At 66.1% G+C, this 57229-nt stretch carries 49 protein-coding genes and 1 tRNA gene (2 of these 50 cut by a window edge); 21 read left to right on the top strand and 29 right to left on the bottom strand.

The window, feature by feature from the left end; all coding sequences use genetic code 11:
- The 3 genes from NX780_RS06060 to NX780_RS06050 form a co-directional block, all read left to right on the top strand.
- A protein-coding gene (locus NX780_RS06060; protein WP_258826953.1) for an MFS transporter crosses the window boundary here: on the top strand, positions 1-811 show its 3' portion. 581 nt of this gene lie to the left of the window's left edge; only the last 811 of its 1392 coding nucleotides appear in the window; the start codon falls outside the window, past its left edge; its stop codon occupies positions 809-811.
- A gap of 8 nt (positions 812-819) precedes the next feature.
- Complete coding sequence (locus tag NX780_RS06055; protein WP_258827144.1) at positions 820-1701, top strand: SMP-30/gluconolactonase/LRE family protein; 882 nt, start codon at positions 820-822, stop codon at positions 1699-1701.
- 61 nt (positions 1702-1762) lie between these two features.
- Complete coding sequence (locus NX780_RS06050) at positions 1763-2656, top strand: cupin-like domain-containing protein (RefSeq protein WP_258827143.1); 894 nt, start codon at positions 1763-1765, stop codon at positions 2654-2656.
- Between the two features lie 24 nt (positions 2657-2680).
- On the opposite strand, the gene NX780_RS06045 is transcribed toward NX780_RS06050, so the two are convergent.
- The 5 genes from NX780_RS06045 to NX780_RS06025 all read right to left on the bottom strand — a co-directional run bounded on the left by NX780_RS06045 (position 2681) and on the right by NX780_RS06025 (position 8810).
- Complete coding sequence (locus NX780_RS06045) at positions 2681-4780, bottom strand: putative bifunctional diguanylate cyclase/phosphodiesterase (protein WP_258826952.1); 2100 nt, start codon at positions 4778-4780, stop codon at positions 2681-2683.
- Between the two features lie 206 nt (positions 4781-4986).
- Positions 4987-6180: an acyl-CoA dehydrogenase gene (locus tag NX780_RS06040; RefSeq protein WP_258826951.1), complete on the bottom strand. Its 1194-nt coding sequence runs from the start codon at positions 6178-6180 to the stop codon at positions 4987-4989.
- 158 nt (positions 6181-6338) lie between these two features.
- Positions 6339-7286: an AraC family transcriptional regulator gene (locus NX780_RS06035; protein ID WP_258826950.1), complete on the bottom strand. Its 948-nt coding sequence runs from the start codon at positions 7284-7286 to the stop codon at positions 6339-6341.
- A 40-nt stretch (positions 7287-7326) separates the two neighbouring features.
- On the bottom strand, positions 7327-8166 hold the full coding sequence (locus NX780_RS06030; protein WP_258826949.1) for an SDR family NAD(P)-dependent oxidoreductase: 840 nt from the start codon (positions 8164-8166) through the stop codon (positions 7327-7329).
- 140 nt (positions 8167-8306) lie between these two features.
- The gene (locus NX780_RS06025) at positions 8307-8810 is read right to left on the bottom strand and encodes a flavin reductase family protein (RefSeq protein WP_258826948.1); all 504 of its coding nucleotides are present in this window, start codon (positions 8808-8810) and stop codon (positions 8307-8309) included.
- 121 nt (positions 8811-8931) lie between these two features.
- Here NX780_RS06025 and msrA point away from each other — a divergent pair, with 121 nt between their 5' ends.
- Positions 8932-9471: a peptide-methionine (S)-S-oxide reductase MsrA gene (gene msrA, locus NX780_RS06020; RefSeq protein WP_258826947.1), complete on the top strand. Its 540-nt coding sequence runs from the start codon at positions 8932-8934 to the stop codon at positions 9469-9471.
- A gap of 122 nt (positions 9472-9593) precedes the next feature.
- Here msrA and NX780_RS06015 read toward each other — a convergent pair whose 3' ends face one another.
- Positions 9594-10799, bottom strand: coding sequence for a class I SAM-dependent methyltransferase (locus NX780_RS06015; protein WP_258826946.1), 1206 nt, complete (start codon positions 10797-10799; stop codon positions 9594-9596).
- 51 nt (positions 10800-10850) lie between these two features.
- Positions 10851-12053, bottom strand: coding sequence for a pyridoxamine 5'-phosphate oxidase (gene pdxH / locus NX780_RS06010; protein ID WP_258826945.1), 1203 nt, complete (start codon positions 12051-12053; stop codon positions 10851-10853).
- 89 nt (positions 12054-12142) lie between these two features.
- On the opposite strand from pdxH, the gene tcdA reads away from it, so the two are divergent.
- From tcdA to cysK, 3 genes are read left to right on the top strand one after another with little or no spacing between them, the layout of a single operon-like run.
- Positions 12143-13024 carry a tRNA cyclic N6-threonylcarbamoyladenosine(37) synthase TcdA gene (gene tcdA, locus NX780_RS06005; RefSeq protein WP_258826944.1) on the top strand — a complete coding sequence of 294 codons (882 nt, stop codon included), beginning with the start codon at positions 12143-12145 and terminating at the stop codon, positions 13022-13024.
- Positions 13025-13059: 35 nt separating this feature from the next.
- On the top strand, positions 13060-13602 hold the full coding sequence (locus NX780_RS06000; RefSeq protein ID WP_258826943.1) for an FKBP-type peptidyl-prolyl cis-trans isomerase: 543 nt from the start codon (positions 13060-13062) through the stop codon (positions 13600-13602).
- A 59-nt stretch (positions 13603-13661) separates the two neighbouring features.
- Positions 13662-14594 (top strand): cysteine synthase A, encoded by a 933-nt coding sequence (gene cysK, locus NX780_RS05995; RefSeq protein ID WP_258826942.1) that lies wholly within the window; start codon positions 13662-13664, stop codon positions 14592-14594.
- Positions 14595-14608: 14 nt separating this feature from the next.
- On the opposite strand, the gene NX780_RS05990 is transcribed toward cysK, so the two are convergent.
- The 3 genes from NX780_RS05990 to NX780_RS05980 all read right to left on the bottom strand — a co-directional run bounded on the left by NX780_RS05990 (position 14609) and on the right by NX780_RS05980 (position 16918).
- Positions 14609-15601, bottom strand: coding sequence for a cation diffusion facilitator family transporter (locus NX780_RS05990; RefSeq protein WP_258826941.1), 993 nt, complete (start codon positions 15599-15601; stop codon positions 14609-14611).
- Positions 15598-15924, bottom strand: a complete 327-nt coding sequence (locus NX780_RS05985; protein ID WP_258827142.1) for an ArsR/SmtB family transcription factor — start codon at positions 15922-15924, stop codon at positions 15598-15600. The genes NX780_RS05990 and NX780_RS05985 overlap by 4 nt, the downstream gene beginning before the upstream one ends.
- 100 nt (positions 15925-16024) lie before the next feature.
- Complete coding sequence (locus tag NX780_RS05980; RefSeq protein ID WP_258826940.1) at positions 16025-16918, bottom strand: LysR family transcriptional regulator; 894 nt, start codon at positions 16916-16918, stop codon at positions 16025-16027.
- A gap of 104 nt (positions 16919-17022) precedes the next feature.
- Here NX780_RS05980 and NX780_RS05975 point away from each other — a divergent pair, with 104 nt between their 5' ends.
- Positions 17023-17940, top strand: a complete 918-nt coding sequence (locus tag NX780_RS05975; protein ID WP_258826939.1) for an EamA family transporter — start codon at positions 17023-17025, stop codon at positions 17938-17940.
- Positions 17941-18254: 314 nt separating this feature from the next.
- On the opposite strand, the gene NX780_RS05970 is transcribed toward NX780_RS05975, so the two are convergent.
- Positions 18255-19022 carry a sulfite exporter TauE/SafE family protein gene (locus tag NX780_RS05970; RefSeq protein ID WP_258826938.1) on the bottom strand — a complete coding sequence of 256 codons (768 nt, stop codon included), beginning with the start codon at positions 19020-19022 and terminating at the stop codon, positions 18255-18257.
- Positions 19023-19108: 86 nt separating this feature from the next.
- On the opposite strand from NX780_RS05970, the gene NX780_RS05965 reads away from it, so the two are divergent.
- Positions 19109-19990 carry a LysR substrate-binding domain-containing protein gene (locus NX780_RS05965; RefSeq protein WP_258826937.1) on the top strand — a complete coding sequence of 294 codons (882 nt, stop codon included), beginning with the start codon at positions 19109-19111 and terminating at the stop codon, positions 19988-19990.
- A 40-nt stretch (positions 19991-20030) separates the two neighbouring features.
- On the opposite strand, the gene NX780_RS05960 is transcribed toward NX780_RS05965, so the two are convergent.
- From NX780_RS05960 to NX780_RS05940, 5 genes are all read right to left on the bottom strand, one after another.
- Complete coding sequence (locus tag NX780_RS05960; RefSeq protein ID WP_258827141.1) at positions 20031-21974, bottom strand: metallophosphoesterase family protein; 1944 nt, start codon at positions 21972-21974, stop codon at positions 20031-20033.
- 131 nt (positions 21975-22105) lie between these two features.
- Positions 22106-22450: a tetratricopeptide repeat protein gene (locus tag NX780_RS05955; RefSeq protein WP_258826936.1), complete on the bottom strand. Its 345-nt coding sequence runs from the start codon at positions 22448-22450 to the stop codon at positions 22106-22108.
- Between the two features lie 20 nt (positions 22451-22470).
- Positions 22471-25290, bottom strand: a complete 2820-nt coding sequence (locus tag NX780_RS05950; RefSeq protein WP_258826935.1) for a M16 family metallopeptidase — start codon at positions 25288-25290, stop codon at positions 22471-22473.
- A gap of 34 nt (positions 25291-25324) precedes the next feature.
- Complete coding sequence (locus tag NX780_RS05945; RefSeq protein WP_258826934.1) at positions 25325-26251, bottom strand: metallophosphoesterase family protein; 927 nt, start codon at positions 26249-26251, stop codon at positions 25325-25327.
- A 2-nt stretch (positions 26252-26253) separates the two neighbouring features.
- Positions 26254-26736 carry a CinA family protein gene (locus NX780_RS05940; protein WP_258826933.1) on the bottom strand — a complete coding sequence of 161 codons (483 nt, stop codon included), beginning with the start codon at positions 26734-26736 and terminating at the stop codon, positions 26254-26256.
- A 405-nt stretch (positions 26737-27141) separates the two neighbouring features.
- Between NX780_RS05940 and NX780_RS05935 the strand changes: the two genes are divergently transcribed.
- Entirely contained in the window at positions 27142-29193 is a 2052-nt protein-coding gene (locus NX780_RS05935; protein WP_258826932.1) for a sensor histidine kinase, YfiR-like protein-associated, read from the top strand.
- Positions 29190-31808 (top strand): EAL domain-containing protein, encoded by a 2619-nt coding sequence (locus NX780_RS05930; RefSeq protein WP_258826931.1) that lies wholly within the window; start codon positions 29190-29192, stop codon positions 31806-31808. Before NX780_RS05935 ends, NX780_RS05930 begins: the two co-directional genes overlap by 4 nt.
- A gap of 74 nt (positions 31809-31882) precedes the next feature.
- On the opposite strand, the gene thiL is transcribed toward NX780_RS05930, so the two are convergent.
- Positions 31883-32845, bottom strand: a complete 963-nt coding sequence (gene thiL / locus NX780_RS05925; protein WP_258826930.1) for a thiamine-phosphate kinase — start codon at positions 32843-32845, stop codon at positions 31883-31885.
- 162 nt (positions 32846-33007) lie between these two features.
- Here thiL and NX780_RS05920 point away from each other — a divergent pair, with 162 nt between their 5' ends.
- The 5 genes from NX780_RS05920 (at position 33008) to NX780_RS05900 (ending at position 40028) form a co-directional block, all read left to right on the top strand.
- The gene (locus NX780_RS05920) at positions 33008-35320 is read left to right on the top strand and encodes an NADP-dependent malic enzyme (RefSeq protein ID WP_307732675.1); all 2313 of its coding nucleotides are present in this window, start codon (positions 33008-33010) and stop codon (positions 35318-35320) included.
- Positions 35321-35724: 404 nt separating this feature from the next.
- Positions 35725-36768: a GDP-mannose 4,6-dehydratase gene (gene gmd, locus NX780_RS05915; protein ID WP_258826929.1), complete on the top strand. Its 1044-nt coding sequence runs from the start codon at positions 35725-35727 to the stop codon at positions 36766-36768.
- 12 nt (positions 36769-36780) lie between these two features.
- Positions 36781-37713: a GDP-mannose 4,6-dehydratase gene (locus tag NX780_RS05910; protein ID WP_258826928.1), complete on the top strand. Its 933-nt coding sequence runs from the start codon at positions 36781-36783 to the stop codon at positions 37711-37713.
- Positions 37714-37748: 35 nt separating this feature from the next.
- The gene (locus NX780_RS05905; protein ID WP_258826927.1) at positions 37749-38849 is read left to right on the top strand and encodes a glycosyltransferase family 4 protein; all 1101 of its coding nucleotides are present in this window, start codon (positions 37749-37751) and stop codon (positions 38847-38849) included.
- Positions 38850-38858: 9 nt separating this feature from the next.
- Positions 38859-40028 (top strand): glycosyltransferase family 4 protein, encoded by a 1170-nt coding sequence (locus tag NX780_RS05900; RefSeq protein ID WP_258826926.1) that lies wholly within the window; start codon positions 38859-38861, stop codon positions 40026-40028.
- Positions 40029-40147: 119 nt separating this feature from the next.
- Here the strand turns inward: NX780_RS05900 and NX780_RS05895 are convergent, their stop codons facing one another.
- Both NX780_RS05895 and NX780_RS05890 read right to left on the bottom strand, forming a co-directional pair.
- Entirely contained in the window at positions 40148-41140 is a 993-nt protein-coding gene (locus NX780_RS05895) for a response regulator (RefSeq protein ID WP_258826925.1), read from the bottom strand.
- Positions 41141-41159: 19 nt separating this feature from the next.
- Positions 41160-44480: an MHYT domain-containing protein gene (locus tag NX780_RS05890; protein WP_258826924.1), complete on the bottom strand. Its 3321-nt coding sequence runs from the start codon at positions 44478-44480 to the stop codon at positions 41160-41162.
- Between the two features lie 217 nt (positions 44481-44697).
- Between NX780_RS05890 and NX780_RS05885 the strand changes: the two genes are divergently transcribed.
- The gene (locus NX780_RS05885; protein WP_258826923.1) at positions 44698-45486 is read left to right on the top strand and encodes a substrate-binding periplasmic protein; all 789 of its coding nucleotides are present in this window, start codon (positions 44698-44700) and stop codon (positions 45484-45486) included.
- Between the two features lie 219 nt (positions 45487-45705).
- On the opposite strand, the gene NX780_RS05880 is transcribed toward NX780_RS05885, so the two are convergent.
- A complete protein-coding gene (locus NX780_RS05880; protein ID WP_258826922.1) occupies positions 45706-46152 on the bottom strand; it encodes a hypothetical protein in 447 nt (148 codons plus the stop codon).
- A gap of 374 nt (positions 46153-46526) precedes the next feature.
- Positions 46527-46733 (bottom strand): hypothetical protein, encoded by a 207-nt coding sequence (locus NX780_RS05875; protein ID WP_258826921.1) that lies wholly within the window; start codon positions 46731-46733, stop codon positions 46527-46529.
- A 306-nt stretch (positions 46734-47039) separates the two neighbouring features.
- Between NX780_RS05875 and NX780_RS05870 the strand changes: the two genes are divergently transcribed.
- Positions 47040-47186 carry a hypothetical protein gene (locus tag NX780_RS05870; protein ID WP_258826920.1) on the top strand — a complete coding sequence of 49 codons (147 nt, stop codon included), beginning with the start codon at positions 47040-47042 and terminating at the stop codon, positions 47184-47186.
- Positions 47187-48098: 912 nt separating this feature from the next.
- On the opposite strand, the gene NX780_RS05865 is transcribed toward NX780_RS05870, so the two are convergent.
- The 8 genes from NX780_RS05865 to hutC form a co-directional block, all read right to left on the bottom strand.
- Positions 48099-48183: transfer RNA gene (locus NX780_RS05865), tRNA-Leu, on the bottom strand.
- Between the two features lie 83 nt (positions 48184-48266).
- Positions 48267-48734 carry a hypothetical protein gene (locus NX780_RS05860; protein WP_258826919.1) on the bottom strand — a complete coding sequence of 156 codons (468 nt, stop codon included), beginning with the start codon at positions 48732-48734 and terminating at the stop codon, positions 48267-48269.
- Between the two features lie 242 nt (positions 48735-48976).
- Entirely contained in the window at positions 48977-50701 is a 1725-nt protein-coding gene (locus tag NX780_RS05855; RefSeq protein WP_258826918.1) for an ArnT family glycosyltransferase, read from the bottom strand.
- Positions 50702-50830: 129 nt separating this feature from the next.
- Positions 50831-51100 carry a type B 50S ribosomal protein L31 gene (locus NX780_RS05850; RefSeq protein WP_036251257.1) on the bottom strand — a complete coding sequence of 90 codons (270 nt, stop codon included), beginning with the start codon at positions 51098-51100 and terminating at the stop codon, positions 50831-50833.
- A gap of 216 nt (positions 51101-51316) precedes the next feature.
- Positions 51317-52579, bottom strand: coding sequence for a transcription termination factor Rho (rho, locus tag NX780_RS05845; RefSeq protein ID WP_231056347.1), 1263 nt, complete (start codon positions 52577-52579; stop codon positions 51317-51319).
- Positions 52580-52719: 140 nt separating this feature from the next.
- A complete protein-coding gene (gene trxA, locus NX780_RS05840) occupies positions 52720-53046 on the bottom strand; it encodes a thioredoxin TrxA (protein WP_258826917.1) in 327 nt (108 codons plus the stop codon).
- Between the two features lie 231 nt (positions 53047-53277).
- The gene (locus NX780_RS05835; protein ID WP_258826916.1) at positions 53278-53682 is read right to left on the bottom strand and encodes a response regulator; all 405 of its coding nucleotides are present in this window, start codon (positions 53680-53682) and stop codon (positions 53278-53280) included.
- A gap of 132 nt (positions 53683-53814) precedes the next feature.
- The gene (hutC, locus tag NX780_RS05830) at positions 53815-54531 is read right to left on the bottom strand and encodes a histidine utilization transcriptional repressor HutC (protein WP_258826915.1); all 717 of its coding nucleotides are present in this window, start codon (positions 54529-54531) and stop codon (positions 53815-53817) included.
- Between the two features lie 151 nt (positions 54532-54682).
- On the opposite strand from hutC, the gene ada reads away from it, so the two are divergent.
- The 3 genes from ada to NX780_RS05815 all read left to right on the top strand — a co-directional run.
- Positions 54683-55747 (top strand): bifunctional DNA-binding transcriptional regulator/O6-methylguanine-DNA methyltransferase Ada, encoded by a 1065-nt coding sequence (gene ada / locus NX780_RS05825; protein WP_370663582.1) that lies wholly within the window; start codon positions 54683-54685, stop codon positions 55745-55747.
- On the top strand, positions 55744-56427 hold the full coding sequence (locus NX780_RS05820) for a 2OG-Fe(II) oxygenase (RefSeq protein WP_258826914.1): 684 nt from the start codon (positions 55744-55746) through the stop codon (positions 56425-56427). The genes ada and NX780_RS05820 overlap by 4 nt, the downstream gene beginning before the upstream one ends.
- 99 nt (positions 56428-56526) lie before the next feature.
- Positions 56527-57229, top strand: partial view of an amidohydrolase gene (locus NX780_RS05815; protein WP_258826913.1) — the 5' portion only. The gene runs 968 nt beyond the window's last position; the window shows 703 of its 1671 coding nt (coding positions 1-703); the start codon lies at positions 56527-56529; its stop codon lies beyond the right edge, outside the window.

Genomic DNA, 57229 nt, shown 5'->3' with positions numbered 1-57229 from the left:
GCAGGCCGCCTTCATCGCGGTCGGCGCGGTCGGCTTCCTGTGGATGGGCATCTGGCTCTGGCTGTACGACACGCCGGAACGCCAGAAGCGCCTCAGCCCGGGCGAACTGGCCTACATCAACAGCGACAGCACGCCAGTGGAAGCCGTTCCCGCGTCCACCAAGCCAAAGGCATCCTGGTTCAAGCTGCTCGGTTACCGCCAGACCTGGGCCTTCACCTTCGGTAAATTCATGACCGACGGCGTGTGGTGGTTCTTCCTGTTCTGGCTGCCGAAGTACATGTCGGCCCAGTACGGCCTGACCGGTCCGGAAATGGTCGTCCCGCTGGCGGTCCTGTACAGCATGACCATGGTCGGCTCGATCGGCGGCGGCTGGCTGCCGACCTGGTTCATCGACCGCGGCGCGAGCATCTACCAGGGCCGCATGCGCGCCATGCTGACCATCGCCCTGCTCCCGCTGGTGGTGTTGGCGGCCCAGCCGCTGGGCTACATGGGCTACTGGATCCCGGTGATCCTGATCGGCATCGGCGCCTCGGCCCACCAGGCCTGGTCGGCCAACCTGTTCACCACGGTGTCTGACATGTTCCCGAAACACAGCGTCGGCTCGGTGGTCGGCATCGGCGGCATGGCCGGCGGCCTGGGCGGCGTGCTGCTCACCAAGCTGGGCGGCTGGCTGTTCGACTACTACGGCGCCCAGGGCCACCTGGAGAGCGGCTACATGATCATGTTCTCGATCTGCGCGCTGGCCTACCTGGTCGCCTGGGGCGTGATGAAGGCCCTGGTGCCGGCGCACCGCGAGATCACCGACCTGTGATGAGCGACATGCAAATCGAACGCATCGAAGGCGTGCACTGCGCCACCGGCGAAAGCCCCACCTGGAATGCGCAGGAAGGGGCGTGGTACTGGGTCGACATCCCGGCGCGCCGGGTCTGGCGCCTGGATCACGCCACCCGCGCGGCGCGCTACTGGGAAGCCCCGGAGATGGTGGCCTGCGTGGCGTGCGCGGACGACGGCAGCCTGGTGGCCGGCATGGAGACCGGCGTCTATCGCCTGACGCTGGGCGAGGATGGCGACGCCAGGGTCACGCTGCTGGCGGCGCCACCGGAATCCGAACTGGGCGAGGGCATGCGTTTCAACGACGGCCGCTGCGACCGGCAGGGCCGCTTCTGGAGCGGCACCATGTTCATGGACATGGGGGCGGCGCGCGCGGTGGGTGGCCTGTACAGCTACGACGCGAAGAGCGGCCTGGCGGGCCCGGTGGTGAGCGGCATGCTCACCCAGAACGGCCTGGCCTGGTCGCCCGACGGCCGCACCATGTACCTGTCGGATTCGCATCCGCAGGTGCGCACCGTGTGGGCCTTCGACTACGACATCGAGACCGGCACGCCCAGTAACAAGCGCGTCTATCTCGACCTCACCGGGCAGAAGGGCCGCCCGGACGGCGCCGCGGTCGATGCCGAGGGCTGCTACTGGAGCTGCGCCAACGATGCCGGCCTGCTGCAGCGTTTTACGCCCGACGGCAAGCTCGATCGCGAGATCGCGCTGCCGATGGCCAAGCCCTCGATGTGCGCCTTCGGCGGTCCGGACCTGGACGTGCTGCTGGTGACCTCGATCGATCCGGGCACGGGCGGCGACGCCGGCGCCGTGGTCATGCTGCGCCCGGGTGTCAAGGGCGTGGCGGAGACACCCTTCGCCACAAGCTGATTCGACTTTTCTTCATCCAGGCAGTACCCTGTTCGCGGTTTCGTGAAAAGGTGTGAAGACGATGTCGGGCAAGGGAAGTGAATTGAATCCGCAGCTGCCGCCGCTGCCGGTCGTGGCAACGACGCCGGAAGAGGCGGCGGCGCGCAAGCTGGCGCAGGAAGAACGCGATGCCGCCGTGCGCGGCGTCGCCTCCATCGCGGCGATGCGCGAGGCCGTCAAGGCGCATGCGCGCAGCCTGCCGCTGTTGACAAGCATCCCCCGTGTAAAACGTCTCGACGCGCAGGCCTTCGCAGCTAGAGCCGCGCAGGGCTTGCCTTTCCTGATGACCGGCCTGGTCGGCCGCTGGCCGCTGTGCAGTCTCACTCCCGAACAGCTGCGCGAACAGTACGGCGACCTGCCCGTGCGCGCCCGCACCGGCGACTACATCCGCCAGGCCTTCCGCGCCGACCGCCCGATGCGCGACATGAGCCTGCGCGACTACCTCGACCTCGAACCCGGCCGCATCCACGGCCCGGACGAACCGCCGCCCTATGTCGGCAATATGGAACTGCGCGAGCTGAACCGCCTGTGCCACTGGCCCGCCTACTTCCGCAAGATGGGTCCGCCGCGCTTCTGGCTCGGCCCCATCGGCACGATGACGCCGCTGCACTGCGACTTCGACGACAACATCTTCGCCCAGATCTGGGGAACCAAGCGGATCTTCCTGGCGCCGCCGCACCATGATGAATTCCTTTATGTGCGCGAGGCGAACCCGGTGCTGTTCGGATCGCCCTTCGATCCGGAACAGCCGGATTTCGATGCGTATCCGCTGGCGCGTCATGCCGCGCCGGTCGAGGTCATCGTCGAGCCGGGCGACATGCTGTACGTGCCGGCGGGGTGGTATCACCAGGTGCGTGCGTTGACGTTTTCGCTGTCCTCGAATCGCTGGGCGCGCGGCAAGCCCCTGGCTTTGTAGGGTGGGCGGGGACCGCCCACCCTACTAATGCACCATGCGCGCGTATTGGGTGAAATGCTCGGCGCTCAAGGCGTGCTGATATAAAAAGCCCTGGTAGATGAAGCACCCTGCATCTGACAAAAACTGCCGCTGCCCCGGCGTCTCCACCCCTTCCGCAATCACCTGCAATCCCAGGCTGTCGCCCAGCGCGATGATCGAGCGCACGATCGAAGCGTCGTTCTGGTCGGTCAGCACGTCGCGCATGAAGGAGTGGTCGATCTTGAGCTGGTCGAGCGGGAGCTTGCGCAGATAGGCGAGCGACGAGTAGCCCGTGCCGAAGTCGTCCAGCGAGAAGCTGATGCCGCGCTGCTTCAGCGTCGCCATCGTGTGGGCGGTGTGGGTGAAGTCGCTCACCACCAGGCTTTCGGTCAGTTCCAGCTTCAGGCTTGAAGGCTGGACCCCGGTCTCCTCGAAGATCTGCTGCAGCATGGGGACGAAGTCCGGCTCGGTGAACTGGCTGGCGCTGACGTTCACCGACAGGGTCAGGCCCGCCGTATCCGGCCAGCGCTGCCAGCGCGCCAGTTCGGCGCAGGCGGTGCGCAGCACCCAGCGGCCGATGTCGATGATCAGGCCGCTCTCCTCGAGCGCCTGGATGAACTCGGAAGGATAGAGCAGCTTCCCGTTCGGCAGGCGCCAGCGCAGCAGCGCCTCGGCGCCGATCACGCGGCTGCTGCGATCCAGCTGAGGCTGGTAGTGCAGCACGAACTCCTCGTCGCGCAGCGCGCGCCGCAGGCCGTTCTCCAGCTCCGCCCGCGCCGACCACGCGGCCTGCACCGCCGGGTCGTGGAAGCGGTAGGTATTGCGTCCGCAGGCCTTGGCCTGGTACATGGCGGCGTCGGCCTGGCGCAGGGTCGATTCGACCGTGTCGACGGTGCCGCACATGGTGGTCACGCCGACGCTGACCGACACCGAATACATCATCTCGGCCAGCTGGAAGGGCGCCGCCATCGCGGCCACCACCTTGGCCGCCACGGTCTCGGCCTGGCTTGCGGCGCCTTCGCGCGTGTCCTCGACCGGCTGGATCAGGATCACGAACTCGTCGCCGCCCAGACGCGCCACCATGTCGGCCTCGCGCACGCAGTGTTCCATGCGCCGCGCCACCGCCTGCAGCAGCATGTCGCCGGCCGCGTGGCCCTGGGAATCGTTCAGGTACTTGAAGTTGTCGAGGTCGCAGAACATCAGGGCGCCGCACTTGCGCGTGCGGGCGCTGCCCAGCAGGGCGCGGCGCAGGTGGTCGAGCAGGCTGGCGCGGTTGGGCAGGTCGGTCAGCGGGTCGAAGAAGGCGAGGTGGAAGATCTTCGCCTCGTTGTGCTTGCGCTCGCTGATGTCGGTGCTGATCACCAGGATTTTCTGGGGCGCGCCCGATTCCCGGTCGGCTGCCATCAGGGTCCAGCGGGTATCTGTTTCGATGCAGACGCCGTCGCGGCGCAGGTGCGAGAGCTCGCCGGACCACTCGCCGTTGGTCAGCGTCGTTTCGTAGGCGGCGTGGTAGGCAGGGAGGTTCTCGCACAAGAGCTCACAAAACTTCTTTCCACGCGCCTCGCTGGCGCTCCACCCGTACAGGCGCTCGGCGCCGCTGTTCCAGTAGGTGATGCGCGAGTTCATTTCCATCGCGATGATGGCATCGCGCGCCTGCTGCAGGAAGGAAGCCTGTTCGTACACCAGCATGTTGGCATTGCGCAGCTGGGTGTAGTCGAAGATGAATCCTTCGATGATGCGCCCGCCGCCCTCTGGCGGGGCCGCTCCGTGCTCGTAGACCCATTTCAGGCTGCCGTCCGCGCACCGTATCCGATAGGTCAGCTGGAACGAGCGCCCCTGTTGCAGCGCCAGGGCGACGCCGCGTTCGGCAGCTGCGCGGTCATCCGGATGGATCAGCGTGGCGAAGTTCACGCCGGGGCGCGCCAGGAAGGCGGAGGGCGGGTAGCCGGTGAGCTTCTCGACCCCTGCGCTGATGAATTCCATGGTCCAGTCGGCATCGACCAGGCAACGATAGACCACGCCCGGCAGGTTCTGGAGCAGCAGCTCAAGCGACAACGCGTGCGCGCTGGCTGCAACAGGCGATTGCGGTCCCTCAACGGCGCTCATCCGTCCTCGCGAAGTGGTGTGAGTTACGTCTTATTATCGTTATGCGATTCTGGTAACTATCCTAGCGCAAATCGGTGACGTATTGACGGGGCGCGATTGAAATTGGAAAAGAATTGTTGCTGGAACGTTGACCCTAGGATCAGCCAAGCGTCGCGGAATCGGCCCGGCGCACGCGGCGCCGGGCGTCAAGTGCCCGTTGGGCGAGATCAGAACGCGGCGATGCCGGTCTGTGCACGGCCGAGTATCAGCGCGTGGATGTCGTGGGTGCCTTCGTAGGTGTTGACGACCTCGAGGTTGACCATGTGGCGCACGATGCCGAACTCGTCGGAGATGCCGTTGCCGCCGAGCATGTCACGTGCCGTGCGGGCAATATCCAGCGACTTGCCGCAGGAATTGCGCTTCATGATCGAGGTGATCTCGACGGCGGCTGTGCCTTCGTCCTTCATGCGGCCCAGGCGCAGGCAGCCCTGCAGGCCGAGGGTGATTTCGGTCTGCATGTCGGCCAGCTTCTTCTGCACCAGCTGGTTGGCGGCGAGCGGCTTGCCGAACTGCTTGCGGTCCAGCACGTACTGGCGTGCGGTGTGCCAGCAGGCTTCCGCAGCGCCCAGCGCGCCCCAGGCGATGCCGTAGCGCGCCGAGTTCAGGCAGGTGAAGGGGCCTTTCAGGCCGCGCACGTCCGGAAAGGCGTTCTCTTCCGGGCAGAACACTTCGTCCATGACGATTTCGCCGGTGACCGAGGCGCGCAGGCCGAACTTGCCGTGGATGGCCGGGGCGGACAGGCCTTTCCAGCCCTTTTCCAGCACGAAGCCGCGGATCGCGCCTTCGTCGTCCTTGGCCCAGACCACGAACACGTCGGCGACCGGCGAGTTGGTGATCCACATCTTGCTGCCGGTTAGCGAGTAGCCGCCGTCGACCTTGCGGGCGCGGGTGACCATGGAGCCCGGGTCGGAGCCGTGGTTCGGCTCGGTCAGGCCGAAGCAGCCGATCCATTCGCCGGTAGCCAGTTTCGGCAGGTATTTCTGTTTCGTTTCCTCATTGCCGAACTCGTGGATCGGCACCATGACGAGCGAGGACTGCACGCTCATCATCGAGCGGTAGCCCGAGTCGACGCGCTCGACTTCGCGCGCGATCAGGCCGTAGGCCACGTAGTTCAGGCCCGGGCCGCCGTACTGTTCCGGAATGGTCGGGCCGAGCAGGCCCAGTTCGCCCATCTCGCGGAAGATCTCGACGTCCATGCGCTCGTGGCGGAAGGCCTCGAGGATGCGCGGCTGCAGCTTGTCCTGGCAATAGGCGGCCGCGGCGTCGCGCACCATGCGCTCCTCGTCAGTCAGCTGGCTGTTCAGCAGCAGGGGGTCGTCCCAGTGGAAGGCGGCTTTGCGGGGCGAATCGGAGTGGCTCATGGATCTTCCTGTCTCGATGGGTTTTTTCACGATAACAAAAGGCGCGCGCCCGTCCCTGGACCGCGCCATAGCCCAATCATTATAGGAATGCGGCAGCGCGGCATCTTTTGAAACTGCGACAGGCATTTTCATTTTTGCCCGGCCGGCAACAGGTGGATTTATTGTGTAAATGACACGGAATCGACAGCGGCGCCGGCACTGCGCAGGCGCACCATGTCCCGGGTCGGCGCCGAGCCGAAATGCCGGGAATATTCCCGGCTGAACTGGGAGGCACTGGCGTAGCCGACGCGCTGGCAGGCCAGGCCGGCGTCCATGCCGGTCGACAGCATCAGGCGGCGCGCTTCCTGCAGGCGCAGGGTTTTCTGGAATTGCAGCGGGCTCATCGACGTCAACGACTTGAAGTGCTCGTGCAGCGAGGAGGGGCTCATGTGCGCCAGCTCGGCCATGTCGTCGATGCGGATCGGCTGGTCGTAGTTGCGGCGGATCCAGTCGACCACCTTGCCGATGCGGTGCGATTCGACCCGCCCCAGCTGGGCCAGCCGGGCGCCGAAGGGGCCGCGCAGCAGGCGCAGCACGATCTCGTCCTTGGCCAGCGGGGCCAGCAGTTCGGCATCCTCGGGCTGGCTTGCCAGGGTCAGCAGGCGCACGGCGGCGTCGATGACGGCCTCGCCGGCCTGGGCCACGTAGACCGCGCGCTTGTCGCTTACGGCAGGCACACCGTCCGGGTAAGCCTTGAGGATCAGCTCGGACAGGCGCTCCTGGTCGAAGTCGAGCCGGAAGGACAGATAGGGCGCCGCCACGCTGGCCTGCCGGATCATGGCGGCGATCGGCAGGTCCAGCGAGAAGATCATCATGCGCGAGGGATCGTACTCGTAAGACTCATCTCCCAGCATGACGGTCTTCGCGCCCTGGGCCACGATGCACAGGGCGGCGCAGTGCAGGCCGTGGACCAGCTCGGCGCTCGTGTTCGAGGCGCGGATGGCGTGCACGCCCGGGATGCAGGTCTCGAAACTGCCGTCCTGCGGGGCGTGCGCAAGGAGCCGTCCGGCCAGTCGCGCGAGCGCCGGCGGAGCAGCCTGGGATGGTGGCGGGACGAGGGAGTTCATGATCTTGTCCCAATCAGGATACACCATCCCCGCGGCACGGTCAGGCATCGGCATGGTCCGTCGAGCGCGACAGTTCCGCCATGCCGTGCATCTCGGAGAGGCGTGCATCGACCTCGGCATGGGCCATGGCGAGCGCATCGCTGCCGGCCAGGAAGTGCTGCGGCGGCTTGTCCATGGCGGCCAGGCGCAGCACGGCGGTGGCGAGTTTGGCAGGATCGCCCAGCTGCTTGCCGTGGTAGGCCCCGTAGGCGCCCTCGACCGTGCCATGGGCGGCATAGTCCTCGATCACTTTCTTGCCGTAGCGCACCGAGCTCTGGTCGAGGAAGTCGGTGCGGAAGAAGCCGGGTTCCACGCTGGTGACGTGAATGCCGAACTTCGCCAGTTCCAGCGACAGCGAGGAGCTCAGGCCTTCGATCGCATACTTGGTGGCGCAGTAGACCGCGGCGCCGTCGAAGCCGGTTCGGCCCGCGATCGAGCTGATGTTCAGGACGTGGCCGCTGCGTTGCCGGCGCAGGACGGGCAGGGCGGCGCGCAGCACGTGCATGACGCCGAAGACGTTGACGCCGAACTGCTGGTCGATTTCCTGCGAGGACAGTTCCTCGAAATTGCCCAGCAGGCCATAGGCGGCATTGTTGACCAGCACGTCGATGCGGCCGAAGCGTTCCACAGCGGCCTGGATGGCGGTGGCCGCCTGCTCTTCGCGGGCGACGTCGAGCTGGACCAGTGCGACCTGGCCCGGGTCCACGCCGGCGAAGGTGCTGTTCAGCTGTTCGAGGCTGCGGGCGGCGGCGACGACCTTGTCGCCTGCGGCAATGGCGGCTTGTGCGATGTGGGCGCCGATGCCACGGCCGGCGCCGGTGATGAACCAGACTTTGGACATTTCTCTTCTCCTGTTGGTGCCGCGGATGCGGCGTGATTGGTGAAGAGAATGGTAGGGCGCGAGCCTGGCCACGACTTGCCTGAAAATCCGGAGAACTGGCGCAATCCTCGGCAAGTGCCGGTTTCTGGCCTTTGTGCGGCTCAGTCGGTCTTGCCGAATCGTCCGCCGTGGAAGAGCAGGGCCGACTGCGGGTGCACGGCGCATTCCTCGACTTCGCCCACGAAGATCACGTGGTCGCCTTCAGGATAGCGGCTGCGGTTGTGGCATTCGAACCAGGCCGAGACGCCTTTCAGGATGGGCTGGCCGGTGCGCGAGAGCTCGTACTCGACGCCCTCGAAGGGGTTCTCGGTGCGGCGCGAGAAGCGCATCGCCAGTTCCTGCTGGCCGGCGGCCAGGACATTGATTACGTAGTGGGAATTGCCGCTGAAAATGGGCAGGCTGTTGGCGCCGGCGCCCAGGCTCCACAGGACGAGCGGAGGCTCCAGCGAGACCGAATTGAAGGAGCTGGCGGTCAGGCCGCGAAAGCTCCCGTCGGCAAGGCGCGTGGTGATGACGGTGACACCGGTAGCGAATTGCGACAGGGCGTGGCGGAAATGGGCGGAATCGAAGCCGCGCTCGGTGGCGCGGGGAGCACGTGTATTCATAGGATGCGCCATTATGCCACTGTCGGGCCGAAGGGGCGGCGCAGGTGCGGTAGTGCACTGCACGACGGTGCGCTTTGCGTTACATTAAGAATTATTAAAACTGACGAAAACAAGGTGTGCGATGAGCGAGCAAACAGGGAGTGAAGTGGCCATCCTGGGCGGCGGATGCTTCTGGTGCACGGAGGCGGTCTACCTCGAAGTGCGCGGTGTGACGCGCGTGGAATCCGGCTACATGGGCGGGCACGTGGTGAACCCCAGCTACGAGCAGGTGTGCTCGGCCACCACCGGCCACGCCGAGGTGGTGCGGCTGGAATTCGACCCGTCCGTGATCAGCTACCGCGATATCCTCGAGATCTTCTTCACCATCCACGACCCGACCACCCAGGACCGCCAGGGCAACGACGTGGGGCCGCAGTACCGCTCGGTGATCTTCACGACCTCGCCCGAGCAGGACGCGACGGCGCGCAAGGTGATGGCCGAGATGGCGGCGGTGTGGGATGCGCCGATCGTGACCCAGATCCTGCCGCAGGAAACCTGGTACAAGGCCGAGGATTACCACCAGAACTATTTCGCGCAGCATCCGCTGCAGGGGTACTGCGCCTTCGTGGTGGCGCCGAAGGTGGCGAAGTTCAGGAAGACGTTTGCTAACCGCATGAAGTAGGGGTGATTCAGTCCGGTGGACTGAATCACGCTTCGCCGCACGCGCGTTCAAATACATGGTGAACTGACACGACGCGATTGTTCACCTGACGGTTGGACGCGCGGACGGCGAAGCCGTCCACCCTACGAATACATATACCGCCGCGACCAAGGAATCTGCGCCGGATCCTGCCCCGCCTTCCCACACACGATCTGGTACAGGCTGATCCGGTCATGCGCGAAGGCGTACGCGCAGCCGGCCAGGTAGACATGCCAGATCCTGAAGCGCTTCTCGTCCGTCAACGTACGAATCCGCTCCGCATTCGCCTCGAAGTTATCGGTCCACGCGGCGCAGGTACGCGCGTAGTGGCGCCGCAGGTTTTCCACGTCGCGCACTTCCAGCCCGCCTTCCTGCATGGTCCGCACCACTGTCGCCAGGTGGGCCAGCTCGCCGTGGGGGAACACGTACTGGTCGATGAAGTCGCCGCCGCCGTAGGGCGTCGCGCTGTTGTCGACATTGGTGGTCGTGATGCCGTGGTTCATCACGATGCCATCGTCCTCGAGCAGGCTGTTGACCCGTGAGAAATAGGCCGGCAGATGCTGCACGCCGACGTGCTCGAACATGCCGACGCTGGTGATGCGCTCGAAGCGTCCTTCTACGTCCCGGTAGTCCTGCAGCCGGATCTCGATCTGCCCCTGCAGCCCCGCGCGCTCGACCCGCTCGCGCGCCAAGGCGGCCTGGTTTTCCGACAGCGTGATGCCGACGCAGCGTGCGCCAAAGTGCTGGGCCGCGCGCAGCACCAGGGCCCCCCAGCCGCAGCCGATGTCGAGCAGGCGCTGGCCGGGCCGCAGGTCGATCTTGCGCAGGATGTGGTCGATCTTCTTCTGCTGCGCCGTGGCCAGGTCTTCGCTGCCGTCCTCGAAGTAGGCGCAGGAATACACCATGCCCGGGTCGAGCCAGGCGGCGTAGAACGCGTTGGAGACGTCGTAGTGGTAGCGGATCGCCTCGGCGTCCAGGGTGCGCGTATGCGGCACGCGGCGGCGCAGGGCGTCCACCAGGCGGCTGCGGCCCTTGCCCAGGTGTTCGGCCAGGACATTGCCGACGCTGATGATGTCGGCCGCCCGTCCCTTGACGTCGATCGCGCCTTCGACATAGGCCTTGCCCAGGCTGTAGAGCGAGGGCGAGCGCAGGTAGCGCAGCGCGGAACGGTCGGGCACGCGGATGGTGACGCGGGCGGGCTCCGACGAAAAATCAAAGCGCTCGCCATCCCACAGTTCCACCCGCAAGGGCAGGGACAGTTTCTCGCGCAGGCCCGCGCTCCAGGCCCCCAGCTTCATCTGTTCGAACACGGTCCACCTCCGGCGTCGAGGCCGGCCGCGCTCAGGGCGCGGGAAGCCGGCCTAGGGTTGCAATCGCTGGCGCGTCCAGCTGCCGTCTTCCTGCCGCTCGTAGACGATGCGGTCGTGGAAGCGGGAGCGGCGCCCCTGCCAGAATTCCAGGCGCTCGGGCACGAGGCGGAAACCGCCCCAGTTTTCCGGACGCGCCGGGTCGTCACCGGCCTGCTGCGCCACCTGCTCGTAATTCTGTTCGAGCTCGGCGCGGCTGCCGATGGGAGCGCTCTGCTGCGATGCGATGGCCGACAGGCGGCTCTTCAGGGGGCGGCTGCGGAAGTAGCGGTCGCTCTCTTCAGTGGACGTGCGCTCCACACGTCCTTCGATGCGAACCTGGCGTTCCAGTTCACTCCAGAAGAATAGCAGAGCCGCGTATGGATTGTCCTGCAACTCCTCAGCCTTGCGGCTTCCGTAATTCGTGTACCAGGTGAAGCCGCGCTCGTCGAACTGCTTGACGAGGACGATGCGCGAACTCGGGCGGCCCCTGGCGTCCACCGTGGACACCGACATGGCGTTCGGCTCGTTCACTTCGGCCTTCAGCGCCTGTTCGAACCATTGCGTGAACTGGAGCATCGGATCGTCCATCACATCGGTTTCGTTGAGGCTGGCCTGGCCGTAATCCTTGCGCAGGTCGGCGACGGCCTGGCCGATCGCCGGCGCTTGCAGCGGCAGGGTATCCGTGGCAATGCCGCGGCGGCGCTGCATGGCCTGTCCCAGCTGGGTCATCTGTTCCGGCGAGAACAGGCGCATGGCCATCGGCGCCATCGTGCCTTCCTCGCGCTCCATGTGCGCGGTATAGCGCTGGCAGAAGCGCTGCACCGCGCTGGCCGACAGCACGGTCGACCGGCCTTCGGCGATGGCGCTGAGCTGCTCGTGCAGGTCCTGCCAGAGCGCGTCCATGTCCTTGTGGTCCTGCAGGATCACCGGCGCCAGCGCCTGCAGCGTGGCCGCATCGTCTCCCTGCGCGACGGCGCGCAGCATGGGAATCAGGTCCTGCTCCTCGTCTTCGTGGTGCAGGTGGGCGGCCTTCTCGAAATACTTCAGGACAGCCTGCGCGGCCTGGCGCGCCTGTTCGTCGGCGCCGAATTCCGGCAGGTGGGCCAGCAGCTTGTCGAGGGTCGCGAGCTGCTTGCGGATGCGGTTGTGGCAATGCTTGAGTACGGCGATCGGCTGGTCGAAATCGGGAGCGGTGTCGTGCAGGAGGGAGGTCATGGGGCGTTTTGTTGACACACGAGAAGAATTTGATTGACTAGGAGCTATTTTAGTGCAGATGCGAAAGCATCGTCCGCTAAAATGGCGGGATGAACCTGAACGATACCCCCACTCTTGCAGCCACCCTGGACGATGAAGTCGACTTCGCGCGCCGCTTCGGCGGGATCGCGCGCCTCTACGGCGAGCGTGCACTCGAACGCTTCCGTGCGGCGCACGTTTGCGTGATCGGTGTCGGTGGCGTCGGTTCCTGGATCGTCGAGGCGCTGGCGCGCAGCGCCGTCGGCCACCTCACCCTGATCGACCTCGACAACGTGGCCGAGTCGAACATCAACCGCCAGCTGCAGGCGCTCACCTCGACCATCGGCATGCCGAAGATCGAGGCGCTCAAGGAGCGTATCGCCCAGATCAATCCCTTCTGCAAGGTTACCCTGGTCGAGGACTTCATCGACCCCGAGAACCTCGAGAGCATGATCGCGGGTAAAGGTTTCGACTACGTGGTGGATGCCATCGACGGCGTCAAATCGAAGGCCGCCCTGATCGCCTGGTGCAGCGCCAACAAGATGCCGCTGGTCGTCATCGGCGGCGCCGGCGGCCAGACCGACCCAACGAAAATCGAGATCCGCGACCTGGCCCGCACCGAGCAGGAGCCGCTCCTGAAAAAGGTGCGCAAGATCCTGCGCGCGCAGTATGGCTTCGCCAAGGGCGAGAAGAACAAGTACCATATCGACGCCGTGTTCTCGATGGAGCCGCTGCGCTATCCGGACGCGGGCGACGCCTGCGCGATCGATGCCAACAGCATCACCGGCCTGAACTGCGCCGGCTTCGGCTCGAGCATGGTGGTCACCGCCACCTTCGGCATGGTGGCGGCCGGCCACCTGCTGCGCAAGCTGGCCGACGGGGCCAACGCGGCCGTGCAGGAACCTCTGGCCGAAGTGGAAACTGTGCAAGCGGAAGAGGCCTTGCTATCATAGGATCAGTTATTGATCACTTTGATGGAAGAGCCCACATGATCCGTCGTACCGCATTTGCCGCCCTGATGCTTGCGTTTGCTGCAAGCGCATCCGCCCAGGACACTACCCAGCAGCAGCAGGACGCCTCCAAGCCGACCACCCAGCCGGCGCCGGAACAGCAGGCCGTGCCGCAGGCGACCCAGCCGCAGGCCGTCCCGCCGCAAGCCGAACCGGTGGTCCCGGCCGTGCCGACGCCGCAGGTCGAGATCATCGACCGCGTGGTCGGCAAGGGCAAGGAAGCGACCCGCGGCAGCTCCGTGTATGTCCATTACACCGGCTGGCTGCACAAGCCGCTGGCGCCCAAGCAGCGCGGCAAGAAGTTCGATTCCTCCTTCGACCGCGGCGAGCCGCTCAACTTCCAGCTGGGCGCGGGCAGCGTCATCAAGGGTTGGGAGCAGGGCGTGGCGGGAATGAAGGTGGGCGGCAAGCGCACCCTGGTCATCCCCAGCGTGCTGGCCTACGGCAAGCGCGGCGCCGGCGGCATGATCCCGCCGGATGCGGACCTGATCTTCGACGTGGAACTGGTGGACGTGAAGTAAATCCAACTCATCGAGCCGGGCCCGCAGGGCCCGCGCCTGACCTACTGCGGGAGACCGGGATGCGCATCGCGAACGACGTCACTGAACTGATCGGCAACACGCCGCTGGTACGGATCCGCAGGCTGGCGCAGGGCGCCGGCGCCGAGATCCTCGGCAAGCTCGAATACCACAACCCCGCCCACAGCGTGAAGGACCGCATCGGCCTGGCCATGATCGAGGCGGCCGAGCGCGCCGGACGCATCCAGCCCGACACCGTCATCGTCGAACCCACCAGCGGCAACACCGGCATCGCCCTCGCGATGGTGTGCGCCGCGCGCGACTACCGCTGCAAGCTGGTGATGCCCGAAACCATGAGCAACGAGCGCCGCATGCTGCTGCGCGCCTATGGCGCCGAGCTGGTGCTCACGCCGGGCAGCGAAGGCATGCTGGGCGCGATCCGCCGCGCCGAGGAACTGGTGACATCCGATCCGCGCTGCTTCATGCCGCAGCAGTTCAACAACCCGGCCAACCCGGAAGTCCACCGCAACACCACGGCCGAGGAAATCTGGCGCGATACCGACGGCAAGGTCGACATCCTGGTCGCCGGTGTCGGCACCGGCGGCACCATCACGGGCGTGAGCGAAGTCATCAAGGCGCGTAAACCCGGCTTCCAGGCCATCGCCGTGGAGCCGGAAGCCTCGCCCATGCTCTCCAAGGGCACCAAGGGCCCGCACCCGATCCAGGGCATCGGCGCCGGCTTCGTGCCGGAAGTGCTCAATACGGGCATCTACGACGAAGTCATCGCCGTCAGGAACGACGACGCCTTCGAGACCGCCCGCGCCGCCGCGCGCGAGGAGGGCCTGCTGGTCGGCATTTCCTCGGGCGCCGCCCTATGGGCCGCGATCCAGGTGGCGCGCCGCCCCGAGAATGCCGGAAAGATGATCGTGACCATCATCCCCTCGTTTGGTGAGCGCTACCTCAGCACGGCGCTGTACGCGAACCTGGCCGGCTGAGTTTTCCGCGGCCTTCAGTGCGCGTGGGCGTGCTGGTGGTCGCCGTGGTCATGGTCGTCGTGATCGTGCCCTGACAGCGCGCAGCCGTGGTGGGTCGTGCCTTCCTCCACCTGCAGGGTGCAGTGGTGGATCGCGAAATCGCTGCGCAGCTTCGCCACCATCTCGTCCAGCACGCGGTCGCCCGGATAACCGCCGGGCATGACCACGTGCGCGGTCAGCGCGTTCTCCGTGGTGCTCATGGCCCAGATGTGCAGGTCGTGCACCTCCTTCACGCCCGGCTGCCTGCCCAGATAATCGCGCACCGCGCCCGCATCCACGCCGGGCGGCACGGCCGCCATCGACAGCTGCACCGATTCGCGCAGCAGCGACCAGGTGCCGAGCACGATCACCAGCACGATCGCCAGGCTGACGGCCGGGTCGATCCAGGTCCAGCCGGTGCTCATGATGACCAGGCCCGAGATCACCACGCCCAGCGACAGCGCGGCATCGGCCGCCATGTGCAGGTAGGCGCCGCGCAGGTTCAGGTCGCCCTTGCTGCCGGCCATGAAGAGCCAGGCCGAGAAGCCGTTGATCGCCACGCCGATCGCCGCGACGATCGACACCGTCATGCCCTGCACGGGCGCCGGTTCGAGGAAGCGCTGCACGGCCTCCAGGGCGATGGCGCCGCAGGCGATCATCAGGAGCAGGCCGTTGCCCAGCGCCGCCAGGATCGAGGAGCCGCGCAGGCCATAGGTGTAGCGCCCCTTCGGCGCGCTCCTGGCGAGCATGGCCGCGCCCCAGGCCAGCACCAGGCCCAATACGTCCGACAGGTTATGGCCGGCGTCGGCCATCAGGGCGGTGGAGTGGGCGATGAAGCCGTAGATGAATTCGATGGCGACGAACAGCGTGTTCAGCCCGATCGCCAGCGCGAAGGCGCGACCGTGATTGGCCGGGTCGGGCATGTGGTGGTGGTGGCCGAAACCGTGGGAATGGCCATGCGCGTGGTCGTGGTGGTGATCGTGGCTCATGTGTCCATTCCATTGGCGGGTTCGGCGATGTGCTCGAACATATTGGCGAGCAGGCTGCTGATGTGGGCATCGGCAGCCGCGTAGAAGACCTGCTTGCCCTGGCGCTCGGCCTTGACGATGCGGGCCGCGCGCAGGAGGCGCAGGTGGTGGCTGACCAGGGAACTCGACAGGTCGAGGGAGGCGGCGATGTCGCCCACCGCGGTCGGCTGGGCCAGGCAGGCGAGCACGATGCGCAGGCGGGTGGCGTCGCCCAGCAGGTGGAAGAGGTCGGCCAGTTCTTCGACGGCGCCGGGGGCGTAGTCGGTGTCGGGGTGGGTTTTCATATTCAACATGTGAAGAGTTGTTCACATGTTAGGTGAAAAAGCCGGCGCCCGCAAGCGCCATTCCCGATCTTCCGGTCCAGGTCCGCGATGAGCCACTTGCTCACGTCTGCTGGAATTCGCGCATGACGAAATCCAGGAACACGCGGATCTTCGGCGCCAGCAGTTCCCTGCTCGGATAGATGGCGTAGAGCGTGGTGTCGAAGGTATCCCAGTCGTCCAGGGCGGAGGTGAGCATGCCCAGCTCCAGGTCCTGCGCGACATAGGGGTAAGGAACCAGGCTGAGGCCGAAACCGGCGCGCATGGCGTCCAGGACCGCCAGGCTCGACGTGACCGCGTAGCGGTCATTGACGGTGACCGGCACCGTTTGCTGTCCCTTGTGGAATTCCCATACGTCCGCACGGCCGGAGGACGACAGGCGCCGGATACATTGATGCTGTTGCAGGTCCTGGGGCGTAATGGGCTTGCCGTGCGTGCTGAAGTAGGCGGGCGAAGCGCACAGGACATGCTTCATGACCGCGAGTTTCCTGGCAATCATGCTGGAGTCCTCCAGCGCGTTGCTGCCCCGTATGGCGAGATCGTATCCGTCCCTGATGATGTCGATGCGTCCGTCATCCAGATGCAGGTCCAGCTTCAGGCCGGGGTACTGCGCCAGGAAGGCAGGGATCGCCTTCGTCAGGCGCGTCAGGCCGACCGTCAGCGGTGCGCTCACCCTGAGCGTTCCGACCGGCTCCGCGTTCGCCGAGTCCAGGGCCTGGTCGGCATCGGCCAGGGCGTCGAGGCCCCGCGCCACATGGTCGAGGTAGATCTGTCCGGCTTCGGTCAGCGCCATCCGCCGCGTCGTCCGGTTGATGAGGCGGGTACCGGTCTTCGCTTCGAGTTCGCCGATGTTCTTGCTGACCGCCGCCGGCGACAGGCCGAGCTGACGGGCAGCCGCGGCGAAGCTTCCAAGTTCCGCAACGGCGCGGAACACCTGCAAGGCGGTCATACGGTCCACTGATTCTTCTCCAGTAGTGAATGGTGAAGTTACTAAGCAAGGGATTATTTTCTGATGGTGCGCTCATTATCCTTGAGTTTTCACGCCAATGCCCTCGACATGCCATGACATCCCGCACCTCCGACCTGCTCATCACGGCCCTGGTCCCCGCAATCTGGGGAAGCACCTACATCGTCACGACGAGCTTCCTGCAAGGCTACCCTCCCGTGACGCTGGTCATGCTGCGTGCGCTGCCGGCAGGTTTGCTCCTGCTGCTGTTCGTGCGGGAACTGCCCAAGGGGATCTGGGCCCTGCGGGTCTTCGTACTCGGCGCGCTGAATTTCTCGGTCTTCGCCAGCATGCTGTTCATATCGGCCCAGCGCCTGCCGGGTGGCGTGGCGGCCACCATCGGCGCGGTGCAGCCCCTGCTGGTCATCCTCCTTGCACGCTCCCTCCTGGGCGATGCGCTGCGCACGCTGGACATCGTCGCCGCCTGTGCAGGGATCGCCGGGGTGGCGATGCTGGTGCTGACGCCGGGCGCCGCCTTCGATCGCGTCGGTGTGATGGCAGGACTCGCCGGCGCCGCATCGATGGCCCTGGGGACGGTGCTGAACCGAAAGTGGGCGGCGCCGGTGTCCATGGTCACGCTCGGTGCATGGCAGCTGAGCGCGGGTGGCCTGCTTCTCGTCCCTGTCGTATTGCTGGTCGATGCTCCCGTTCCAGCCCCCGACACGAACGATCTGCTCGCACTGGCCTGGCTCGGACTCGTGGGAATGGCATTTGCCTACGTTATCTGGCTACGCGGGATCGCACGCCTGGGGCCACGGATTGCCACATCGCTCGCACTGCTCAGCCCGCTTACCGCCGTGCTGCTCGGCTGGCTGCTGCTGGGACAAACCTTCGATGCCATGCAGGTGACCGGGGCCTTGGCCATCGTCGGCAGTATCGGTCTCCTGCAACGCGACGATGGCCGCGGAAACCTGCCTGCACGGTCGCCTGCGCGGTCCAGCCGAATTCAGGGGCAAAAATCGGAGTTCCGATGATGGCGCGAATCGACATACTCTGCGACGCCACTTTCGATAGGAGATGCACATGTGTGCCGCTGGTGAATGCATGTTCTGTCGCTACAGACGGACCCGGATAGCGGATGTCGAGGCGCGTGGCACTGCTCGGGGACCGGAAACAGAAGGAGAGGAGACACAAGGGCTGCCACCTGAGCGTCATAGGGTCGAAGCCCTTGTCACGGAGCGTCAGCGCCCCCTCGGTTTTTGCTGAACTTGCATGCGAGACTGGCCAGGATACCCAGGGTGCCAATGGTTGCCAACAGAGCGTCGAGCATGGTTTTTTCCTCACTTGGTTAATGCTGGAGCAGAACGGGGGCATAGGTCTTCACGAAGAAAGCCAGGGTGATGCTGGCGGTGGCGAGCAGCGTGATGGCGCGGACCAGGCCGGGCGGTGCGCGTCGCCCCAGATGGGCGCCGGCGTAGCCTCCGGCGATCGCCCCCGCCAGCATGCCCAGCGTTTCAGGCCAGCTCACCGCACCGGCCACGATGAAGGCCAGCACCGCCACCGCATTGGCTGCGCTGACCAGGAGCGTGCGCGGCGCATTGAGTTCCTTGAGATCGCATCGGTCGACCAGGCCCCACATCGCCAGCATCATGATCCCGACCGCACCGCCGAAGTAGCCGCCATACATGCCCAGCGCGAACTGGACGGACAGCACGGCCCGCGGGTGGATGCGCCAGCGGGAACGCAAGGCTTTGCCGATGCGGCGCCCGAAGGCGAGCGCAAGCGATGCCAGCAGGAGAAGCCAGGGCAGCACCACGGTGAAGGCGGATGCCGGCGTCCACAACAGGAGCAGCGCGCCGGCCAGCCCGCCGGATAGCGTTACCGCCAGCAAGGCGCGCAGGGGCACATTGCCTACCGGCCGAAGCCCGTCGCGGTAGGCCCAGGCGCTGGCCAGGCCGCCGGGAAACAGCGCGACCGTGCTGGAAGCATTCGCCATAACCGGTGGCACACCCGCGGCGATCAGGGCCGGCAGGCTGACGAAGGATCCGCCGCCGGCGAGCCCGTTCATCGCGCCGGCCAGTATCCCAGAGAGGAAGATCAGCAGCATCGTGTCCATGGAGGGATGCTAGTGCGCGCGCGGCCAGGCCGCAATCTGGCAATTCCGGTGCTAGACTTCGGGGTTTCCGAATCCTGGAGGATGCAATGCGCTTCGACCTGGTTGACCTGCGGCTGTTCCTGACCGTGGTCGAGTGCGGCAGCCTGACCCATGGCGCGCGCGCCATGCATCTGGCGCTGGCATCGGTCAGCGAGCGCATCGCCGGCATGGAAGAGGTGCTGGGCGCGCCGCTCCTGGAGCGCAACCGCCGCGGCGTGCGCGTCACTCCCGCCGGAGAGGCGCTGGTGCGGCACGCCCGTTCCATCCTGGGGCAGGTCGAGCAGATGCGCGGCGAGCTGCGCAACTACGCGACCGGGCTCAAGGGACGTATCCGGCTGCTGTCCAACACCGCCGCCATGGCGGCCTTCCTGCCGCCGCAACTGTGCCGCTTCCTGGCGGCGCATCACGATCTGTCGATCGACCTGGAGGAGCGGCCCAGCGTCGACATCGTCCAGGCCCTGGTGGATCGGCGCGCCGATCTCGGCATCGTCGCGGACGTCACCGACCTGGCACCCTTGCAGACCCACCTGATCGCCAGCGACCAGCTGGTGGTGGTCGCCGGGGGTGCGCATCCGGTGGCCAGGAAGCCGGCAGTGGCCTTCGCCGATATCCTTGACGAGCCGATCGTGGGCATGGCGGACACCGCGCTCGAGGCGCACCTGGCCGAGCGCGCGGCGCGCCTTGGGCGCCAGCTCGACTACCGCATCCAGCTGCGCCAGCTCGACAACGTGGCGATGTACGTGGAAGAGGGCATCGGGATATCGATCCTGTCCGGCGCCCTGGCCAGAACGATACGGCGCGACCTGGCCATCCTGCCTTTGTCGGAGCCCTGGGCCTCGCGCAGGCTGTATCTCTGCGCGCGCGACTTTTCCAGCCTGACCCCGCACGCCGAGTTGCTTGCGCGGCAGCTGCTGCAGTCCGCGCCCTAGCGTGCCTTCCAGGAGTGGCTGGACAGCGCAAGCCGGATGATCAGTGCTTCCCCAGGGGCTGCCCGGAAGCCGCTGCAGTCGACGCTTCCTGGTCCGGCGCCAGGAAGCGCGTCGATGGCCGGCCGTCGGCATTGTGCTGCACGATGCGTACCGGCCGCCCCTGTGCGTCGAGCCACACCTGGCCGATGCCGGCGCCGTTCCAGACCCGTTCGCCGTGCTGGCGCGCGTCGGGCAGGTGCGGCGTGAGGGCGAGATCGCGGCGCTGGGTGAACCAGTTCAGCGGCGAGCGTGGCGAAAACAGCCAGCGGTTCAGGCGGTCGAACCAGTCGAGCAGGCGGCGCGGGAACTCGTTCTTGATGCCGCTGCTGGTGATCTGCCACACATGCTGCGGGCGTTCCGAGTCGCGCACCTCGACGTCGTAGGCGAAGGAGTAGTGCACGTCGCCCGACAGGAGTACGTAATTGCCCGGGGTGCGCGAGTGGCGGAAGATATTGAGCATGCTGCTGGCCGCGCCACGATGCGCCATCCAGTTCTCGGCGTCGACGGTCAGGGCATGGCCGACGAAGGTGGCGATCCTTTGCACCACCTCGATCAGCTTGACCCCGAACATGGGCGTCGGCGAGACGATGACGGCCGCCGTCTCGTCGAGCAGCTCGTGCTGCAGCTCGGTGAGCGATTCCCAGTCCATCAGGCCCGAAGGGTGACCCGGCCGGCGCCGGTTGCGCCAGCGCCGGGTGCGGATATCGAGCACGATGATGGTGGGCTTGGTCCGGATGACGAAATCCCACTGGCGGAAGGACAGCAGGCGCCTGACCAGCGCGTCCTGCACCGGCGCATCCAGCCGGCCGTCCCCGTCGGCCGTCGAGACCAGCATCGCCATGTCGTCCAGTACCGTATTGAAGACATCCGGGCGGTTGCCCCAGCCCTGGCACAGCATGTAGGCGATCAGCGCATTGCCCACGATGCGGCGCGCGAAGGGGTGCCCGTAGACGGTGGATTCCCACTTGGCCGACAGGTTCCAGTCGTCGGTGATGTCATGGTCGTCGAAGATCATCAGCGTCTGCACGTGGGCGAGCAGCCGGGCGGACTGTGGCAGGTCGCGGCAGAAGCCCGCCAGGTCCCGTGACTCGCGCCGCCAGCGCTGTGCATGCCTGGGCGCCAAAGGCGGCGCCGGCGCATCCGCCACCAGCCGCCATGGCACCGGGGACCAGACCAGCAGGTACATGGCCATCACCTCGGCCAGGGTCACCAGGTGGTTGTGCGCATTGGCCGTCGTGAAGATCGGCTTTTCGCTGCCGCCGAAGAAGCGGTCGCGCAGTGCATCGTTGGACCTGGTCGCCGGCAGCAGCTCTTCGCGCCGGTAGTAACTGGCCTGGTGGCGGTACAACGCTTCGCTGTCTGCGACCACCGCGCCTTCCAGGCATTCAGCATAGAGGTCGAGGCGCCGGATCAGCGCGTGGATCGCCGCCAGCATCGGGCCCGCCACATCGTCGGCATACACCTGGTCGCCGCACATCATGAGCATGGCGGGCCGCTCCTCGGCCTGTTCGATGTGTTCGGCCAGCAGGGCGTCGGCGCGCGCCAGGCCGTCGGGCGCGGGATGATGCGGCTTGCGGCAGGAGCCGAACAGGATATTGTCGCTGCGGCTGCGCAGCACCAGGTTGGGCCGCGTCGCGCCGTCGTGCAGCAGGTGCGGCGCCCAGCGGGCGATGCCGGCTTCGCTGCCGTCGTCCTGTGTAAGCAGCAGGTCGTACTCGATGATGGTGTCTTGCGGCAGCGGCTCGGGCAGGACGACATCGATCAGGTGCACGCAGGCGTGGCGGCCGACGCGCATCACACGGCAGCGGCTCGCATCGAGCGCCAGGCGCCGGGGCGCGCCTGCCCTGGGCGCCAGCACCAGGGTCAGGTCGAGCGGCGCGCTGCCGACCAGCCATAGCACCAGGCGGCCCGGCTCGAGGCGGCGCAGGAGGGGACCGGCGAGCACGGGAGGCAGGCCATCGGGAACAGGAGTCTGGGTCAATCGGACACGGTGCTGGTTTGATGAACAAACCAGTGTAGCAGACCGGCCGTGTGGCCGAGCACGCGAACGCCTCGAGCGCGCGCGGCCACCAGCTGTCAGGATCGCCTTACCTGGCCAGGGAGGTCCAGTTTCTCGATCCTGCGTAAAAAGACCTCGGCCATTTTCACCGTTTGGCTGTCTTTTCGTTCGGACGCAACCTGCACGGCCTTGCCCAGGTTCCGTTTGGCATCATCGAAGCGGCCATGCTCGTACTGGGCGCGCCCCAGCCAGAACCAGGAACTCGAATGCATCGGATCGAACACGACAGCTTGTTCCAGATGCGCGATGGCCTGGTCGTACTGCTGCGCCTCCGCATAAGCCTTGCCCAGGCCAAAGCGCAACAACAGGTTGTCGCTGCCCGCCTCGAGCATGTTTTCCAAGCGTTGAACCAATGGATTCATGCTGTTTCTCCAAGCCGCCTCTAGGGCGTCTGCCGGGGCAGCTGTCCGTCGCTGTCACGCACCTCCGCCGTCCCCAGCCCGAGCGGCTGCATCTGCGGCAGGATGCGCTTCCTGTCGCCGACGGCGATCACCTTCATCTGCTGCGGGTCGAGGTATTTGCGCGCCACGTCCTGCACCTGGCCGGCCGTGACGGCGCGCAGCTGTGCCGGCAGGCCTTTGTAGTAATCGAGCGGCAGGCCGTAGACGAACAGTTCCGCCAGGCTGGCGCCGACGTCGGCATTGGTCTCGAACTGCCCCGGCAGCGACAGCAGCAGGGCGTCGCGCGCCGCCGTCAGTTCGGCGGCCGGCAGCGGCGCTTCGCGCATGCCCTCGACCTCCCTGAAGATCTCACGCACCGAGGCGCCCGTATGCGCCCGTTCGACGGTGCTGTCGATCAGGAAGGGGCCGGGCGTGCGGTCGAAGCGGAAGCCCGAGTAGATGCCGTAGGTGTAGCCCTTGGTCTCGCGCAGGTTGTTGTTCAGGCGGCTGGAGAACATGCCGCCCAGGGCGCCGTTCATCACCTGCAGGGCCGCGAAGTCCGGCGTCGTGCGCGCCACGCCGGGGCCGATCACGCGCAGCGCCGTCTGGCCGGCGCCCGGCTCGTCGACCACCACCAGCCGCGCGCGGCTTCCCTCCGGGCCGCCGGGTTCGCTGTCCGGCGCTTCCGCAGTCTTCCAGGCGCCGAAGCGCGATTCCACCAATGCTTTCAGTTCCGCGAGCTTGACGTCTCCCGACACCACCAGCGCCGCATTCGAGGGCACGTAGTGGCGGCGCCAGAAGTTCACCAGGTCCTCGCGGGTCACACTGCGGATCGCCGGCTCGGTGCCGAGTTGGCCGTAGCCCTTCGGGTGGCGGCTGCCCCAGAACGCCCCGGCGGCGGCGACTGCCGCCACGGCTTCGGGGTCGTCGCGCTGCTGGATCAGGTCATTCACGCGGCTGGCGCGCTGGCGCTCGACTTCGGCGGTCGGGAAGGCCGGGTGCAGGACGACGTCGGCCAGGATGTCGAGGGCGGGCGCGAAGTTGGCGCGCAGGGCCAGCAGCGAGACCGAGGACGCATCGACGCCGCTGCCGGCGTCGAGGAAGGCGCCGAGCTGGGCGATCTCGTCGGCGATCTGCGGCGCGCTGCGGGTGGCCGTGCCTTCTTCCAGCATCTGGGCCGTGAAGCCGGCCAGGCCCGGGAGAAGCGCCGGATTGGCCGCGTTGCCGCTCTTGATGAGCAACTGCGCCGATACCAGGGGCAGGGCCGGATTGTGGTGGTGCAGCACCGTGAGGCCGTTGGCCAGCCTGAAGGTCTCGCCTTGCGGCAGCGTGAAGCCAGGGGCCGGTCCGGGCTTCGGGGCCTTGGCGCGCCAGGCTTCCGGCGTGTTGATGCCCTGGACCGCCTTGCCGGCGGCTTTGCTCGCCCGCGGCGCGCGTGGACGCGGCGGATCATTGAGCACGGGACTGCCCGGCAGGCCGGTGACGACCGCGCGCGAGGATCTGGCCAGATAGGCGCGCACCACGCGCTGCACGTCCTGCGGACTCACGCGGCGCAGCTGCTCGATGTCCTTGCCGAGGTAGCCCGGGTCGCCCGTGTATTGGTTGTAGTGGTTCAGCTGGTCGGCCAGGCCGTCGCCGCCCAGTTTTTCGATGGAGCTCAGGAGCGCCGTCTCGAGGCTGTTGCGGGCCCGCTCGACTTCGCGCTGGGACGGGCCGTGCTCGCGCAACTCGGCCAGCTCGGCGTCGATCGCCGCTTCCAGGGTGCGTACATCGACGCCATTCCTCGCGATGACGTCGATCACAAAAGTAGAGGTGATGCCATAGGAATTCTGGGCCGCGTCGATCTCCTGCGCGATCTGGCGCTCGTAGACCAGTTTTTTATACAGGCGGCTCGACTTGCCGCCGCCGAGGATCTCGGCGGCCACCGCCAGCTCGATGTCGCCCGGCTGGTAGGCCTTCGGGGTGAGCCAGCCCATATAGATGCGCGGCAGCTCGACCCGGTCGTGCACCACGACCCGGCGCTCGCTGGTGATCGGCGGCGTCGCCACGATGGGGCGCGCCACCGGTTCGCTGCGGCGCAGGCCGCCGAAGTAGCGTTCCACCAGGGCGCGCGTCCTGGCCTTGTCGATGTCGCCGGCGATCACGATGCTGGCGTTGTTCGGGCCGTAGTAGCGCGCGAAGAACTGGCGCACGTCCTCCAGCTTCGCCGCCTGGATGTCGGCGTGCGAACCGATGATCGGGGAGTAATAGGGGTGGTCCTTGGGGAACATCGCATGCGCGAGGGCTTCCTCCACCACGCCATAGGGCTCGCCCTCGACGGTCTGGCGGCGCTCGTTGCGCACCACGTCCTGCTGGTTGGTCAGGGCCTTCTGGTCGAGCACGTCGAGCAGGTAGCCCATGCGGTCGGCGTGCACCCACAGGGCGAGTTCCAGCTGGTTCGAAGGCACGGTGTCGTAGTAATTGGTGCGGTCGTAGTCGGTGCTGCCGTTGCTGTCGGTCGCGCCGGCGCCCTCCAGCAGCTGGTCGGCCAGGCCGCGCGGGATGTGGCGGGTGGCCGAGAACATCATGTGCTCGAACAGGTGGGCGAAGCCGCGCAGGCCGGGGGCCTCGTTGGCCGGGCCGACGTGGTACCAGATGTTGACCGCCACGATGGGCAGGCGCCGGTCTTCGACCAGGATCAGCTGCAGTCCGTTGGACAGGGTGGTCTTCTCGAAAGCCACGGTGGGCAGCGGGGTCTGGGCGGGGGTGTCGGCGGAAGGGAGGGATGCGAGCATGAACAGGGACAGCAGGATGAAAGGCTTGAGCAGCGAGAAGGTCTTCATGGCGTGCTCCGGTCGCTAGTATAACGGGCGCGGGTCAAGAGCATGCCTGGCGGCCGCGGTCAGGCGTGCTGCCCGCAGGAACCCGGCCAGGATGCGCGGGCAGGAAGCGCCACTCGTAGGCGTCCGCCAGCAGGCGCAGCTCCAGCACGCCATCGAGGTTCGCTTCGCGCGCCTCGCTGTTGGGCTGGAAGAAAATGAAGGGCGTGGCATAGGCGCCGCCGGTGCCGACCACGAACTGGCGCACCCCGCGTTCCGGATCGATCCGGCCGTCGGCGTCCTGGCGGGCGAAGCGTTCGTAGTCGTGGTCGTGGCCCGACAGCACCAGCTCGGCGCCGGCCGCATGCAGCACTCGGTAAGCGTCGCGCATGCGGCCCGGCGGCGGATGGCCGCCCGAACTGTACAGCGGGTGGTGCCAGAAGGCGAGCGTGCAGGGTGCGGGATCTTTGGCAAGCTCGGTGCGCAGCCAGGCGATCTGCGCCGCGTGGGCCGCGCCCTTCAGGTTGCTGTCGAGCGAGATCACATGCCAGCTGCCGAGCCGCAGGCTGTAATAACTTCGCCCCGCGCGTCCGGCGCGCTCGCCGAAGTAGGCGAAATAGGGCTTGGCCCCCGGCGTGGCGTATTCATGGTTGCCGGGCGTGGGCCAGGTGCGGTCGCGAAAACGTCCCCAGGTCGGGGCGTAGCACTTCTCGAATTCGCTGGCCGCGCCAACCGGATAGGTGTGGTCGCCCAGGCTCAGCACCGCCGACCGGGGATCGGCGCGCAGCAGCGGCTCGACCAGGGCGGCGGTGGCGGCGGCGCCGGACCAGCGCGGGTCGGGATGCTTGCAGCGCGCGATGTCCCCCGCCGCATAAACGGTGTAGGCTTCGGTCCCGGTAGCGGCCGGGAACGCCGGCACGGGGGCGCCGGCCGCGAACAGCAGCGCCGCCAGTACGCGCCGGCGAGGGCGCGCTATTGCGCCCATGTCTACTCGATGAAGCGCAACAGCCCCTGTAGCGCGTGCGCCACGGCCTGGTCGCGCACCGCCTGGCGGTCGCCCTGGAAGACCAGGCGCTCGGTGAAGGTCGTGTCGCCGCGCGCCCAGCCGAAGCAGACCGTGCCCACCGGCTTGCCCGGCACCGCGCCGGTCGGTCCGGCGATGCCCGTGGTCGAGACCGCGACGTCGGCCGTGCTGTTGCCGAGTGCGCCCTCGGCCATGCGGCCGGCGACTTCCTCGCTGACCGAGCCGAACTGCGCGATCAGCGCGGCCGGCACGTCCAGCAACTCGGTCTTGGAGGCGTTGGAATAGGTGACGAAGCCGCAGTCGAACCAGGCGGTGGAGCCGGCGATGTCGGTGATGGCTTGGGACACGCCGCCGCCGGTGCAGGATTCGGCGGTGGCCAGGACCAGGCGCTTGGCCTCGAGCGCCCGGCCTACTTTGCTGGCAAGATCGAAAATATCGTTGGTCACGGGAGGCTCCTTTGGGTACAGTCCAGGCCGATGAAAGGATCAAGCATAATGCGCGACACGGCGTTACTCCTTGATGCAGCGCGGTATGCAGGCGCGCAATTCATTCTAGCGCGCTCCGCACCAATCCGGCACATCGTGACGCCATTAAATGCTGCCCGTAGCGCATGCTGTATTGATGAGCGCGCGACAGCTTGAATTGTGAAAGGTTCCGTGCGACATGACACTTTACGGTAGGCTATGCTGGAGTCGCCCGCCGGCCGACTGGCGGAGCTCCCATTTTCCGTTTTTTGCAGGACCCAGAATGCCGCTCGAACGATTTGCGCGTAACCGGATGGGGCCGGCGCAACCGTGCGGCACGGCGGCGCCTGGACGCCTTGCCGGCCGACGCGTCCGGCCGGAGGCCGCATGACACCGCCGCGCTCGATCCGCAGCAAGCTGGTGTCGGTGGTGATGTCCACCACGCTCGCCGCGCTGCTGGTGTCGATCGCCGTCATCATCGCCTACGACCTGCGCAGTTACCAGCGCTCCCTGTTGAACGACCTCTCGACCCAGGCCGAGCTGGTCGGGCACATGACCTCGGCCGCGCTCACTTTCGATGATCCGCGCCTGGCCAAGGAGAACCTGGCGCTGCTGCGCACCCGCCCGATGGTGCGCGCGGCCGCCATCTATGACGCCAACGGCGACCTGTTCGCCTCCTACCAGGCCAGGGACGAGGCGCGCCCCATGCCCCTGCAGCTGTCGGGGACGCCCAGGAGCGACCGCGACGACCTGGTGGTCCACCAGCGCATCGTCGAGAACGGCGAGACCCTCGGCACGGTCTACCTGCGCGCCGAGAACCGGCTGCTGGCGCGTACCCTCGACTACCTCAGCATCGCCCTGGGCGTGACCCTGCTGGCGATGGGCGTGGCCTACCTCCTGATGCGGCGCATGGGGCGCGTGGTGACGGCGCCGATCATCGCGATCACCGAGATCGCGCGCGACGTGGTCGCCACCCGCGACTATTCGCGCCGCGCGCCGCGCATCAGCGACGACGAGGCGGGCGAGCTGGTCGACTCCTTCAATGCCATGCTGCTCGAGATCGAGGGCCGCACCCGCGAGCTGGAAACCTCCAGCACCGAGATCGCGCGCGAGGCGGCCGAGCGTTCGCGCGCCCAGCAGGAAGTGATGCGCCTGAACGAGCAGCTCGAGCAGCGCGTCGACGAACGCACCCTGCAGCTGGCCCTGGCCAATGCCGAACTGGCCAATGCGATCGAGGAGGCGCGCAGCGCCAACCAGGCGAAATCCGCCTTCCTTTCCTCGATGAGCCACGAGCTGCGCACCCCGCTCAACGCCATCCTCGGCTTCGCCCAGATATTGACGTCCGATTCGCTGCCCTCGACCCTGGAGCAGAAGAAGGAGTTCGCGAACCACATCCTGAAGAGCGGCCGCCACCTGCTCACCCTGATCAACGAGATCCTCGACCTGGCCAAGGTGGAGTCGGGCACGGTGACCCTCTCGATGGAGCCGGTGGCGCTTGCCGACACCCTGCAGGAAACCCGCACCATGGTCGAGCCGATCGCGGCCGGCCGCGGGGTGCGCGTGCTGTATCCTGACGTGCCGGGCGCCGTGGTGCTGGCCGACCGCACGCGTTTGAAGCAGGTCTTGCTGAACCTCCTGTCGAACGCGGTGAAGTACAACCGCGAGGCCGGCGCCGTGGTGCTCGGCTGCGAGCAGGTGGGCCCGGCCCGGATCCGCCTGTCGGTGCAGGACACCGGCGCGGGCCTGGATGCCGAACAGGTCGCGAGCCTGTTCCAGCCCTTCAACCGCCTCGGCCAGGAAGGCGGCCAGCAGGAGGGCACCGGCATCGGCCTGGTGGTGACCAAGCGCCTGGTCGAACTGATGGGCGGGGAGATCGGCGTGACCAGCAGCCCGGGCGTGGGCAGCGTGTTCTGGATCGAGCTCGCCACCACCGCGCCGCTGGCGCCGCATGCGCCGGAAGGGCCGGTGGAAGAGGCGGAAGACGTGCAGGCCCTGCCGAGCGAAGGCGAGCCACACCTGATCCTCTACGTCGAGGACAATCCGGCCAACCTGCGCCTGGTGGAGGAGATCGTGCGCTTCCGCCAGGACCTGCGCCTGCTGTCGGCGCCCGACGGCCACATGGGATTGTCGCTGGCGCGCGCGCACCGGCCGGAGATCATCCTGATGGACCTGAACCTGCCGGGCATGAGCGGCATCGAGGTGCTGCGCCAATTGCGCGCCGATCCGCTCACCAGCAACATCCCCGTCATCGCCCTCACCGCCAACGCCATGCAGCGCGACATCGAGCGCGGGCAGGCGGCGGGCTTCAACCGCTACCTGACCAAGCCGATCGACATCGACAGGTTCACCGAAGCGATCAACAGTACGCTGGCCCAGCTCCGTTCCGCGCAAGCGGCGCCGAAGCAGGATACGGGGCCGGCCGAAAGGAAGGCCGAATGATTTCACTGACCGACATCCGCCGCGCGCGCATCCTCGTCGTGGACGACGAACCCGTCAACGTCCAGCTGCTCGAATACCTCCTCAAGACCACGGGGTACGAGAACGTCACGAGTACCAACGATCCGCGCCAGGTGGTGTCGCTGCACCTGAAGCACCGCTTCGACCTGATCATCCTCGACCTGCACATGCCCGGCATGGACGGCTTCGACGTGATGGAGGCCCTGAAGCCCCTGGAAAGCGATTCCTGGCTGCCGGTGCTGGTGGTGACGGCCGAACCGGACAAGAAGCTGGCGGCGCTGGAAGCGGGGGCGCGCGACTTCATCGGCAAACCCTTCGACACGGTCGAGGTGATGACCCGCATCCGCAACCTGCTGGAAGTGCGCCTGCTGCACCGCGAATCGCAGGACTACGGCGTGCAGCTCGAGCGCGAGGTGCGCGAACGCACCGCCGAGCTGGCGCGCTTCCGCGGCGCGATGGACGCCACGCCCGACGCGATCTTCCTGATCGACACCGCCAGCATGGCGATCGTCGACGTGTCCGACGGCGCCTGCCGCATGCTGGGCTTCTCGCGCGACGCGCTGATGCGCATCGATCCGGTGGCGCTGGGCCTGGCCACCCGCGAGCTGCTCGAGCGCCACCTGGCGGCGGCCGCGCAGGCGGGGCTGGACGGGGAGGGCCGGACCCAGTTCGACGCGCTGCCCGGCGACATCGTCGAAACCGAATTGCTGCGCGCGGGCGGACAGGGCGCGGTGCCGGTGGAGATCAGCTGGAAGCTGCAGGACCTGGGCAAGAGCCGCATGCTGATCGCCGTGGTGCGCGACATCAGCGAACGCCTGCATGCGCAGGAACGCATGCGCCACATGGCCAGCTACGACGCGCTCACGGGCCTCTCGAACCGCACCCTGTTCTTCCAGAACCTGCGCGACGCGATCGAGCTGGCGCGCGACAAGAACTGGCGCGTGGCGGTGCTGTGCATCACGATCGACCGCTTCAAGATCATCAACGATTCGCTCGGCACGGCGCTGGGCGACGAGCTGCTGCGCCAGTTCAGCACCCGCCTGGTGCGGGTGGCGCGGGTGCGCGATTCGGTCGGGCGCCTGGGCGGCGACGAGTTCGCGCTGACGCTCACCATGCAGCGCGACCAGCAGGAAGCGGTGAACGTGGCCAACGAGGTGCGCGAGATGCTGCGCGCGCCCTTCGACCTGCACGGCCAGCAGGCCGCGCTGACGGCCAGCATCGGCATCGCGATGTACCCGGACGACGCCACCGAGCCCGGCACATTGGTGAAGTACGCCGACACCGCGATGGTGCGCGCCAAGGAGGCCGGACGCGACGGCTACCGCTTCTTCACGGCCGGGATGAACGTGCAGGTGCTGGCGCGCCTGGACCTCGAGCTGGCGCTGCGCGGCGCGCTGGAAGGCGGGCAGTTCGTGCTGTATTACCAGCCCAAGCTGGAATTGAATACCGGGCGGGTCTCGGGTGTGGAAGCGCTGCTGCGCTGGAACCGGCCCGGCTACGGCCTGGTGTATCCGGCCGAGTTCGTGCCGGTGATGGAAGAGACGGGCCTGGTGGTGCGCGTGGGCGAATGGATCGTCGACGAGGCCTGCCGCCAGATCGCGGCCTGGAATGCGAACGGGGTGCGCGACCTGCGGGTGGCGGTGAACGTGTCGAGCCGCCAGTTCGTCGAAGGCGACCTGGAAGGCGTGATCCGGGCGGCGCTGGAAAAGCACGGGGTCGAGCCGGGACTGCTGGAACTGGAACTCACCGAGAGCGCGCTGATGTCGAATGCCGGGCACACCATCGAGGTGCTGGGGCGCCTGAAGGAACTGGGCATCCGCATCGCGATCGACGACTTCGGCACCGGTTATTCCTCGTTGGCCTACCTGAAGCGCTTCCCGATCGACAAGCTCAAGATCGACATCGCCTTCGTGCGCGACATCGTGACCAATCCGGACGACGCGGCCATCGCGCTCGCCATCATCAGCATGGCGCACAGCCTGCACATGCAGGTGATCGCGGAAGGCGTGGAGACGCGCGCCCAGATGGCCTACCTGCGGCGCCACCGCTGCGACGAGATCCAGGGCTTCCACTTCGCGCGCGCGCTGCCCGCCGAGGAAGTGGCGCGCCTGGTCCATGAAAACCGCGAGCAGCCCGACCAGCCGCCGGCCCAGGACGACAAGGTGCAGACCCTGCTCATCGTCGACGACGACGTCAACGTGCTCACGGCCCTGCACCGCCTGTTCAGGCGCGACAACTACCGCGTGCTGACGGCCTCGTCGCCGGCCGAGGGTTTCGAACTGCTGGCCCTGTACCGGGTGCAGGTGATCGTGTGCGACCAGCGCATGCCGGTCATGAGCGGCACCGAATTCCTCAGCAAGGTCAAGGAGATGTATCCGGAGACGATCCGCATCATCCTGTCGGGCTACACAGGGGTGGAGACGGTGCTCGATTCGATCAACCGCGGGGCGATCTACCGCTTCTATACCAAGCCCTGGCACGACCAGCAGCTGCGGGAGAACATCCGGCTGGCGTTCCGGCATTACTGGCTCACGTATGGGCCGTACGATGACCGCAAGGCGCCGCGGGACGAACAGGATAAATCGAGCGTCGCCTGAACGCGCGTTCGGCAGAGCCGAACACCCTACGGAAACCGATGCTCGTAGGGTGTTCGGCTTCGCCGAACGCGCGTTCAACTAAAGTGATCCCACCCGCTCAGCTTCATATCGAGCGGCGCCCCTTGCGCATCGACGAATCGCAAGCCGGCTTCCGCGTCGATTCGCCCAACGCGCGTCACCGGCGTCCCGCTGATCCTCCCGGCTCCCAGCACCGCCGTGCGATTGCTGACCGGCGCCGTGAAGCACAGCTCGTAATCGTCCCCGCCCGCCAGGGTGAACCGGCGCCGCAGCGCCTGTTCCTGGCGCGCCAGCACCGGCCCCGCCGGCAGCGCATCCGCGTCCAGCGTCGCGCCGACGCGGGAAGCCGCCAGGATATGCCCGAGATCGCCCACCAGCCCATCCGATATATCGAGCGCCGCGCGGGCGATCGGTTGCGCCGCCAGCGCCAGGCCCAGCGCCACGCGCGGCGCCGGCATGTGCATGCGCTGGGCCGCCTGGGCGTGATCCTCGTCAGGCAGCGCCAGCTCCTTCCAGTACCCCGCCAGGGCGAGGCGCGCATCGCCCAGCGTCCCCGAGATCCAGATATCGTCCCCGGCCTGCGCCGCGTCGCGCCGCAGCGCGTGGCCGGGCGCCAGCTCGCCGAACACGGTGATGCAGATGTTGAGCGGGCCCTTGGTCGTGTCGCCGCCGATCAGTTCGCAGTCGTGCGCATCGGCCAGCGCAAAGAGGCCGCGCGAAAAACCCGCGAGCCAGACGGGATCGGCGGCGGGCAGGGCGAGGGCCAGCGTGAAGCCGAGCGGGCGCGCGCCCATGGCGGCCAGGTCCGACAGGTTCACGGCCAGGCTCTTGTGGCCCAGCATGAAGGGATCGGCGTCTTTGAAGAAATGGCGGTCCTCGACCAGCATGTCGGAAGAAATCGCCAGCTGGCGGCCGGGCGTGGGCGTGAGCAGGGCGCAGTCGTCGCCGATGCCGAGGTCGGCCCGGCCGGGACGCTCGCGCTTGAAGAATTGCTTGATGAGGTCGAATTCGGAAAGCATGGGGCGGATTGTACCGATTTATCAGTCTGACTAATGGATGAGCTTGACTTATTGGCAAGTCTTATGCATCAAAATGCTTCTTGTTGAAAATACGTAGTCTTTGTCAACTGCCAGTCTGATAAAATTGGAGGTTCCCCTCTAGTTTCAGGAAGGCTGCCCGGCATGGACTCGTCATCGGACAAGAAAGAAGAATTGCGTCAACAACTGCGTGCAGCAGCACTCGAATACCACCAGATTCCCCGCCCCGGCAAGATCAGCGTCACGCCCACCAAGGGCCTGCTGAACCAGCGCGACCTGGCCCTGGCGTATTCGCCGGGTGTCGCCGCGCCCTGCGAGGAAATCGTCAAGGATCCGGCCAACTCCTACAAGTACACCGCGCGCGGCAACCTGGTCGCCGTGATCTCGAACGGCACCGCCGTCCTCGGCCTGGGCAACATCGGCCCGCTGGCCTCCAAGCCGGTCATGGAAGGCAAGGGCGTGCTGTTCAAGAAGTTCGCCGCGATCGACGTGTTCGACATCGAGATCAATGAAAACGACCCGGACAAGCTGGTCGACATCATCGCCTCGCTCGAGCCGACCTTCGGGGGCATCAACCTGGAAGACATCAAGGCGCCCGAGTGCTTCTACATCGAGCGTAAACTGCGCGAGCGGATGAAGATCCCGGTCTTCCACGACGACCAGCACGGCACCGCCATCATCGTCGGCGCGGCCATCCTGAACGGCCTGAAAGTGGTCAACAAGGACATCAAGAACTGCAAGCTGGTGGTCTCCGGCGCCGGCGCGGCCGCGCTGGCCTGCCTCGACCTGATCGTCGACCTCGGCTTCCCGATCGAGAACATTTTTGTCACCGACCTGGCCGGCGTGGTCTACAAGGGCCGTACCGAGCTGATGGACCCGGACAAGGAACGCTTCGCGCAAGAGACCGAGCACCGCTCGCTGCGTGACGTGATCCCGGGCGCCGACATCTTCCTCGGCCTGTCCGCCGGCGGCGTGCTGAAGCAGGACATGGTCGCCCAGATGGCGCCGAACCCGCTGATCCTGGCCCTGGCCAACCCGAACCCGGAAATCCTGCCGGAAGACGTCAAGGCCGTGCGCAGCGACGCCATCATCGCCACCGGCCGTTCGGACTACCCGAACCAGGTCAACAACGTCCTGTGCTTCCCCTACATGTTCCGCGGCGCCCTGGACTGCGGCGCGACCACCATCACCCGCGAAATGGAAATCGCGGTGGTGCATGCGATCGCCGACCTGGCCCACGCCGAGCAGTCGGACATCGTGGCCTCGGCCTATGGCATCGCCAACCTGTCCTTCGGCCCGGAATACCTGATTCCGATGCCGTTCGATCCGCGCCTCCTGACCCACATCGCCCCGGCGGTGGCCAAGGCGGCCCAGGACGGCGGCGTCGCCACCCGTCCGATCGCCGACCTCGCGGCCTATGCCGAGAGCCTGCAGCAGTTCGTCTACCGCAGCGGCACCTTCATGAAGCCGCTGTTCTCGGTGGCCAAGCAGGCGCCGATGGAAGCCAAGCGCATCGTCTACGCCGAGGGCGAGGACGAGCGCGTGCTGCGCGCCGTGCAGGTGGTGGTCGACGAGAAGCTGGCCCGCCCGATCCTGGTCGGCCGTCCGGCCGTGCTGGAAAAGCGCATCGAGAAGTTCGGCCTGCGCCTGAAGCTCGGCCAGCACGTGGACGTGATCAACCCGGACTTCGACGAGCGCTACCGCGACTACTGGCAGGCCTATTACGAGATGGCCAAGCGTAAGGGCGTGACGGTCGACCTGGCCAAGCTCGAGATGCGCCGCCGCCACACCCTGATCGGCGCCATGATGGTCCACAAGGGCGATGCCGATGGCCTGATCTGCGGCACCTACGGCACCACCTGGATGCACCTGCACTACATCGACCAGGTGCTGGGCAAGCGTGCGGGTTCGAACGTGTACGCGGCGATGAACTTCCTGATCACCCCGGACCGCCAGCTGGCCATCGTCGACACCCACGTCAACGAGGATCCCAGCGCCTGCGAACTGGCCGAGATCACCGTCATGGCGGCCGAGGAGATGGAGCGCTTCGGCATGCACCCGCGCGCGGCCCTGCTGTCGCACTCGAACTTCGGCACCGCCAACAGCGCCTCGGCCCAGAAGATGCGCGCCGTCCTGCCGCTGGTGCAGGCGGCCAAGCCGAACCTGGAAATCGACGGCGAGATGCACGGCGACACCGCGATCGAAGCCAAGGTGCGCGTGAAGATCATGCCGAACTCGGCATTGACCGGCGACGCCAACCTGCTGGTGATGCCGAACATCGACGCCGCCAACATCTCCTACAACCTGGTCAAGAGCGCCGCCGGCAACGGCATCGCGATCGGCCCGGTCCTGCTCGGTTGCGCCCGTCCGGTGCACATCCTGACCCCGTCCTCGACGGTGCGCCGCATCGTCAACATGACGGCGCTGTGCGTGGTCGACGCCGTCTCGCAACGCTAGGAGTGTGTGAAAATTCCTCCATGGCTGCGTTGCCGCGTCTCGCCGTACTAGCGTACTGTCTTCGACGCGGCGCCGGATTGCCGGACCACTTGCCCTGGAGGTTTTTCACACACTCCGGATTGTAACGGGTGGTCGATATCTTTCGACCACCCTTTGCGTTGCATCAAACGAACATGTCATCGTTTGGTCATGATTCGTCGCCATTTGTCTTCGCACAAATACAACGGTAACAAACCGTAAGCGGGCGACGTACCCCAGCCGTTTCGGGGCATAATGTCAGTATAAGTGTTGCATTAATTGCAGCTATTCCTATCGTGCAAGGGGATGCCTACTTCCTCTCTGTTACAATCCGGGCTTTGCCGTGTCTGGCGGCCTGCGCGACCATCTTCTAGAAATCCAAGAATATGCAAACATCCAAAAGAGCCTTGATCACTGGCATTACCGGCCAGGACGGCGCCTACCTGGCGCAGATTCTCCTGGAAAAGGGCTACCACGTGACTGGCACTTTCCGTCGTTCCAGCTCGGTGAATTTCTGGCGTATCGAAGAGCTCGGCATCCAGGCCCACCCGAATCTCTCCCTGGTCGAATACGACCTGACCGACCTGTCCTCCAGCATCCGCCTGATCGAAAGTTCCAAGCCGGACGAGGTGTACAACCTGGCGGCGCAGAGCTTCGTCGGCGTGTCCTTCGAGCAGCCGGTCACCACCGCCTCGATCACCGGCCTGGGCGCCGTCAACCTGCTGGAAGCCATCCGCATCGTCAATCCGAAGATCCGCTTCTACCAGGCGTCCACTTCGGAAATGTTCGGCAAGGTGCAGGCCATCCCCCAGGTCGAGGAAACGCCTTTCTACCCGCGCAGCCCCTATGGCGTGGCCAAGCTGTACGCGCACTGGATGACGGTGAATTACCGCGAGTCCTACGGCATCTTCGGTTCCTCGGGCATCCTGTTCAACCACGAGTCGCCGCTGCGCGGCCGTGAGTTCGTCACCCGCAAGATCACCGACTCGGTCGCCAAGATCGTGCTGAACAAGCTCGACGTGCTGGAACTGGGCAACCTCGACGCCAAGCGCGACTGGGGCTTCGCCAAGGAATACGTCGAAGGCATGTGGCGCATCCTGCAGGCCGACGAGCCCGACACCTTCGTGCTCGCCACCAACCGCACCGAGACCGTGCGCGACTTCGTCTCCATGGCCTTCAAGGGCGCCGGCATCACCGTCGAATTCACGGGTGAAGGCGAGAACGAAGTCGGCCACTGCGCCCGCACCGGCAAGGCGCTGGTGCGCGTGTCGCCGAAGTTCTACCGCCCGGCCGAAGTCGACCTGCTCATCGGCGACCCGGCCAAGGCCAAGCGCGTGCTCGGCTGGGAGCCGAAGACCACGCTGGAAGAGCTGTGCCAGATGATGGTCGACGCCGACCTGCGTCGCAACGAAATCGGGTTCTCGTTCTAAATCATGGAACGCATGGCCACCGACGACATCCCGGCCTTCATCGGCGGGAGGGAAGGCGAGGGGCGCCGCGCGCTCATCACGGGTTTGCGCGGCTTCACCGGCCGCTACCTGGCGCAGGAGCTGACCAACGCCGGCTACCGCGTCATCGGCACGGTGATGCCGGGCGAGGAAACCGGTCCGGACATCCATCCGGTCGACCTGCTCGACCGCGAGGCCGTGCAGCGCATGGTCGACGAGGTGCAGCCGGACGTGGTGGCCCACCTGGCCGGCATCGCCTTCGTGGCCCATACGAACGCCGAACTGATCTACCGCGTCAACGTGGTCGGCACGCGCAACCTGCTGGAAGCCCTGGCGAATGGCCAGCACCGGCCCACCAGCGTGCTGCTGGCCTCGTCGGCGAATATCTACGGCAACGCCAGCGTGCCCGTCATCGACGAGAACGTGCCGCCCGCGCCCGCCAATGATTACGCCGTCAGCAAGCTGGCCATGGAATACATGGCGCGCCTGTGGATGGACAAGCTGCCGATCACCATCGCGCGCCCGTTCAACTACACCGGCATCGGCCAGGCCGAGAACTTCCTGCTGCCGAAGATCGTCTCCCACTTCCGCCGCAATGAGAAACGCATCGAGCTGGGCAATCTCGCCATCGCACGCGATTTCTCCGACGTGCGCATGGTGGCGCGCGCCTACCGGCGTTTGCTCGCCGTGGCGCCGGGTGGCGAAGCCTTCAACGTCTGTTCGGGCAGCTCGCACTCGCTGGCCAACCTGATCGACATGATGAGCGAGATCGCCGGCTACCACATCGACGTGCAGGTGAACCCCGCTTTCGTGCGCGCCAACGACGTGCTCACGCTATCGGGCAGCAACAGCAAGCTGACCGCCGTGATCGGCCAACTCGACCCGACGCCGCTGTCCGAGACGCTGCGCTGGATGTACCTGGCGTGAAGACCGGCGGTCTTACCGTCGGACTCGGAACGACCATGATCGAACCGGGCCTGACCAGGGGCCGCCTCGATGGCATCGGGGTCTATACCCGTGCCCTGCTGCGCCACCTGCCGCGAGCCGGCTGCAGCGTTTCCCCTTATTCCTGGCCACGCCCCCGCACGAACGGCGAGGGCATCAGCATCGGCAAGGCACTGCCGCAATCCTTCGAAACCGCCTCCATCGTCGACCTGCTGACGCCGGGCGCGCACCGCGTGCACATGCCCGCGGATATTTTCCACGCCACCGACTACCGCATCGTGCGCATGGATTGCCCCGTGGTGGCGACCCTGCACGACGCGCTCCCCATCAAGTATCCCGAGTGGTGCAGCCCGCGCCTGCGCCGGACCAAGAACTGGCTTCAGCGCAAGGCCATCGCCAAGGCCGACCACGTGATCGCCGTTTCGCATTTCGCCACCACTGAACTCGTCGAATACTTCGGCGTCGATCCGCGCCGCATTTCCGTGGTGCCGAATGGCGTCGACGAGGAGTGGCTCGAGCCAGCCGATCCGCAGGCGGTCGAGGCGGCGCTCGCGCGCTATAAACTACGCCCAGGCTATTTCCTCACCGTCGGCACCCTGCAGCCACGCAAGAACGTCGAGCGCCTGCTGGATGCCTGGCTCAGCTTGCCCAAGGCCCTGCGCGAAGAGCGCGGCCTGGTCGTCGTCGGCGGGCCCGGCTGGCGCTGCGAGGAATTGCTCGCGCGCCTGGCCGCTGCCCGCGACGGCGGCGAGAACGTCGTGTGGCTGGACAAGGTCCTTGAATCACAAGACCTGCGCCTTCTCTACGCCGGCGCCGGCGTCTTCGTGTTTCCCTCCCTGTACGAGGGCTTCGGCATTCCGGTGCTGGAAGCCTTCGCCGCGCGCATTCCCGTGGTGGCCTCGAACGCCAGCTCCCTGCCCGAGGTGACGGCGGGAGCGGCCCTCGAAGTCGATCCCCTGGACACCGGCGCACTCGCCGACGCCATGCGCACCCTGGCCGACAATGCCGCCGAGCGCGCGCGCTGCGTCGCCGCCGGCCGGGCTCGCGCCGAACAACTGACCTGGCAGGACACCGCACGGCAAACCGCCGACGTGTACCGCGCCGTCCTTTCGCAGTAAGCTTCCAACATGCGTGTCCTTCATTTCTACAAGACGTACTATCCGGACTCGGTGGGCGGCATCGAACAGGTGATCCGCCAGCTGTGTGTCGGCACGACGCGCCTGGGCGTGACCAATACCGTGCTGTCACTGTCGCGCCAGAAAGACCTGGCCCCGATCCAGTTCGACGGCCACACCGTGGTCCGCATGCCGCTGAATTTCGAGATCGCCTCGAACGCCTGCTCGGTCCAGGCTTTGGGCGCGCTGTCGCGCATGGCGCGGGAGGCCGACGTGGTGCACTACCACTTTCCCTGGCCCTTCATGGACCTGGCGCACTTCATGGCGCGCGTGGACAAGCCGACCGTGGTCAGCTACCACTCCGACATCGTGCGCCAGAAGCGCTGGCTGCGCCTCTACCAGCCCCTGAAATTCCGCTTCCTCGACAGCGTCGACAGCATCGTGGCGGCCTCGCCCAACTACCTGGCCTCGAGCAGCGTGCTGGAGCGCTACCGCGACAAGACCCGCGTCATCACCTATGGCCTGGACAAGTCGACCTATCCGACCGTGGAGCCCTGCCGCCTGACCCATTGGCGCGAGCGGGTGGGGCCGAAGTTCTTCCTGTTCGTCGGCGTGCTGCGCTACTACAAGGGCCTGCACATCCTGCTGGAAGCGGCCAAGGGCCTCGACTATCCGATCGTGATCGTCGGCACCGGCCCGGAAGAGATGGCCTTGAAAGAACAGGCCGCGCGCCTGGGCCTGAAGCACGTGATGTTCACCGGCGCGCTGGACGAGGCGGACAAGGCGGCCTTGCTGACCCTGGCCTATGGCCTGGCCTTCCCTTCCCACCTGCGCTCGGAAGCCTTCGGCATCTCGCTGCTGGAAGGGGCGATGTACGGCAAGCCCATGATCTCCTGCGAGATCGGCACCGGCACCACCTATATCAATGTGGACGGCGAGACCGGACTGGTGGTGCCGCCGTCGGATCCCCAGGCCCTGCGCGGCGCGATGCGCACGCTGTGGGAGAACCCGGAAGTGGCGCGCGACATGGGTGCGCGCGCGGAGGCGCGGTATCACGAGATCTTCACCTCGGAGCAGATGGCGGCGGGGTATACGGCGCTGTACCAGGAGCTGGTGGCGAAGCGGGCGGCCTCTAGCGCCGCGACCGGAGTGGGCCTGGTGGACGTGCCACCAGCACGGTAGGGTGGACGGCTTTGCCGTCCGCGCGTTCAACTAGACCATGCAAAGCACGGCGCGTTCATTCAAACGTGATTTGAACGCGCGGTCGGCATAGCCGACCACCCTACGGTTCGTTGCTGCTTTTAAGCTTCCGCCCAGCGCTGCTGCACCGTCCGCACCGCCGGCATCTGCTCCATGAACAGATCGACCAGCGCCGGATCGAAATGCCGCCCCTTCTGCTCGCGCAGGAAGGCCAGCGCCTCTTCTTCCGTCCACGCCTTCTTGTACGGCCGCTTCGAGGTCAGGGCGTCGAACACGTCGGCAATCGCCACGATCCGTCCCACCAGCGGAATCTCGTCGCCGCGCAGCCCGCGCGGGTAGCCGCTGCCGTCGTACTTCTCGTGGTGGGTGAGGGCGATCTGGCGCGCCAGTTCCAGCATGCCGCCGTCGTGCTCGCCGATGATCTCGGCGCCGATGGTCACGTGGCCCTGCATGATCTTCCATTCCTCGGGATCGAGCGGTCCCGGTTTCTGCAGGATGCGGTCGGGGATGCCGATCTTGCCGACGTCGTGCATCGGCGCCGCGTGCAGCAGGTCGTCGGCTTCAAGCTCGCCCATGCCGGCGGCGATGCCGAGGATGCGCGAGAAGTGGCTCATGCGGATCACGTGCAGGCCGGTCTCGTTGTCCTTGTATTCGGCCGCCAGGCCCAGGCGCTGCACGATCTCCAGGCGGCTCGCGCGCAGCTCTTCGGTGCGCACCAGCGACAGGTGGGTGCGCACGCGGGCGCGCACGATCGGCGGGCTGACCGGCTTGGTGATGTAGTCGACGGCGCCGGCCTCGAAGCCTTCCAGTTCGTCGGCGGTGTCGGTCAGCGCGGTCACGAAGATCACGGGCGTGGCCGCCGTGTCCGGGTTGGCCTTGAGCGCCGCGCAGACTTCGTAGCCGGACATCCCCGGCATCATCACGTCCAGCAGGACCAGGTCGGGGCGTTCCTGGCGCGCCAGCTCGAGCGCGCGTGCGCCGTCCTTGGCGAACAGCAGGCGGTAGTGATCCTGCAGGATCTGGCGCAGCAGCTGGAGATTGCTGGCCTCGTCGTCGACCGCCAGGATCAGCGGGAGGTTGTTCGGTTGGGTCATACGTTCATCTCTGTGGTGCTTATTCGCCGAGAGTGGCCATCACGCCTTCCAGCTGTTCCAGGGCGGAGTCGAATTCGAAGTCGCCGATCGCGCCCTGGATCTGGGCCACGCGCGGCGCGACCGGATGGCCGGCCAGCGCGGCGGCCAGGCCCGCCAGGGCGGCATCGTCGAGGGCGCCGCGGCGCAGGGCCTGCAGCAGCACGCCGCCGGCACGGCGCGCGCGCGCCAGGTCGTAGGCTGCCTCGGCCTCATCGGTCGCAGCCGGCTGCTGCGGGCTGCCGGCGCGGATCGCCGCCAGGGCCTCGCCGAGCGCCGCGGTCGAGGCGTCCAGGGCCGTGGCCGCCGCCCGTTCGTCGGTCGGCACCGCATTGGTGGCCTGTTCCAGCCTGGACAGCGCGTCCGACAGCTGTTCCAGGCCGACGTTGGCCGCCACGCCGCGCACCTTGTGGGCGAGCATGCGCAGTTGCTGGTGGGCGCCGCCGGCAGCGTGCATTTTCAGGGTGGTCGCCAGGTCGCCGTACTGGCGGCCGAAATGCTCGAGCGCTTCCAGGTAGACGTCTTCCTTGTCGGCCCAGCGGTGCAGGCCGGCGCGCCGGTTCAGCACTTCGCGCGCCGGGCCCGGGAGCTCGAGCGCATCCTTGTCGCACTGCTGGTCCAGGCCCAGCACGCGCGCGATCTCGTGCGAGAGCGTGAACCAGTCGACCGGCTTGCTGGCGAAACCGTCCATGCCGACTTCGACGCTGGCGCGGCGGTGTTCGGCCAGCACGCTGGCCGTCATCGCGATCACCGGGGTGCGGCGCCGGCCGGTCGAGGCCTCGAACGCGCGAATCGCGCGGGTCGCGGCCAGGCCGTCGAGCGTCGGCATCTGGAAGTCCATCAGCACCAGGTCGTAGTCGCCGCTGGTGGCCTGTTCGACCACGGCGGCGCCGTCGGAGACCGCCGTCAGGGTATGGCCGCGACGGCTCATCAGGAGCTGCAACAGCTCCAGGTTCTGCGGCACGTCGTCGGCGGCCAGCACCTTCAGCGGCGGCAGCACGGCGGCGCTGCGCACGCGCGGGGCCTGCTGGACGAAGCGCGCCAGCACCAGGGGAAGGCGCACGTGGAAGGTGGTGCCTTTGCCCAGTTCGCTCTCGGCCCAGATCCGGCCGCCCATCAGCTCGACCAGTTGCTTGCTGATCGTGGTGCCCAGGCCCGTGCCGCCGAAACGGCGCGTCATCGAGGCGTCGGCCTGGGTGAAGGGATCGAAGATCGCCTGCAGGCGCTCGGGCGCGATGCCGATGCCGGTGTCGCTCACCGCGATGCACAGCTGGTCCGCTTCCGCGCCCACGCGCAGGGTCACGGCGCCCTGCCGGGTGAACTTGATGGCGTTGTCGAGCAGGTTGGTGAGCACCTGGCGCAGGCGCAGTTCGTCGCCGCGCAGGCCGGTCGGCAGCGCCGGGTCGTAGTGGATGTCGAGGTGCAGGCCCTTGGCGCGCGCGTTCGCGGCCAGGGTCGAGGACAGCTCGTCGATCAGGGACAGCAGGTTGAAGTCGTTCTGCTCCAGCTCGACCGCGCCTTTTTCGAGCTTGGCGGTGTCGAGGATCTCGTTCAGCAGGCGCAGCAGGGAGCGCCCGGCCTTGCGGATGGTGTCGAGGTGGCGCCGCTGCTCCTTGTCCAGTTCGCCGTCGAGCAGCACGTCGGTGAAGCCGAGGATCGAGTTCATCGGGGTGCGGATCTCGTGGCTCATATTGGCCACGAAAGTGGCGCGCGCGGCCGCGGCCTGCTCGGCCTTGTCCTTGGCCTCGCGCAGGGCGTCTTCCATCTGGCGGCGCTCCGTGATGTCGAGGATGACGCCGTCCAGCCATTCGATCTCGCCACGGTCGTTGCGCACGCCGCTGCCGTTTTCCCACAGCCAGCGCACGCTGCCGTCGGCGTGCAGCACGCGGTATTCGACCAGGTAGGGGCGTCCTTCCGCCAGCGAGGCGTCGACCGCCTCGTTCACGCGCACGCGGTCGGCGGCGTGGATCAGGGTGCCGAAGCGGCGCCGCGCCTTGCTGCCCAGGAAATCCGCAGGCGGGTAGCCGGTCACGTGCTCGACCGCGTCGCTGATGAAGACCATCGGCCAGTCGCCTTCGCGGGTGCAGCGGAAGGAGATGCCGGGGATGTTGCCGATCAGGGAGCGGAATTGGGCTTCGCTCGCATGCAGCGCCTGCATGATGGCGCGGCGCTCGCTGATGTCGGTGATGAAACAGACGAACAGGTCCTTCTTGTCCAGGCGCGCATGGCCGATCGCGCGGCGGATCGGCACCAGGCTGCCGTCCTTGCGCTTGCCCATGAGCTCGCTGCTGCCGGCCATCTTGTCGGTATACCCGTCGCGCACCAGGCCCAGCAGGCCGTCGTGCGAAGCGATGTCGCCGTCGGCGATCAGCACGGCCGCGCTTCTCCCGATGATGTCTTCGCGGCGCCAGCCGAAGATGCGCTCGGCCGCGGTATTGAATTCGGTGATGGTACCGTCTCGCGCGATGGTGATCACGCCGTCCACCGTGGTGGTGAGCAGGGCGCGCATCCAGGCTTCGCTGGCGCGCAGGTCGAGGAACATCTGGCGATAGCGCAGCAGGCCGTTGGCGGCCGCCACCAGGGCGGTGAACGCCACGGTGATGACCGAGATCGCCAGCGCCAGGAAGGAGCTGTTCGAGGAACCCAGGTCGCCCGGCTCGACGTTGCCGACGAAGCGCGCCGCCGCCATGCCGGTGTAGTGCATGCCGGCGATGGCGCAGCCCATGACGATGGCGGCCAGCAGCAGGCGGCGCGATTCGCTGATCGACTTGAACCGCGACAGGCTGAAGCGTACGCCCAAGGCCACGGTCGCCAGGACCACGGCAACCACGATCGACAGCGCGAACATGGCCGGGTCGTAGCGCAGCTGCAGGCTCATCTGCATTCCTGCCATGCCCGAATAATGCATGGCGCCGATGCCGGCGCCCACCACCACGCCCCCCAGGAGCAGGCCCATCGGCCCCAGGCGCTGGCGCGAGATCAGGCTCAGGGCCACGGCGGAGGCGCCGACGCTCGGCAGGGCGGACAGGATGGTGATCCAGGGGTGGTAGGTGATCGGCGTGCACAGGTTGAAGGCCAGCATGCCGATGAAGTGCATGGCCCAGACGCCTGCGCCCAGCGCCAGGCTGCCGCTGGCCAGCACCAGGACCCGGTGCGAGCGGCTGGCCGCCGCCTGGCCGGCAACCTGCAGGCCCATCCAGGACGAGAAGATGGCGATCAGGACCGACAGCAGGACGAAACGCGGCTCGTGCACCCCAAAGGTGAGGAGCGAGGGATCGTCCGGGACTGAGAATAATTGCAACATGGGGCGGCTTTATGCGTGATGGGCAAAAGATGCGCCCAGGAAAGGTCTTCGCAGTATCGCATTTTCGTCTGGGAAAGTCTTGTTTGAGGCAGGAATCATGCGGGTTTCAGACGTTTTGTGTCGCGCTTGCGCCACCGCCGATGGCGTGCATTATGGAAAAAATCCACGGACTGCTATGCTCTGTCGTACGTACGCGAAACGCAGTCAAGCAGGTGCCATGTTGCTCAACCGATTCATTGTTGTCCTGTTCACGCTGGCCGGCCTGGGCTCAGTCTTGCCGGCAGCCGCCGCCGCACTCCCCGCGGCCAGCCCACGCCTCTATCTCACTACCGAGCTGCTGGCGCCGTCGAGCATGATGGAAGACGGGCGCGTGGTCGGCATCGCGACCGACAAGGTGCGCGAAGCCATGCGCCGCGCAGGCGTGGACTACCGCATCGACGTCCTGCCCTGGAAACGCGCCTACCATGCGGCGCTCACCCGCCCCGACGCCTGCGTCTACTCGACCACCCGCACGCCGGAACGCGAGGCCCTGTTCAAATGGGTGGGCCCGACCGACATCGCCCAGTGGGTGCTGCTCGGCCGCGCCGACCGCAAGCTGCAGCTGCGCAGCCTCGACGATGCGCGCGGCCTGCGCATCGGCACCTATAACGGCGATGCGCGCGAAGCCTGGCTGCGCAGCCGCGGCTTCACCATCGATTCGACCTCGAACGACTTGTCCAATCTGCCCAAGCTGATGGCGGGCCGCATCGACCTGTGGGCCGCCAGCATGCGCAGCGAGAGCAATGTGCTCGCACGGTACGGCTATGAGAAGCAAGTGGTGCCGCTATTGGTCTTCAAGGAGATCGGCGTCTACCTGGCCTGCAACCGCGCCGTGCCGGACGAGGTGGTCGCGCGCCTGAATGCGTCTTTCGAGGCCATGGCGCGCGATGGCACCGGGCGCAGGATCGAACGCGGTTACGAAGACTGGGAGCCGGGCGGCAAGCCTGCCTCGTCGCGCAAGCCCTGACTCCTTCTCCTGCGTGCTGTAAATCTTTCCGACAGGAGAATGCGCTCCGCTGGAAGGGAACAGCGGTGCGGCGACAGCGCATTCCTTCGCATCCATGCGGGTCTTCACCGTTGGACGGCACGCCGCGCCGGCGGTTTATGCGTCAGGAATGTCGGAAAGGTTTACAGCAGAGATGAAGAGAGGGGGCAAGGCGTTGAGCCGGAAGCGATAACTCGTCCATCAAAAACTAAATGGGCCAAACCAACGCGTAGTATCAATAATTCCGCCACGTTTGGAAACGAAAGCTAACCGTTTATTGCATTCTATAAATAATGATGTCATCGTTCCGGTTAAGTCAGCATAGTCCAGAAATACAGGAACAGTCCCAACTGGGATCAAGTGACTATTAGCTGGTCTACTACCCTTGTCGATTTCCGCACGGTTGCTACTCTCTTCTTTCTCAAACGAATCCTGATTGATGTTCAATGGGGTAACTAAGTTGGTACTCCACTCTTTTGCATAGGCGTCGTATGCTGTCTCAGCAAGACTAAGGCAAGATTTAGGAACCGAGGGCGAAATTTCCGGAATTCTTACCGTTACGGTTTTCTTAGGAGGAGAATCGACCGAAAAGCTCGGAAGCGATAAAGAAGCTAATATCGAAAATACGATAGGTTGAATAGATTTCATGGGGCAGCCTAGAATAGCACACTTCAGTAATTTAAATAAACCTAACTAACTATCGGAACTCAACTCAATATGTGCTAACGTCATAGACCAAAAACCCGTTAACGAGTCGCGCATTATGCACGACTTCGTGCCTGACGACATTCCCATCTCGGTCTGTCACAATCGAACGAATGCCATTTACATCTTCGTCATAAAATTGAGCGATCGACATAAATGTTTCGCCATGATGGCAATATGCCGATGTCCATGTTTCGTATCCATCTTGTGTTTGAAATACTTTGTTCTCTGCTTCGAAAACCCAGTTACCCGAATATAGAGTGTAATTAACTCCTCAAGTTTCCGTTGTCCCGTTAGTCACAGTCCATTCAGTAAAATCAGCGCCAAATGTTTTGACATCTTTCATTCCATTTCTCGAAATAATAGTTATCATCGAGTCCGGCATCCTGCATAAGTCCGCCCCACCAGTCCTCGGGTGGCTCCGAATCTTCGACTTCAGTTTCGCCGCCTGGAGGCCCGTCACCCAAATTACTTGGGGGAATTTCTAGCCCGTCAGTGGGAAAGCCAACGAGAGTGATATCCATTGACTCCTGTAATTGTGAACTGTGAAATCCGAAGTGTGCCGTAGCATGGTAGCAGCCTGAAATCTCTAGACCCTCCTGAAAAGTCACAGTTTTGTAAATACTGAGAAGCGGCATCTTACTATTGTAAGTACGATCCTTTGCTTTAGTTCTCATCGTGAAGTAGAAGCATCAAAGTTTGGCACTATATGGCGGCTGCCCAGGGTGGCTGCCCACGCTATAGTCATTCGCGTGGCGAGTGTCCCATTTTTCCTCAGAAATGGGACTGTGCCGGAGGTAGTGGTGGGCGCTCAGATCAAGGAGCGTCCGATGACTACCGTAGCAACCATGGTGGCCGAGAATACGAAGGCCGAACTGGCCGAACTGGCTGTCCTGGGCGGCAAGACCATCACCTTCCAGGGACGTTCGATTTCGATGGGAAATCGCCAGGAAATCCGCGCTGGCCGTCGAGCGTGAGAAGGCCGCGTCACTCAGGAAGCGCACACGGCCGGCTGCCGAAGATCGACCGGCGGCATGCCCATTTCGGTCGCCAGCTTCGGGGGCTACTAACGATGAAGGTTGAAACGAAGGTCCAGCTCAACGTCGTCGACCGAGCAATCGCGCTCTTTCCCCACTCGCCGGAGCCCGCTGCCTCGCTGCGCGCAGCGCCATTCCAAGGCAGCTAAGCCGTCGCGCCTGCGCAATGGCGCACGGCCAACGGCTCGCCGAATGGTCGGCTCGCAGCTGAGCGCTGTCGGAGTAGTGGGCTTGTCGAGATCCACTTCCATTCCTCTTTTGCTACTGTAAAAGTACTCGACAGTAAATTTAGGTCGCAGTTGACCGTCGAGCCGCTAACCTTGTTGATGTTCAGTCGGTGGTCGCGCCACTTCGCGAGTTCCTCAGGTGTTGCGTCGGCCAGCTTCATATCGAGGAATGGCTCCCATCGATCAACCATTACCGATCGCCGCTAGGCGAAGCTGCTCGAAGCGCTGGCCACGTTTCGTAGCTGAGACCTCCTTCTCGTAGCGATCGAAGGCGTCGCGGACCATGCGGCCGGCCTGGGTGCCCGTTGCTTCGCCGGCGCGAATTTCGGCCTCATGCTGTGGCCCAGGCGATCGCCTTGGCCTTTGTCGACATTACCCTCGAATCTCGGACGCCTTGGATCGCGACCTGAACTTGCCAGCCGCTCGCTCGTTTTTTGCTTATGAAGCCACGTTAAAACCCTTGCTGAGTATTCCGTGCGTAATTATCGCGTAACGTGCGTAATGCGTAACAAGATAATGGGGCGAATGCGGGAAAGTGTGGAGAGCCTTCCGGCCCGCCGCGCTACCTAAGTTCTTGTTTTTAATCAGGAAGCGGGAAACTGCGGTGTGTTGCGTCGGGTGTTGTTGGTGCCTCCGGCCGGAATCGAACCGGCACGCCTTTCGGCGCTTGATTTTGAGTCAAGTGCGTCTACCAATTCCGCCACAGAGGCCCGATAGCAGGCGCGCATCTTAGCATACCGTTTGTGTAACTGACCAGTACCGTGCGGTGCGGCCCCGGAACTGGTCTTCGTGCTCAGCAGGCGATGCGCTGCTGCAGCAGGCGCAGGCTGCCCACGGGGCCCTCTACCTGCAAGGCATGCGGCGAGACTTCCACCACGATGGAGCCGTCGCGCGCGCTCAGCCAGGGACGCGGGCGGAAGTAGCTGAGGCGGTCCGGGTCGGACACGGTGCGGCGGTAGCCCAGCGAGACCAGGGCTTCGTCGAGGGTGGCGAGCATGTGGCGGGCATCGAAGCGGGTGTTCATCTCGAAGCGGCCCGGGCCCATCATGGCGGCCGGCAGCAGGGCGCCGGCGAGGGCGGGCAGGACGATGAAGGCCAGCGGGGTGTCCGGGTCGATGAAGTGCAGGGCGCCGACCAGCAGCGGCAGGCCGAACAGCAGGGTCAGGGCCCAGGGCAGCAGCTGGCGCCAGGTGCCCTGCCGGGCCAGGAAAAAGGGCCGTTCGCGAATTCTGACGATTTCCGAAAAGGTAACGCTTTTCATGGGTATCTCCTCGCAGCGCTGCTCGAGCGGTTGGGATCGCTTTACACATGCGACCAGTTTTATTCTGAACACCAACCCAAGGGAGAGATTGACTCTGCTCAAATGCACTGCCTTGCAGGCATAGGTTCTCACATTCGGGTTGGCGAGCTGCGCACTGCTGGAAAACATGCAGGAATCGTGCCAGAAAAGCAAAAGCCGCTGGAGGTCAGGCCAGCGGCTTTTTATTGCGAAGGAGAAGCGGTTCAGGGGCGGCGGAACAGGCGGAAGCGTTCGTAGCGGTCGGAGGCGCGCCGGCCTTCCCACAGCACGGTGGCGCCGCGCACGCCATGGCGGCGCGCCTGGCGGTCGTCGCTGCTGTTGCGGTTGCGGATATCGTCCTGCAGCAGCACGTAGCGGCAGCCCTTGGCGTCCAGGCTGGCGAAGGGCAGGCGGCCGAAGTAGGCAAAGGAGGCGCGCTGGGCCGGGCCGACATTGCTGTCGATGCAGTCGGCATCGTGCGGCAGTGTCGCCGCGATCTGCTGGGCCACGCCGGCGTAGCTCTTGCTGTAGTTCAGGTCCGGCAGGAACAGGGTCATCAGGAGCACCCACAGCAGGATCAGGCCGCTCGAGGACAGCACCACGGCGCGCCACAGCACCGGCGGGCGGCGCGACAAGCGCCAGTGGACCAGCATGATCCAGCCGACGCTGGTCGCGGCGGCCACCACGAAGGCGATGATGCCGACTTCCGGCTTGAAGCCCGGCACCAGCTTGAGCGCGTTCTTGGCCAGCTGGGCCGGCCAGCCGGTCAGCTTGGCGATCCAGAACAGCCAGACCAGGGCGCCGAGGATGGTCAGGACCATCACCGAGAACCAGTCGATCGCATTGATGGCGCCGCGCTTCATGGTCGGCAGGCCGAACGCCGCCATCAGCGCCAAGGGCGCCAGCATCTTGAGGAAGTCGCCGTTCTCCAGCGCCGGGTCGCACAGCAGCAGCAGGGTCAGGGCGAGGAAGAAGAACACCGGCATGACGATGTGCAGCAGGTGCTGCTGGCGGCGCCAGGCCCAGGTCGCCCACACGGCGAAGGGCCAGGCCGGCCAGAAGAACCAGACGCCGATGCGGAAGAATCCCTTGAGTGATTCCAGGGTCGGCAGGCCGACCTGGCCGGCGTTCCAGTCCAGCCAGTCGCCGACCGGCGACAGGCTGTAGGGCTGGACCAGGGCGGCCGGCACGATCCAGACCAGGGTGATAAGAAATCCGACACCGGCGGCGATGCCCATGTGGCGCAGGGTCTCGCCGGTGGCCAGCTTCAGGTAGCGGGTGCAGGCGTACAGGGCCAGCAGCAGGACGAAGGGCGGCATGACGCCGCGGGTGAGGGTAAGCAGCCCCAGCGAGAGGCCGACCAGCACCGCGTTGCGGTTCGAGGCGTGCTCGACGTAGCGCACCGCGCGGTAGAGGAAGTAGGCGAGCAGGGCGCCCTGCAGGGTCGCGGCCAGGGTCAGGTGGCTCTGCACCAGCAGGCCCAGGCAGCCGAGGTAGATCAGGACGGCGGTGTCGCCCAGGGTGCGGCCGTAGTCGTCGGGTTCGGGCTGGCCGCCGAAGGCCAGGCGCAGCGGCTGCGCTTCGGCGCGGCGGCCCAGGTGGAAGGCCGTGTACCAGAGCGACATCGCGCCGGTCACGAAAATGCCGATGGTCGAGACGCGGGCGGCCAGCACGTCGCCCAGGATCCAGCCGAACAGCTTGATGCACATCGCCCCCAGCCAGAAGGCCAGCGGGCCTTCCTCGCTGGCGGCCAGGCCGGCGATGTTCGGGTAGAGCCAGTCGCTGAACGAGCCATGCGCCATTGTCCACATGATGCCGAATGGGCCGGCATCTTCCTTCCACGGGTCGCGGCCGATCAGGCCCGGCAGGATGTACAGCATGCCCAGCGCGAGCAGGGCCCAGCGGGGCAGCGCCAGTGTGGCGGCGGCGGGAAGGCGGACGGGTTTCATCAGGTCAGCGTGGAAAGCGGAAAGAACAGTCGCGTAGTATAGCCGCGAAAAAAAAAGAAGCCGGTGAACCGGCTTCTTTCTGGCAACCCAGGGCGCTGCGGCCCGGGGCTTGCGTGGCGCCTTGGCGAATTAGCCGTTGGCGACCGAGGTCTTCGAACCGACCGAGCCGAACTTCTGGCGGAACTTCTCGACGCGGCCAGCGGTGTCGACGATCTTGTGCTTGCCGGTGTAGAACGGGTGCGATTCAGCCGAGACTTCGATCTTCACCAGCGGGTACTCTTTACCTTCGTAGGTAGCGGTTTCGCGGGTGTTGATGGTCGAACGGGTGATGAATTTGAAATCGCACGACACGTCGTGGAACAGGACTTCGCGGTAATCCGGATGGGTATCGGTCTTCATGATTTGGTGCTTTCGATTGAGTAGGTAGCCAAACGGCACTTCGTCGGTCGACTTGCTTCTTGACCCGATTGCCGATCACTTGCCCAGGGTTGGACTGAACCGGCGATTATAGAGGGGTTTGGCCTTCGAGGCAATCCCGGCCGGGCCGCCTGTGCCCGTGCAGGCACAAAAAAGGCGGCCCGCAGGCCGCCTCGTCGCGCGAGTCGCAGTCGGCTATCAGCCGCCGCGGCGCATCATGTCAAAGAATTCGACATTGTTCTTGGTCGCGCGCATCTTGTCGAGGATGAACTCCATCGCCTCGATCTCGTCCATCGAGTACAGCAGCTTGCGCAGGATCCAGATCTTCTGCAGCTGGTCCGGCTTGATCAGCAGTTCTTCACGGCGGGTACCCGATTTGTTCAGGTTGATCGCCGGGTAGACGCGCTTCTCGGCCAGGCGGCGCTCGAGGTGGACTTCCATGTTACCGGTGCCCTTGAATTCCTCGTAGATCACGTCGTCCATGCGCGAGCCGGTTTCGATCAGGGCGGTCGCGACGATGGTCAGCGAGCCGCCTTCCTCGACGTTACGCGCGGCGCCGAAGAAGCGCTTCGGACGCTGCAGGGCGTTGGCGTCGACACCGCCGGTCAGGACCTTGCCCGAGGCCGGGATCACGGTGTTGTAGGCGCGCGCCAGGCGGGTGATCGAGTCCAGCAGGATCACGACGTCCTTCTTCATCTCGACCAGGCGCTTGGCTTTTTCCAGCACCATCTCGGCGACCTGCACGTGGCGGGTGGCCGGCTCGTCGAAGGTCGAGGCGACCACTTCGCCGCGCACCGAACGCTGCATTTCGGTCACTTCTTCCGGACGCTCGTCGATCAGCAGGACGATCAGGGTCACGTCCGGGTGGTTGGCGGTGATCGCGTGGGCGATGTGCTGCAGCATGACCGACTTGCCCGACTTCGGCGAAGCGACCAGCAGGCCGCGCTGGCCCTTGCCGATCGGCGAGATCAGGTCGACGATGCGGCCGGTGATGTTCTCGGCGCCGTTCATGTCGCGCTCGAGGCGCAGCGGCACCTGCGGGTGCAGCGGCGTCAGGTTTTCGAACAGGATGCGGTGCTTCGAGGCTTCGGGCGATTCGCCGTTGACCTTGTCCACCTTCACCAGCGCGAAGTAGCGCTCGCCGTCCTTCGGCGTGCGCACTTCGCCTTCGATCGAGTCACCCGTATGCAAGTTGAACCGGCGGATCTGCGACGGCGAGATGTAGATGTCGTCGGTCGAGGCCATGTAGCTGGCGTCCGGCGAACGCAGGAAGCCGAAGCCGTCCGGCAGCACCTCGAGGGCGCCGTCGCCGAAGATCTGTTCGCCCTGCTTCGCGCGCTTCTTCAGGATCGCGAACATCAGTTCCTGTTTGCGCAGGCGGGCTGCGTTGTCGATGTCGAGGCCGATGGCCATCTCCAGCAGCGCGGAGACGTGCATTGCCTTCAGTTCAGATAAATGCATGTTTGTGTGGGTGTCCCGTGACGGGAAAGTAAAGGTAGGGGAGGGAACTACGGGGTTTGTAAGCTGGGAAGCACCGGAGCCGGTGAGCTTCCCGACATGACGGCAACGCGGGCGCGCTGCCGCCGCTCATGGTATCAGTATCAGATGTTGCTGTCGATAAACTGAGTCAGCTGGCCCTTGGCCATGGCGCCAACCTTCTGCGCCGCTGCGACACCGTTCTTGAACAGGATCAGGGTCGGGATGCCGCGGATACCGAACTTGGCCGGCACGGCCTGGTTCGCGTCCACGTCGACCTTGGCGATGGTCAGCTTGCCTTCGTATTCCTTGGCGACTTCTTCCAGGATCGGTGCAATCATCTTGCACGGACCGCACCACTCGGCCCAGAAGTCGACCAGCACCGGGCGCTCGGACTTGAGCACTTCGGCATCGAAGGTTGCATCGCTGATGTGTTTAATGTTTTCGCTCATAGGTTCCTCAGATGAGGTAAGGATCAAATAACGCCTGGCGGCCTGGGCCGATCCTGCGAGGCCCCGGGCACGGCTTCCGTGCTCTGCTCATCTAATAAATGAGCTGCTACACAATGGTGGAGGCACTGTGTGCAAAAAACAATATGGAAGGACGGCAAGGGGGTGTCAGGCGGGGATGTGCCGAATAATACCCCATTTTTTCAAAAAGTGTGGGGCGGTTTGTACAAAATCTCAACATTGCACCGCGCGGCGCAGCTGCTCGATCGCGAGCGGCTTGCGGAAGGCCCCTGCCACCTGCAATCCGAGGGCGCGCGCCAGCTCGGTGGCGGCATTGCGCACCCCGTCTTCCATGGCCGAGACGAGGATGACGCGGCCATTGAAGCCCTGGCCGGCGGCGGCCTGCAGGAATTCGATGCCATCCATCTCGGGCATGGCCAGGTCGCAGATCAGGAGCTCGGGGGCATGGCGCGGCAGGGCGGCCAGGGCGCGCCGCGCGTCGATCTCGGCGTGCACGTCGAAGGGGCCAGAGCCATCGAGCATGTCCAGCATGTCGCGCAGCACGTCCAGCATGAAGCGGTCGTCGTCGAGCAGCAGGACGCGCCTGGCGTGCGGTGCTGGTGAGGACGGTGGCTGCATGGGAGACCCTGGGTAATTGAACCGGGGGCCATTATGGCGAAGTTTTCGAGTTGCGTGGAAATAATGAACACGGGTGTTGCATGCGCCCCGCATGAAGTGCGTGCGGCTTGCGCTGCTTCCTGTTACGAGGCCTTATACGCTGCCGGTGAAGCGCGCCAGATGACCCGGATGCCACATCGTCGCCACCGAGGCCACCCGTCCGCCGGAGGTGGTGCGGCGGTGCAGTACCAGGCAGGGCAGGCCGGCCTTGACGCCCAGCATGGCCGCGACCTCGCCGGGCGCCGGCTGGGCTTCGATGCCGTAGGTGGCGCCTTGCAGCGGCGCGGCCGCCATCAGGTGCTCGTTCGGGGTGATGGTGGCGAAGTCCTGCTCCAGGTAGTGGGGGGCGCATGCCGGGTTGACCCAGCGGTCCTCGACCTGGATCGGCACGTCGTTCTCGAAGTGCACGATGATCGAATGGAAGAGCGCAGCGCCGCTTGCGAGCTCGAACTCGGCGGCGAGTTCCTCGGTGGACGGCTCCTCGCGCAGCAGGCGCAGCTGGCTGCGGTGGGCGCGGCCGCGCGCCCGGATCTCGTCGGCGATGTTGCGGATCTCGACCAGGGTCGCCTGGTATTTCTGCGGCGCCACATAGGTGCCGGAACCCTGGCGCCGCACCAGCGCGCCCTCGGCGGTGAGCTCGCGCACGGCGCGGTTGACGGTCATGCGCGAGACCCCGAACTGGCGCACCAGCGCCTGCTCGGAGGGCACCAGGTCGCCTTCCTTCCAGCGGCCGGACGCGATCTCGCCGACCAGGTAATCCTTGATACGCTGGAAAATGGGGGTGCTGTCTTGCGCGATCTGTTCTTCCAAACTACTCTCCGGGGACACATGCGATAGGCGGATTGCGGCACGCAGCCGCGCCCCGGATTCTAGCACTGCAATTCGAAAGCAAGAGCCGGAGTGACCCGGCGTCGGCGCGGGCATATCGTGCAGGCATCGCGACATTCTCCGGACACCCAACATGAACGCCATGAGCAACATCTACGACAGTGAGGAAGCACGCTGGGCCGCGGTCCAGCGCCGCGACCGCGACGCCGACGGCCAGTTCTACTATTCGGTGCGCAGCACCGGTGTCTACTGCCGGCCTTCCTGCCCCTCGCGCGGCGCCCTGCGCGCCAACGTCGCCTTCCACGCCAGCCCCCAGGATGCGGAAGCGGCCGGCTTTCGCGCCTGCCGGCGCTGCGAACCGAATCTGCCGCCGCTGGCAGAGCGCCAGGCCGCCGCCGTGGCCCGGGCCTGCCGCCTCATCGACGAGGCCGAGGAAACCCCGAGCCTGGACACCCTGGCCGAGGCGGTGGGCCTGAGCCGCTTCCACTTCCACCGCCTGTTCAAGCTGCACACCGGAATCACCCCCAAGGCCTATGCGGCCGCGCGCCGCACCGCGCGCCTGCAGCAGGGTCTGGCGGGTGCGCCCAGCGTCACCGATGCCCTCTACGAAGCGGGCTTCGGCTCGAGCGGGCGCTTTTATGAAGCCAGTGCCGGGGCCCTCGGCATGCTGCCCGCCCGCTACCGCGCGGGCGGGCAGGGCGAGACCATCCGCTTCGCCGTCGCCGGCTGCTCGCTCGGCGCGATCCTGGTGGCGTCCACCAGCCAGGGCATCTGCGCCATCCTGATCGGCGACGAGCCCGAGCCGCTGGTGCATGACCTGCAGGAGCGCTTCCCGCAGGCGGAGCTGATCGGTGCGGAGCCCGAGTACGAACGGGTGGTGGCGCAGGTGGTCGCTTTTGTGGAGGCGCCGCAGATCGGCCTGGACCTGCCGCTCGACGTGCGCGGCACCGCCTTCCAGCGCCGCGTGTGGGAAGCGCTGCGCGCGGTGCCGGCTGGTGTCACGGTCAGCTACAGCGAACTGGCCGAGCGCCTGGGCATGCCGACCGGTGCCCGGGCGGTGGCCAGCGCCTGCGCGGCGAATCCGGTGGCGGTGGCGATTCCCTGCCACCGCGTGGTGCGGACCGATGGCGGCCTGTCCGGCTATCGCTGGGGCATCGAGCGCAAGCGCACCCTGCTCGAACGCGAGGCCGGGCAGTGACCGACTGGAGCGAGGTGGCGCAAGCGCTGGACGCCTTCGGTTGCGCCGTGATCCCCGGCCTGCTCTCCGTGAAGGACTGCGCGGCGGCGGCTGCGCTGTATGAGCGCCCGTCCCTGTTTCGCAGCCGCGTCGTCATGGAGCGTCACGGCTTCGGGCGCGGCGAGTACCAGTACTTCGCCTACCCGCTGCCCGCCCCGCTGGCGGCATTGCGCACGGAGCTGTATCCGCCGCTGGCGGCGATCGCCAACCGCTGGCAGGCGGCGCTGGGGCTCGATACGCGCTTTCCAAGCGAGCATGCGGACTACCTGGCGCGCTGCCACGCGGCCGGGCAGCTGCGGCCGACGCCGCTGCTGCTGCGCTACCGCGCCGGCGACTACAACTGCCTGCACCAGGACCTCTACGGCGAACTGGTATTCCCCTTGCAGGTGGCGGTGCTGTTATCCCGGCCCGGCGAGGACTTCGAGGGCGGCGAATTCGTATTGACGGAGCAGCGCCCGCGCATGCAGTCGCGCGCCGAGGTGGTGCCCTTGACGCAGGGCGACGCGGTGGTCTTCCCGGTGAACCAGCGGCCGGTGCAGGGCACGCGCGGCGTCTACCGCGTCGCAATGCGTCATGGCGTCAGCCGCCTGCGCAGCGGAACCCGGCATACATTGGGGATCATCTTCCACGACGCGACCTAGCCGGCCGGGGCGCCCTATGCCCGCTCCTTGAATTTCTATACACTCCGTTTTGCTGCGCCCACGAGGCGCGGGCCCCTACAAAAACGGAGAATAGAAAGCATGCGCGCGCGCCACATCCCCCTCTCGTCCCTGATCGTCCTTGCCGGCCTCGGTGTCCTGTCCTCGGCGCATGCCGACACCGTCATTACGAACGCCAACGGCTACACCCTGAACGCCAAGGGAGAGCTGCTGCAGTTCAGCGCACTCGCGTTCGACGAAAAAGGACGCATCACGGCCGTGGGCAGCAATGCCGAGGTGACGGCCAGGGCGAAGGGCGCACGCCAGGTCGACATGCAGGGCCGCACCGTGCTGCCGGGCCTGATCGACGCGCACGGCCACGTGTTCGGCCTGGGGCAGCAGCTCACCCAGCTCGACCTGTCCGGCTCCACCTCGCTGGCCGGCGCCATCAAGTCCATCTCCGACTATGCCAAGGCCAACGCGAACCACGCCTGGATCCGCGGCCGCGGCTGGAACCAGGAGAACTGGAAGCTGGGCCGCTTCCCGACCGCCCAGGAACTCGACGCGGTGGTAGCAGACAAGCCGGTCTGGCTGGAGCGCGTCGACGGCCACGCCGGCTGGGCCAACAGCCGCACCCTGGCGCTGGCCGGCATCACCAGATCGACCCCGGACCCGGCCGGCGGCAAGATTCACCGTGACGCTAACGGCGAGGCGACAGGTGTGCTGATCGATTCGGCCCAGGAGCTGGTGACCAAGGTCATGCCCGCCCAGACCGAGGCGGAAGGGCGCGTGATGCTCGACAAAT

Source organism: Massilia agri, assembly GCF_024753255.1.
GTDB classification, from domain to species: domain Bacteria; phylum Pseudomonadota; class Gammaproteobacteria; order Burkholderiales; family Burkholderiaceae_D; genus Telluria; species Telluria agri.
Note: the sequence above shows the minus strand (reverse complement) of the source record. Positions and strands in the feature narration are given on the sequence as shown.

What these genes read in the sequence shown, in the direction of transcription:
- NX780_RS06055 (WP_258827144.1), top strand. Translation starts at nt 820, where the DNA reads ATGCAAATCGAACGCATCGAAGGCGTGCACTGCGCCACCGGCGAAAGC.
- NX780_RS05990 (WP_258826941.1), bottom strand. Translation starts at nt 15,601, where the DNA reads ATGAGCCACGATCACCACCACGACCACGCGCATGGCCATTCCCACGGT.
- NX780_RS05850 (WP_036251257.1), bottom strand. Translation starts at nt 51,100, where the DNA reads ATGAAGACCGATACCCATCCGGATTACCGCGAAGTCCTGTTCCACGAC.
- NX780_RS05835 (WP_258826916.1), bottom strand. Translation starts at nt 53,682, where the DNA reads ATGCAGCCACCGTCCTCACCAGCACCGCACGCCAGGCGCGTCCTGCTG.
- NX780_RS05920 (WP_307732675.1), top strand. Translation starts at nt 33,008, where the DNA reads ATGGACTCGTCATCGGACAAGAAAGAAGAATTGCGTCAACAACTGCGT.
- NX780_RS05870 (WP_258826920.1), top strand. Translation starts at nt 47,040, where the DNA reads ATGACTACCGTAGCAACCATGGTGGCCGAGAATACGAAGGCCGAACTG.
- NX780_RS05965 (WP_258826937.1), top strand. Translation starts at nt 19,109, where the DNA reads ATGCGCTTCGACCTGGTTGACCTGCGGCTGTTCCTGACCGTGGTCGAG.
- NX780_RS05895 (WP_258826925.1), bottom strand. Translation starts at nt 41,140, where the DNA reads ATGACCCAACCGAACAACCTCCCGCTGATCCTGGCGGTCGACGACGAG.
- pdxH (WP_258826945.1), bottom strand. Translation starts at nt 12,053, where the DNA reads ATGACCTCCCTCCTGCACGACACCGCTCCCGATTTCGACCAGCCGATC.
- cysK (WP_258826942.1), top strand. Translation starts at nt 13,662, where the DNA reads ATGCGCATCGCGAACGACGTCACTGAACTGATCGGCAACACGCCGCTG.
- NX780_RS06040 (WP_258826951.1), bottom strand. Translation starts at nt 6,180, where the DNA reads ATGAGCCACTCCGATTCGCCCCGCAAAGCCGCCTTCCACTGGGACGAC.
- NX780_RS05890 (WP_258826924.1), bottom strand. Translation starts at nt 44,480, where the DNA reads ATGTTGCAATTATTCTCAGTCCCGGACGATCCCTCGCTCCTCACCTTT.
- trxA (WP_258826917.1), bottom strand. Translation starts at nt 53,046, where the DNA reads ATGAGCGAAAACATTAAACACATCAGCGATGCAACCTTCGATGCCGAA.
- NX780_RS05935 (WP_258826932.1), top strand. Translation starts at nt 27,142, where the DNA reads ATGACACCGCCGCGCTCGATCCGCAGCAAGCTGGTGTCGGTGGTGATG.
- NX780_RS06035 (WP_258826950.1), bottom strand. Translation starts at nt 7,286, where the DNA reads ATGAACTCCCTCGTCCCGCCACCATCCCAGGCTGCTCCGCCGGCGCTC.
- NX780_RS06045 (WP_258826952.1), bottom strand. Translation starts at nt 4,780, where the DNA reads ATGAGCGCCGTTGAGGGACCGCAATCGCCTGTTGCAGCCAGCGCGCAC.
- NX780_RS05985 (WP_258827142.1), bottom strand. Translation starts at nt 15,924, where the DNA reads ATGAAAACCCACCCCGACACCGACTACGCCCCCGGCGCCGTCGAAGAA.
- NX780_RS05880 (WP_258826922.1), bottom strand. Translation starts at nt 46,152, where the DNA reads ATGAAATCTATTCAACCTATCGTATTTTCGATATTAGCTTCTTTATCG.
- NX780_RS06000 (WP_258826943.1), top strand. Translation starts at nt 13,060, where the DNA reads ATGATCCGTCGTACCGCATTTGCCGCCCTGATGCTTGCGTTTGCTGCA.
- NX780_RS05910 (WP_258826928.1), top strand. Translation starts at nt 36,781, where the DNA reads ATGGCCACCGACGACATCCCGGCCTTCATCGGCGGGAGGGAAGGCGAG.
- NX780_RS05905 (WP_258826927.1), top strand. Translation starts at nt 37,749, where the DNA reads ATGATCGAACCGGGCCTGACCAGGGGCCGCCTCGATGGCATCGGGGTC.
- rho (WP_231056347.1), bottom strand. Translation starts at nt 52,579, where the DNA reads ATGCATTTATCTGAACTGAAGGCAATGCACGTCTCCGCGCTGCTGGAG.
- NX780_RS05955 (WP_258826936.1), bottom strand. Translation starts at nt 22,450, where the DNA reads ATGAATCCATTGGTTCAACGCTTGGAAAACATGCTCGAGGCGGGCAGC.
- NX780_RS05970 (WP_258826938.1), bottom strand. Translation starts at nt 19,022, where the DNA reads ATGGACACGATGCTGCTGATCTTCCTCTCTGGGATACTGGCCGGCGCG.
- NX780_RS05855 (WP_258826918.1), bottom strand. Translation starts at nt 50,701, where the DNA reads ATGAAACCCGTCCGCCTTCCCGCCGCCGCCACACTGGCGCTGCCCCGC.
- NX780_RS05860 (WP_258826919.1), bottom strand. Translation starts at nt 48,734, where the DNA reads ATGAAAAGCGTTACCTTTTCGGAAATCGTCAGAATTCGCGAACGGCCC.
- gmd (WP_258826929.1), top strand. Translation starts at nt 35,725, where the DNA reads ATGCAAACATCCAAAAGAGCCTTGATCACTGGCATTACCGGCCAGGAC.
- NX780_RS05950 (WP_258826935.1), bottom strand. Translation starts at nt 25,290, where the DNA reads ATGAAGACCTTCTCGCTGCTCAAGCCTTTCATCCTGCTGTCCCTGTTC.
- tcdA (WP_258826944.1), top strand. Translation starts at nt 12,143, where the DNA reads ATGAACCTGAACGATACCCCCACTCTTGCAGCCACCCTGGACGATGAA.
- NX780_RS06025 (WP_258826948.1), bottom strand. Translation starts at nt 8,810, where the DNA reads ATGAATACACGTGCTCCCCGCGCCACCGAGCGCGGCTTCGATTCCGCC.
- NX780_RS06050 (WP_258827143.1), top strand. Translation starts at nt 1,763, where the DNA reads ATGTCGGGCAAGGGAAGTGAATTGAATCCGCAGCTGCCGCCGCTGCCG.
- NX780_RS05945 (WP_258826934.1), bottom strand. Translation starts at nt 26,251, where the DNA reads ATGGGCGCAATAGCGCGCCCTCGCCGGCGCGTACTGGCGGCGCTGCTG.
- thiL (WP_258826930.1), bottom strand. Translation starts at nt 32,845, where the DNA reads ATGCTTTCCGAATTCGACCTCATCAAGCAATTCTTCAAGCGCGAGCGT.
- NX780_RS05975 (WP_258826939.1), top strand. Translation starts at nt 17,023, where the DNA reads ATGACATCCCGCACCTCCGACCTGCTCATCACGGCCCTGGTCCCCGCA.
- msrA (WP_258826947.1), top strand. Translation starts at nt 8,932, where the DNA reads ATGAGCGAGCAAACAGGGAGTGAAGTGGCCATCCTGGGCGGCGGATGC.
- NX780_RS06030 (WP_258826949.1), bottom strand. Translation starts at nt 8,166, where the DNA reads ATGTCCAAAGTCTGGTTCATCACCGGCGCCGGCCGTGGCATCGGCGCC.
- NX780_RS05930 (WP_258826931.1), top strand. Translation starts at nt 29,190, where the DNA reads ATGATTTCACTGACCGACATCCGCCGCGCGCGCATCCTCGTCGTGGAC.
- NX780_RS05875 (WP_258826921.1), bottom strand. Translation starts at nt 46,733, where the DNA reads ATGGATATCACTCTCGTTGGCTTTCCCACTGACGGGCTAGAAATTCCC.
- NX780_RS05900 (WP_258826926.1), top strand. Translation starts at nt 38,859, where the DNA reads ATGCGTGTCCTTCATTTCTACAAGACGTACTATCCGGACTCGGTGGGC.
- ada (WP_370663582.1), top strand. Translation starts at nt 54,683, where the DNA reads ATGAACGCCATGAGCAACATCTACGACAGTGAGGAAGCACGCTGGGCC.
- NX780_RS05885 (WP_258826923.1), top strand. Translation starts at nt 44,698, where the DNA reads ATGTTGCTCAACCGATTCATTGTTGTCCTGTTCACGCTGGCCGGCCTG.